The 57541-nt window shown below is 63.5% G+C and carries 54 protein-coding genes and 1 tRNA gene (1 of these 55 running past the window's edge); 22 read left to right on the forward strand and 33 right to left on the reverse strand.

The genetic code is table 11. The features are described 5' to 3' along the window. Positions 1-2376, reverse strand: partial view of an AAA family ATPase gene (locus KTR60_RS20170; protein ID WP_065351207.1) — the 5' portion only. Its footprint begins 603 nt before the window's first position; 2376 of the gene's 2979 nt are visible here — the first part of the coding sequence; its start codon is at positions 2374-2376; its stop codon lies beyond the left edge, outside the window. Then, positions 2373-3548, reverse strand: a complete 1176-nt coding sequence (locus KTR60_RS20175; protein WP_054826655.1) for an exonuclease SbcCD subunit D — start codon at positions 3546-3548, stop codon at positions 2373-2375. Before KTR60_RS20175 ends, KTR60_RS20170 begins: the two co-directional genes overlap by 4 nt. A gap of 217 nt (positions 3549-3765) precedes the next feature. On the opposite strand from KTR60_RS20175, the gene KTR60_RS20180 reads away from it, so the two are divergent. Beyond that, positions 3766-4722 carry a DUF6542 domain-containing protein gene (locus KTR60_RS20180; RefSeq protein ID WP_042448843.1) on the forward strand — a complete coding sequence of 319 codons (957 nt, stop codon included), beginning with the start codon at positions 3766-3768 and terminating at the stop codon, positions 4720-4722. 69 nt (positions 4723-4791) lie between these two features. Here KTR60_RS20180 and KTR60_RS20185 read toward each other — a convergent pair whose 3' ends face one another. Further along, on the reverse strand, positions 4792-5805 hold the full coding sequence (locus KTR60_RS20185) for a 4-hydroxy-3-methylbut-2-enyl diphosphate reductase (protein WP_003945273.1): 1014 nt from the start codon (positions 5803-5805) through the stop codon (positions 4792-4794). A 153-nt stretch (positions 5806-5958) separates the two neighbouring features. On the opposite strand from KTR60_RS20185, the gene KTR60_RS20190 reads away from it, so the two are divergent. From KTR60_RS20190 to KTR60_RS20200, 3 genes are read left to right on the forward strand one after another with little or no spacing between them, the layout of a single operon-like run. After that, positions 5959-6558, forward strand: coding sequence for a lipid droplet-associated protein (locus KTR60_RS20190; RefSeq protein ID WP_030536251.1), 600 nt, complete (start codon positions 5959-5961; stop codon positions 6556-6558). Then, positions 6555-7820, forward strand: coding sequence for an exodeoxyribonuclease VII large subunit (gene xseA / locus KTR60_RS20195; RefSeq protein ID WP_042920858.1), 1266 nt, complete (start codon positions 6555-6557; stop codon positions 7818-7820). Before KTR60_RS20190 ends, xseA begins: the two co-directional genes overlap by 4 nt. After that, positions 7817-8035, forward strand: coding sequence for an exodeoxyribonuclease VII small subunit (locus KTR60_RS20200; RefSeq protein ID WP_003945276.1), 219 nt, complete (start codon positions 7817-7819; stop codon positions 8033-8035). Before xseA ends, KTR60_RS20200 begins: the two co-directional genes overlap by 4 nt. Before the next feature lie 21 nt (positions 8036-8056). Here the strand turns inward: KTR60_RS20200 and KTR60_RS20205 are convergent, their stop codons facing one another. Then, complete coding sequence (locus KTR60_RS20205; protein WP_003945206.1) at positions 8057-8626, reverse strand: DUF4245 domain-containing protein; 570 nt, start codon at positions 8624-8626, stop codon at positions 8057-8059. Between the two features lie 180 nt (positions 8627-8806). On the opposite strand from KTR60_RS20205, the gene glpX reads away from it, so the two are divergent. After that, positions 8807-9841 carry a class II fructose-bisphosphatase gene (glpX, locus tag KTR60_RS20210; RefSeq protein WP_003945202.1) on the forward strand — a complete coding sequence of 345 codons (1035 nt, stop codon included), beginning with the start codon at positions 8807-8809 and terminating at the stop codon, positions 9839-9841. Positions 9842-9942: 101 nt separating this feature from the next. Beyond that, positions 9943-11346, forward strand: a complete 1404-nt coding sequence (locus KTR60_RS20215) for a class II fumarate hydratase (protein ID WP_003945220.1) — start codon at positions 9943-9945, stop codon at positions 11344-11346. A 49-nt stretch (positions 11347-11395) separates the two neighbouring features. Here KTR60_RS20215 and KTR60_RS20220 read toward each other — a convergent pair whose 3' ends face one another. After that, positions 11396-12067, reverse strand: coding sequence for an NADPH-dependent F420 reductase (locus KTR60_RS20220; RefSeq protein WP_003945272.1), 672 nt, complete (start codon positions 12065-12067; stop codon positions 11396-11398). Between the two features lie 107 nt (positions 12068-12174). Further along, on the reverse strand, positions 12175-12630 hold the full coding sequence (locus tag KTR60_RS20225; RefSeq protein WP_042920867.1) for a nitroreductase family deazaflavin-dependent oxidoreductase: 456 nt from the start codon (positions 12628-12630) through the stop codon (positions 12175-12177). A gap of 340 nt (positions 12631-12970) precedes the next feature. On the opposite strand from KTR60_RS20225, the gene KTR60_RS20230 reads away from it, so the two are divergent. From KTR60_RS20230 to KTR60_RS20250, 5 genes are all read left to right on the forward strand, one after another. Beyond that, complete coding sequence (locus KTR60_RS20230; protein WP_003945239.1) at positions 12971-13537, forward strand: TetR/AcrR family transcriptional regulator; 567 nt, start codon at positions 12971-12973, stop codon at positions 13535-13537. Positions 13538-13634: 97 nt separating this feature from the next. Beyond that, positions 13635-15206, forward strand: a complete 1572-nt coding sequence (locus KTR60_RS20235) for an MFS transporter (protein ID WP_065351208.1) — start codon at positions 13635-13637, stop codon at positions 15204-15206. A gap of 97 nt (positions 15207-15303) precedes the next feature. Continuing rightward, positions 15304-16917, forward strand: a complete 1614-nt coding sequence (locus KTR60_RS20240) for a serine hydrolase (protein WP_064689298.1) — start codon at positions 15304-15306, stop codon at positions 16915-16917. A gap of 17 nt (positions 16918-16934) precedes the next feature. Beyond that, the gene (locus tag KTR60_RS20245; protein ID WP_007726363.1) at positions 16935-17360 is read left to right on the forward strand and encodes a limonene-1,2-epoxide hydrolase family protein; all 426 of its coding nucleotides are present in this window, start codon (positions 16935-16937) and stop codon (positions 17358-17360) included. 30 nt (positions 17361-17390) lie between these two features. Continuing rightward, positions 17391-17795, forward strand: coding sequence for a carboxymuconolactone decarboxylase family protein (locus KTR60_RS20250; protein ID WP_003945227.1), 405 nt, complete (start codon positions 17391-17393; stop codon positions 17793-17795). A 60-nt stretch (positions 17796-17855) separates the two neighbouring features. On the opposite strand, the gene KTR60_RS20255 is transcribed toward KTR60_RS20250, so the two are convergent. The 5 genes from KTR60_RS20255 to KTR60_RS20275 all read right to left on the reverse strand — a co-directional run bounded on the left by KTR60_RS20255 (position 17856) and on the right by KTR60_RS20275 (position 24408). Further along, entirely contained in the window at positions 17856-19223 is a 1368-nt protein-coding gene (locus KTR60_RS20255) for a PhoH family protein (protein WP_058037245.1), read from the reverse strand. A gap of 275 nt (positions 19224-19498) precedes the next feature. Then, on the reverse strand, positions 19499-20215 hold the full coding sequence (locus KTR60_RS20260; protein WP_030536254.1) for a helix-turn-helix transcriptional regulator: 717 nt from the start codon (positions 20213-20215) through the stop codon (positions 19499-19501). Between the two features lie 26 nt (positions 20216-20241). Next, positions 20242-21675, reverse strand: a complete 1434-nt coding sequence (locus KTR60_RS20265; RefSeq protein ID WP_065351209.1) for an amidase — start codon at positions 21673-21675, stop codon at positions 20242-20244. Positions 21676-21827: 152 nt separating this feature from the next. Then, a complete protein-coding gene (gene glyA, locus KTR60_RS20270; protein ID WP_003945195.1) occupies positions 21828-23135 on the reverse strand; it encodes a serine hydroxymethyltransferase in 1308 nt (435 codons plus the stop codon). Between the two features lie 76 nt (positions 23136-23211). Continuing rightward, positions 23212-24408 (reverse strand): DUF885 domain-containing protein, encoded by a 1197-nt coding sequence (locus KTR60_RS20275; protein ID WP_065351210.1) that lies wholly within the window; start codon positions 24406-24408, stop codon positions 23212-23214. Between the two features lie 172 nt (positions 24409-24580). Here KTR60_RS20275 and coaA point away from each other — a divergent pair, with 172 nt between their 5' ends. Next, positions 24581-25513, forward strand: coding sequence for a type I pantothenate kinase (gene coaA, locus KTR60_RS20280; protein WP_003945270.1), 933 nt, complete (start codon positions 24581-24583; stop codon positions 25511-25513). A 6-nt stretch (positions 25514-25519) separates the two neighbouring features. Here the strand turns inward: coaA and KTR60_RS20285 are convergent, their stop codons facing one another. Beyond that, positions 25520-26287: an isoprenyl transferase gene (locus KTR60_RS20285; RefSeq protein WP_003945211.1), complete on the reverse strand. Its 768-nt coding sequence runs from the start codon at positions 26285-26287 to the stop codon at positions 25520-25522. A gap of 172 nt (positions 26288-26459) precedes the next feature. Between KTR60_RS20285 and trhA the strand changes: the two genes are divergently transcribed. Then, complete coding sequence (trhA, locus tag KTR60_RS20290) at positions 26460-27128, forward strand: PAQR family membrane homeostasis protein TrhA (protein ID WP_003945269.1); 669 nt, start codon at positions 26460-26462, stop codon at positions 27126-27128. Here trhA and KTR60_RS20295 read toward each other — a convergent pair. The 3 genes from KTR60_RS20295 to mca are packed head-to-tail and all read right to left on the reverse strand — an operon-like array spanning position 27095 to position 30331. After that, positions 27095-29122, reverse strand: a complete 2028-nt coding sequence (locus KTR60_RS20295; RefSeq protein ID WP_065351211.1) for a thioredoxin domain-containing protein — start codon at positions 29120-29122, stop codon at positions 27095-27097. The genes trhA and KTR60_RS20295 overlap by 34 nt on opposite strands. A gap of 19 nt (positions 29123-29141) precedes the next feature. Beyond that, the gene (locus tag KTR60_RS20300; protein WP_007726381.1) at positions 29142-29456 is read right to left on the reverse strand and encodes a hypothetical protein; all 315 of its coding nucleotides are present in this window, start codon (positions 29454-29456) and stop codon (positions 29142-29144) included. Continuing rightward, complete coding sequence (mca, locus tag KTR60_RS20305) at positions 29453-30331, reverse strand: mycothiol conjugate amidase Mca (protein WP_007726383.1); 879 nt, start codon at positions 30329-30331, stop codon at positions 29453-29455. Before mca ends, KTR60_RS20300 begins: the two co-directional genes overlap by 4 nt. Before the next feature lie 279 nt (positions 30332-30610). Here mca and KTR60_RS20310 point away from each other — a divergent pair, with 279 nt between their 5' ends. Together KTR60_RS20310 and greA are read left to right on the forward strand one after the other, a co-directional pair. Next, on the forward strand, positions 30611-31036 hold the full coding sequence (locus KTR60_RS20310) for a DUF4307 domain-containing protein (RefSeq protein ID WP_007726384.1): 426 nt from the start codon (positions 30611-30613) through the stop codon (positions 31034-31036). Positions 31037-31263: 227 nt separating this feature from the next. Then, entirely contained in the window at positions 31264-31758 is a 495-nt protein-coding gene (gene greA / locus KTR60_RS20315) for a transcription elongation factor GreA (RefSeq protein WP_007726385.1), read from the forward strand. Positions 31759-31846: 88 nt separating this feature from the next. Here the strand turns inward: greA and KTR60_RS20320 are convergent, their stop codons facing one another. Beyond that, positions 31847-32947 carry an NlpC/P60 family protein gene (locus KTR60_RS20320; RefSeq protein WP_003943296.1) on the reverse strand — a complete coding sequence of 367 codons (1101 nt, stop codon included), beginning with the start codon at positions 32945-32947 and terminating at the stop codon, positions 31847-31849. Positions 32948-33152: 205 nt separating this feature from the next. Between KTR60_RS20320 and KTR60_RS20325 the strand changes: the two genes are divergently transcribed. Both KTR60_RS20325 and KTR60_RS20330 read left to right on the forward strand, forming a co-directional pair. Continuing rightward, the gene (locus tag KTR60_RS20325) at positions 33153-33398 is read left to right on the forward strand and encodes a hypothetical protein (RefSeq protein WP_228401193.1); all 246 of its coding nucleotides are present in this window, start codon (positions 33153-33155) and stop codon (positions 33396-33398) included. Continuing rightward, complete coding sequence (locus KTR60_RS20330) at positions 33395-34189, forward strand: FAD:protein FMN transferase (RefSeq protein WP_003943281.1); 795 nt, start codon at positions 33395-33397, stop codon at positions 34187-34189. The genes KTR60_RS20325 and KTR60_RS20330 overlap by 4 nt, the downstream gene beginning before the upstream one ends. 6 nt (positions 34190-34195) lie before the next feature. Here KTR60_RS20330 and ilvA read toward each other — a convergent pair whose 3' ends face one another. From ilvA to KTR60_RS20345, 3 genes are all read right to left on the reverse strand, one after another. Continuing rightward, a complete protein-coding gene (ilvA, locus tag KTR60_RS20335) occupies positions 34196-35359 on the reverse strand; it encodes a threonine ammonia-lyase (protein WP_228402296.1) in 1164 nt (387 codons plus the stop codon). 135 nt (positions 35360-35494) lie between these two features. Then, on the reverse strand, positions 35495-36667 hold the full coding sequence (locus KTR60_RS20340; RefSeq protein ID WP_007728802.1) for a cystathionine gamma-synthase: 1173 nt from the start codon (positions 36665-36667) through the stop codon (positions 35495-35497). Between the two features lie 44 nt (positions 36668-36711). Further along, complete coding sequence (locus KTR60_RS20345) at positions 36712-38097, reverse strand: cystathionine beta-synthase (RefSeq protein WP_003943292.1); 1386 nt, start codon at positions 38095-38097, stop codon at positions 36712-36714. Between the two features lie 80 nt (positions 38098-38177). Here KTR60_RS20345 and KTR60_RS20350 point away from each other — a divergent pair, with 80 nt between their 5' ends. Together KTR60_RS20350 and KTR60_RS20355 are read left to right on the forward strand one after the other, a co-directional pair. After that, positions 38178-39140 carry an SGNH/GDSL hydrolase family protein gene (locus tag KTR60_RS20350; protein WP_228401194.1) on the forward strand — a complete coding sequence of 321 codons (963 nt, stop codon included), beginning with the start codon at positions 38178-38180 and terminating at the stop codon, positions 39138-39140. 121 nt (positions 39141-39261) lie between these two features. Continuing rightward, entirely contained in the window at positions 39262-40479 is a 1218-nt protein-coding gene (locus KTR60_RS20355) for an acetyl-CoA C-acetyltransferase (protein WP_019744600.1), read from the forward strand. A 66-nt stretch (positions 40480-40545) separates the two neighbouring features. Here KTR60_RS20355 and KTR60_RS20360 read toward each other — a convergent pair whose 3' ends face one another. The 9 genes from KTR60_RS20360 to KTR60_RS20400 all read right to left on the reverse strand — a co-directional run bounded on the left by KTR60_RS20360 (position 40546) and on the right by KTR60_RS20400 (position 50261). Then, positions 40546-41301 carry an enoyl-CoA hydratase/isomerase family protein gene (locus tag KTR60_RS20360; protein WP_030536263.1) on the reverse strand — a complete coding sequence of 252 codons (756 nt, stop codon included), beginning with the start codon at positions 41299-41301 and terminating at the stop codon, positions 40546-40548. Positions 41302-41421: 120 nt separating this feature from the next. Further along, a complete protein-coding gene (locus KTR60_RS20365; RefSeq protein WP_020970268.1) occupies positions 41422-42270 on the reverse strand; it encodes a Bax inhibitor-1/YccA family membrane protein in 849 nt (282 codons plus the stop codon). Positions 42271-42464: 194 nt separating this feature from the next. After that, positions 42465-43601 carry a class I SAM-dependent methyltransferase gene (locus KTR60_RS20370; RefSeq protein ID WP_007728811.1) on the reverse strand — a complete coding sequence of 379 codons (1137 nt, stop codon included), beginning with the start codon at positions 43599-43601 and terminating at the stop codon, positions 42465-42467. A gap of 73 nt (positions 43602-43674) precedes the next feature. Further along, positions 43675-44361, reverse strand: a complete 687-nt coding sequence (locus tag KTR60_RS20375; RefSeq protein WP_003943290.1) for a nitroreductase — start codon at positions 44359-44361, stop codon at positions 43675-43677. A gap of 68 nt (positions 44362-44429) precedes the next feature. Continuing rightward, positions 44430-45335 (reverse strand): TIGR03619 family F420-dependent LLM class oxidoreductase, encoded by a 906-nt coding sequence (locus KTR60_RS20380; RefSeq protein ID WP_042448880.1) that lies wholly within the window; start codon positions 45333-45335, stop codon positions 44430-44432. Positions 45336-45338: 3 nt separating this feature from the next. Next, positions 45339-46190 (reverse strand): SDR family NAD(P)-dependent oxidoreductase, encoded by an 852-nt coding sequence (locus tag KTR60_RS20385; RefSeq protein WP_030536264.1) that lies wholly within the window; start codon positions 46188-46190, stop codon positions 45339-45341. 46 nt (positions 46191-46236) lie between these two features. Beyond that, a complete protein-coding gene (locus tag KTR60_RS20390; RefSeq protein ID WP_228401195.1) occupies positions 46237-48627 on the reverse strand; it encodes a putative bifunctional diguanylate cyclase/phosphodiesterase in 2391 nt (796 codons plus the stop codon). Then, positions 48620-49705 carry an EAL domain-containing protein gene (locus tag KTR60_RS20395; RefSeq protein ID WP_228402297.1) on the reverse strand — a complete coding sequence of 362 codons (1086 nt, stop codon included), beginning with the start codon at positions 49703-49705 and terminating at the stop codon, positions 48620-48622. Before KTR60_RS20395 ends, KTR60_RS20390 begins: the two co-directional genes overlap by 8 nt. Continuing rightward, positions 49602-50261, reverse strand: coding sequence for a hypothetical protein (locus KTR60_RS20400; protein WP_228401196.1), 660 nt, complete (start codon positions 50259-50261; stop codon positions 49602-49604). Before KTR60_RS20400 ends, KTR60_RS20395 begins: the two co-directional genes overlap by 104 nt. Positions 50262-50557: 296 nt before the next feature. Here KTR60_RS20400 and KTR60_RS20405 point away from each other — a divergent pair, with 296 nt between their 5' ends. The 3 genes from KTR60_RS20405 (at position 50558) to KTR60_RS20415 (ending at position 53496) form a co-directional block, all read left to right on the forward strand. Continuing rightward, on the forward strand, positions 50558-51235 hold the full coding sequence (locus KTR60_RS20405; RefSeq protein WP_007728823.1) for a TerD family protein: 678 nt from the start codon (positions 50558-50560) through the stop codon (positions 51233-51235). Positions 51236-51523: 288 nt separating this feature from the next. After that, on the forward strand, positions 51524-51718 hold the full coding sequence (locus KTR60_RS20410) for a hypothetical protein (RefSeq protein ID WP_007728824.1): 195 nt from the start codon (positions 51524-51526) through the stop codon (positions 51716-51718). Positions 51719-52617: 899 nt separating this feature from the next. Then, positions 52618-53496 (forward strand): glycosyltransferase, encoded by an 879-nt coding sequence (locus KTR60_RS20415; RefSeq protein ID WP_218681466.1) that lies wholly within the window; start codon positions 52618-52620, stop codon positions 53494-53496. A gap of 264 nt (positions 53497-53760) precedes the next feature. On the opposite strand, the gene KTR60_RS20420 is transcribed toward KTR60_RS20415, so the two are convergent. The 5 genes from KTR60_RS20420 to eno form a co-directional block, all read right to left on the reverse strand. Next, a tRNA-Leu gene (locus KTR60_RS20420) sits at positions 53761-53834 on the reverse strand. A gap of 34 nt (positions 53835-53868) precedes the next feature. Next, positions 53869-54834 carry a Ppx/GppA phosphatase family protein gene (locus tag KTR60_RS20425; protein ID WP_228401197.1) on the reverse strand — a complete coding sequence of 322 codons (966 nt, stop codon included), beginning with the start codon at positions 54832-54834 and terminating at the stop codon, positions 53869-53871. Then, a complete protein-coding gene (locus KTR60_RS20430) occupies positions 54831-55376 on the reverse strand; it encodes a DUF501 domain-containing protein (RefSeq protein WP_003946286.1) in 546 nt (181 codons plus the stop codon). Before KTR60_RS20430 ends, KTR60_RS20425 begins: the two co-directional genes overlap by 4 nt. Beyond that, the gene (locus KTR60_RS20435) at positions 55373-56098 is read right to left on the reverse strand and encodes an FtsB family cell division protein (RefSeq protein ID WP_228401198.1); all 726 of its coding nucleotides are present in this window, start codon (positions 56096-56098) and stop codon (positions 55373-55375) included. Before KTR60_RS20435 ends, KTR60_RS20430 begins: the two co-directional genes overlap by 4 nt. Positions 56099-56118: 20 nt before the next feature. Beyond that, positions 56119-57405: a phosphopyruvate hydratase gene (eno, locus tag KTR60_RS20440; protein ID WP_003946309.1), complete on the reverse strand. Its 1287-nt coding sequence runs from the start codon at positions 57403-57405 to the stop codon at positions 56119-56121. Positions 57406-57541: the final 136 nt, after the last annotated feature.

Below are 57541 nucleotides of genomic sequence, written 5' to 3' on the forward strand. Positions count from 1 at the left end.
CCGTTCGAGATCCGACACACGGTTCTCGGCCAGGGAAGCAGCTGCAACAGCCGAGTTCACCACCTCGGCGCACTGAAGAGCACGCTCGCGAGGACCGTCGACGTCGACTGTCTCGACTTCGCTCACCGCAACGACCTCGGGGTCGTCGAGGACCGTCCGAGCGGCCACCTCGAGGTCGCGTGCTTTGGCGAGTTCCGTTTCGATCGCTGCGATTCGGGCCGGCGATCTCACCCCTTCGATCGCAGCCTCGACCGAATCGAATCCAGCAGCGGCCGCCGCAGCGGCCAGTTTGGTCGACAGTTCCGCCGATCGCGCCTGCGCACGAACGGCGTCGTCACGCATCTCAGACGCCGCCGAGGCAGCGGAGGCAAGCCTTTCGAACCGCGAGCGCTGAGCAGCGATGGTCGAATCTTCTCCCACCGCAGCGACGATCGCCGCTCGAATCTGCTCGACCGTGGCCGACAGAGTCGTCGTACGCTCGGTCAGTGCCGCCAATTCGGCCGTCAGAGAAGCGGATTCCTGTTGCAGCTCGCCGTCACGCTCGTTGAGATGCCCGAGCTTGTCGGCCAACCCTCCAACCTGACCGGCAGAGTGGGTCGCCTCGTCAACGGCGTTCCGAGCCGCGGCGCGGAGCCTGTCGAGTTCTGCGACGTCGCCGTCCCCGCCGCGGGCGATCACCCGGTCGATGTCACGGTCGACGGTTACCTGGCGGTCGACTACCTTGCTCAGGGCTTTCTCGGCCGCACGCTCGGCTGCGGACGCGACTTCCAGATCGGGCTCGGTGACCGTCACGACATCAGACTGCGCCGGCGCAGGGTGTTCACGCGAACCACACACCTGGCATGGGTCACCGGGCGCGAGTGAACTCGCCAACTCCGCAGCCATGCCCTCGATACGCTTCTGCACGAGGTCGAGCCAGCGCCCGCGAGCACTCTGATGGGCGTCGCGCGCATCCAACACCTGCACACGAATCTTCTCGGCTTGCGCACGCAGAGAGACGAATTCATGAGCCGCTGCCGCAGCATCCGATGCTTTGGCCAGTGCAGCTTCGAGGCCGGGCAGAGCCGCGTGCGCGCGTTGCGCATCCTCCAGTCGTTGGCCGGCCGAGCGCACCATTTCTGGCAGTTGAGTGCGTTCAACCGCGATGGCATCGATGCGCTCGGACAGAGCGTCTCGCCGAACTCCGAGTTTCTCGATCTCGGCTTCTGCCGCATCGGCTCTGCGAGCATCCTCCGCCATTGCGTCCAGGCGAACGATCTCGTCACGCCAGGTCCGGATCCGAGCTACGACGCGTTGACGCTCGTCGTCGGTGGGTGGCCACACCTCCGGCACAAAAATCTCCGGACCGTCGAGTGCGGAGTAGGTCGACATCGCTGCGGTCATCGATTCGAGTGCGGCAGCGAGGTGCAAGCCGGCAGCGTCCACATCGCCGGCGACAGCGGCCACCGGCAGTGCGCGCTTGGCGGTCTCGATTTCAGCGCCGATCACAGCTCTTTGGGCGGCGCCCGTATTGAATGCTGCGAGTTCAGCGGTCGCACGATTACGGCGAGCGACCAGATCTGCGGTTCGCTGCGCCGCCGACAGAACCCGATTAGCCTCGGCTGCTGCATCTTTCGCGGTCACCAGCTCCGCAAGACTTGCATCGCGGGTGTCCTGAGCCTCGGCGAGGAGTTTGCGCGACCATTCCAGTGGGTGTGCCTCGGCGCCTACCTCGAGTCCCGCAGCTGTCTCGACCTTCGCGAGCAGCAGCCGCACGGATTGCTCCCTGGCCGCGAGCGCGGTCGCACTTGCCTTTCGCTTGGCGTCGAACCATGCCTCGACGGAGACAAAACGCTTGGTGTCGAACAGACGCTCGAGCAGTTTGCCTCGCTCGTCACTCTCGGCACGCAGGAATTTGGCGAACTCACCCTGCGGCAAGAGCACCACCTGGAAGAACTGATCAGCGCTCATGCCCATGAGGCGGTTGATCTCGTCACCGATGTCAGGGATGCGCGAAAGATTCTCGCCGCGGCCGTCCAACCACGTCAGTGTGGCCTTTGCATTCTCTGTGATCGAACCGGTGCCACGCTTCTTCGGGCGCGAATACTCTGGACTACGAACAAGTTTGATTCTGCGACCACTGATGGTCGCTTCGAGTTCCACGCGCGGCACCGAACCGGCGGGCGCGTGATCGGACAGTAGCCGTTTGCCCTCGTTGCGCGCACCCGGCACCCGCCCGTACAGGGCAAACGCAACCGCGTCGAGGATCGTGGTCTTGCCTGCCCCGGTGTCACCGTGCAGAAGGAACAGCCCGTCTGCACCCAAACGGTCGAAGTCGACCTCGACCGTGTCGGCGAAGGGCCCGAAAGAGCTGACTTCGAGTTTGTGCAGCCTCACGCGGTTTCACTCAGTTCTACCGTGGACTCCTCGGCGCGCGCGGCAGCGCTGAGCGCTTCGGCCATCAATGTGACCTCACGCTCGGACGGGTCACTACGCACTGCCGAGACAAAGCCGCGGGCGATCTCCATGTCGGATCGACCCCGTACCGCGTCACGGTACTTGAGATCCGATTGCCCTTCCGGCCTTTGCCATTCGAGATGAACGGCAAAGGGAAAACGCGCCTGAAGTTGCCTCATGGCATCGACGGGACGAACCGGATCAGTGAGCAATGCGGAGAGGTAGCACTGCTCGGAATCGGTGTACTTCGACTCACCGAGTAGTTCCTCGAGAGTTCCCGTCACCTGGCTCAGCCCCCGAATGACCGGGAGATCCAGGCGCTGCACCGACGACAGGCCGGCTGCGTCGAGTTCTATCAAAAGCGCCGCCTTACGGTGGCTGCGTTCACCGAACGAATACGGCAACGGTGAACCCGAGTACCGCACACTCTCCGAGAGCATCTGCGGAGAATGCAGGTGTCCGAGGGCGACGTAGTCGACGCCGTCGAACTCTCCCACTGCGACGGTCTCCACTCCGCCGACCGAAATGGAGCGTTCCGATTCAGAGGCCTCACCGCCCACGACGAAGGCATGGGCGAGCAATACCGATCGAGTCGCGGGGTCGGCAGCCGTTCGTTCGGCGAGATCTCGCCGAACACGCGACATGGCCGCTCCGAGGATGTCGGAATGAGTACGAGCCCGGGGCACGTCCAACTCGACGCGCGTGATCTCCGGCTCGAGGTACGGAATCCCGTAAAAGGCGACAGGACCGAACTGATCGCTCAGCATCACCGGAGTACCGATCTGGCCGACGCGAGTGATCAAGTGCAAGCCGCCGGCAGCGGCAAAGGATGCCCCGGCTCCGAGCCGCACCGCGGAATCGTGATTGCCGGACGTCGCGACGATGACCGCCCCCGCCGCCCGGATTGCCTCGAAGCCTCGATTGCACACGGTGACCGCGTCGGAACTGGGAATCGAGCGGTCGTAGATGTCCCCCGGCACGACCACGACGTCGACTCCGTGTTCGCGGACGGAATCTGCGATGGAACCGAGCACACTCGCCTGATCGGCCAACAGATCGACGCCGTGAAAGGTGCGACCTATATGCCAATCGGAGGTGTGCAGAATCTTCATGAATCCGACGGTAGAGCAGCCCACCGACACCGCCGATCTCCCACGCTGACGGCTTCGGCGGTGTGCCCCAATCCACGAGAGTCCGGTGACCCTGCACACAATCCGTCCGGTTCGTTTGGCGAAGAACCCGAAACCATCGCGCCATCGCGTCGATAAATGCGCCAGCCACGACCCGCACAAACACGGCCGACAACGCAAGAACCGCTAATGTCGTTATGTGTCTGCAACCCAACGTGCTCGCTCCGGGGTACCGCTGGACAAGCGATCGCTCATCGTGACCGTCCCCGGCCTGCCCTGGTGGGGAGTGATCCTGCTTGCTGCCGGTGTGACCGCCGTCGGCGTACTGATCGATGCCACCGGAGGCGGCGGAGAGCTCACCGCGGTGTTCTCGACGTTCTACTTCCTGGGCTGTCTCTTCGCTGTGGTTGCCGCTTCGAACAAGGCCCTCTTCACCGCGATGGCCCAACCGCCGTTGCTGCTCTTCGCTGCGGTGCCGATCGGGCACACGCTCATCGGCAAGGACAACAGCACCGCGCTGCGCGATATCGCGATCAACATCGCGTACCCGTTGGTCAACCGCTTTCCGATCATGTTGGCCGCAACCGTGGTCGTGCTGATCATCGGTGGCTTCCGGTACTTCCTGCTCAATCAGCGCCCCACCGGGCCCGCGCGCTCGACCCGCTCCCGCCGCTCGGCGGCCACCACTCGTGACTCCTCTGCGGCTGCCACGCGAGAACAACCCGCACCCGAGACCGGGCGTCGACGCAGAGTCTCGGACGCGCCCGTCCCCGGGCCCCCGCGTCGCCGCGCCCCCGAGGTGGACGAGCAGCCCGCCTACCGAAGCACCCCCAGGCGCGAGCCGATCCAGGACGAGCGTCCGCTGCCGCCTCGGAGAAGCCCTCAGCCACCCAGGGTCGATCGCACGCACCAACCGCCTACGCGTCGCCCCCAGCCCGACAGTCGGCCCGTGGCAGACGACGACTACCCGTCGTACGGTCGCCGCCGGGCGCCCGAGCCCACTCCGTCGCCCAGACGTGAGGAGCGGATGGAGCCCTTCTTCGCTTCGGGTGACGACGTATCGCCGCCGCTGCCCCCTCGCCGCCGCCCACCCGGAGTCGATCTTCCGGCGTATCCGCCGCCGCGAGTTCGGTACCGCGATCGCGAAGAGCCCTGAACAGACGCGCCCGGTAGCACAAAAATGCGGGGCACCTTCCAGATGGAAGGTGCCCCGCATTTTCTTGTTTCAGGACGTGCGCGCTGCTCGCAATTCACGGGGAAGGGCGAACACCAGAGTCTCGTTGGCAGTGGTGACGGGTTGAACGTCGTTGTATCCGTGCTCGGCAAGAAGTTCGATCACGCCGCGCACGAGCACCTCGGGTACCGATGCACCCGACGTGATGCCGACGGTCTGGACACCCTCGAGCCACGCGAGATCGACCTCACGGGCGTAGTCGACCAGGTACGACGCGGCAGCGCCCGCCCCGAGCGCGACCTCGACCAGGCGAACCGAGTTGGACGAGTTCCGCGAACCCACCACGATCACGAGATCACACTCGGGAGCCATCGCCTTGACCGCGACCTGACGGTTCTGCGTGGCGTAACAGATGTCGTCGGACGGCGGGTCCTGCAGATTGGGGAAGCGCTCACGCAGGCGCGCGACGGTCTGCATCGTCTCGTCGACGCTCAGTGTGGTCTGGGAAAGCCAGATGACCTTCGACTCGTCACGAACCGTGACCGCGTCGACCGAATCCGGGCCGTCGACGATGGTGACGTGATCGGGAGCCTCACCTGCGGTGCCCTCGACCTCCTCGTGGCCTTCGTGGCCGATGAGCAGAATGTCGTAATCGTCGCGGGCGAATCGCTTCGCTTCCTGGTGCACCTTCGTGACCAGGGGGCACGTCGCGTCGATCGTGCGCAGGTTCCGCTCGGCAGCCGAGTCGTGGACGGCCGGCGACACACCGTGCGCCGAGAACACGAGCAACGATCCCTCGGGAACCTCGTCGGTTTCGTCGACGAAGATCACGCCCTGATCTTCGAGCGTCTCGACGACGTGGCGATTGTGGACGATCTCCTTACGCACGTAGATGGGTGCGCCGTGCTTCTCGAGGGCCTTCTCGACGGTCTCGACCGCGCGGTCGACGCCGGCGCAGTAGCCGCGAGGCTCGGCGAGGAGCACGCGCTTGGCGCTGCCCTTGCGGGTGGACGGCGAATCAGCCGAGTGCGCGATACCGAGATTGAGAGGAACAGCCGAAGACATGTGATCAGCCTACTGGCACCTCGAACGTGAGACACTCCGGCAAACGTGAACACCTCGGTTTCGGGCTCCGATCGAAGGTTCCGAAGTAAACGAGTACAGCCGTCACAGGCAAGTCGGCTACCGATTGTCGGAGCTTTGCGGCAAGCTGTGGGAATGATCCGACCACCGTTCGTGGCGCGCGTTGCCGCGGGACTCGCCGTCACCGCGATGGAAGAGGCAAAGAAGTTGCCCACCACCGCCGTCGCCCTGCCGATGACCGCCGTGAGCCAGATGCTGCAGACAAGCATGCGCGTGCAGCAGTCGATCACCTCGCTGGCGATCAAGGGCGATCAGGCATTTGCACTGATCAACTGGTCTTCCGAGGACGAACAGCCCGAGTGGGCGGTCTTCGACGAAGACGTCGATGCGCCTGCTGACCCGACGCCTTCCACCGGATCGACCACCGCTGACACCCCGACCAACGCCGGTCGCTTCGCGCTCTACTCGCTCGAGCCGACTGCCCCCATCGAGGAACCCGCACCCGTCGCCGAGTCCGAATCCACGGCAGCTACGACGGACGGACCTGCCGAAGAGCCCGAGATCGTCACCGAACTCGACTACCCCAACCTCACACTCGCACAGCTCCGTGCGCGCATCCGGACGCTCAGCATCGACGAGCTGACCGCAGTCCTGGACTACGAGAATGCGACGCTCGCCCGGGCACCGTTCCAGACCATGCTCACTAACCGCATCACCACAGCCAAGGCAAAGTGACTTCCGCAACGCCCCCCGCTTCATCGCAGCGATCGTCCGGCGCCAGTAGCGCTGAGCAGCCGTGGCCGGTCCGCACGGTTTCCGCCAAGGTCGCCGGCTGGATCGATCGGCTCGGCAGTATCTGGGTCGAAGGTCAGATCACCCAGATCAATGCACGCCCCGGCACCCGAACGGCCTTTCTCGTCCTGCGTGATCCGTCGGCAGACATGTCGCTGTCGATCACGTGCTCACCGCAGTTGTTGCACAACTCCCCGGTGCCGTTGACCGAGGGCTCGCGAGTCGTGATGTTCGGCAAGCTCTCGTTCTACACCGGACGCGGAACGGTGTCGTTGCGTGTCACCGAGATTCGCGCCGTGGGTATCGGTGAGCTGCTTGCCCGCATCGAGAGACTGCGCGCCTTGCTCGCCGCCGAGGGCTTGTTCGATCCGCGGCTCAAACGGCCGCTTCCGTTTCTGCCCGGCACGATCGGCCTGATCACGGGCCGAGCCAGTGCGGCCGAGAAGGATGTCGTCTCAGTCGCCCATCGTCGTTGGCCAGCAGTTGCCATCGCAGTGCGTAACACCGCGGTTCAGGGTCCGACTGCTGTTCCCCAGATCATCGAAGCGCTGAAGGAACTCGACGCCAACCCGGTAGTCGACGTCATCATCCTCGCTCGCGGCGGCGGTAGCGTCGAGGATCTCCTGCCGTTCTCCGACGAAGCGCTGTGCCGCGCCATCGTGGCCTGCACGACGCCGATCGTCAGTGCCATCGGACACGAGCCGGACAGCCCGCTCAGTGACCACGTCGCCGACCTGCGCGCAGCCACACCCACGGACGCGGCCAAGCGCGTCGTACCCGACGCGGTTGCGGAAGCTGCCCTGGTTGCGGATCTGCGTGACCGCAGCGCTGCGGCACTGCGCAGCTGGGTCAAGCGTGAGTCTCATCTGATCGAACAGTTGCGCACTCGACCGGTCATGGCATCGCCGCTGCTCGCGGTGGACCGTCGCGCCGAGGAGGTCGAAAGGCTCCAAGCCGCCGGACGACGCGATGTGACTCGGTTGATCGACTCCGAGTCCCGAACGATCGAGCATCTGCGCGCCCGGCTCACCACGCTGGGCCCCGCCGCGACGCTGGCCCGCGGATACGCAGTCGTGCAACGTGTTGTCGCCGAAGGCGATCCGGAGGTTCTGCGCTCGGTCGAGGACGCGCCACCCGGTACCCAGATTCGAGTTCGACTTGCAGACGGCGCCGTTCGCGCCGCAGTGATGGGAAGAGAAAAATGAGCAACGCCACCGACACCGACATCAACGAACTCGGCTACGAAGCAGCCCGGGACGAACTGGTGAGCGTCGTGAAGATTCTCGAACAGGGCGGTCTGGACCTCGACGCGTCACTCTCACTGTGGGAGCGAGGCGAAGCGTTGGCCAAGCGCTGTGAAGAGCACTTGGCCGGCGCGAGGGCCCGCGTCGAAAAGGCTCTGGCCGAAGCGGACGAGTAGCGTCCGCTCCGACCGCAAATCCTATGGCGTGATCGGCTGCGCTGCGCCGACCTTCTCGGCAAGAATCCGGAACTCTTCCGGCGTCGCCGCGCCCGTGAGCAACAGGCGAACATCCCCGACGTCCGTGACCCAGATCGACTCGACACCTTCGCCGCCGAAGACGTTCCACGTATCGGCACCGACGGTCTCGACTCCGGTCGCGAATCGCTGTCCACCGGCAACATGTGACACCAACGGGAATTCCTCGGCGTTGCTCTGTGTCAGCTGGATGTAGCGACCACTGGTCGTGATGAATCCCACAGTGCTCGAATCTCCGCCGCCGTCGCCGGAGATGATCTTGCGACTGCCGGAGTTCGGAGTCCACCCGTCCGGAACACCGGGATTACGGATGGGAAATCCGAGTTCCTTCGCGTCGTAGTTCAGAGCTGCGTCCACGTCGACGCTCGGGATAGGCCCCTGTGTCGGGCCGCCAGGACTGAACGTGCACTGGCTGGCGATGCCCGCAATGATGATGCAGAACAGCACCAACGGTACGAGAGACCAGACCATGTCTTTGTTGTCTTCGAGAATGCGGGGTTTCTTCGATGCCACACCTCCAGTATCCAGGTACTCCGCAGTAGATACGATTCCCGGTCCCCCTCGAGCGAGACAAAACGTCTCTGCGGCGACCCGACAGCGCACGTAGCCGCTCCCATCTGGGACAATGACGCCTGAAGAAACCACTGCGTCGACACACCCCGTCGACCGCGACCGCGCCAGGAGGCACCGCACATGACGGCCAGCAGCACTCATCGTGAGACCCCGGACCGTAACCTCGCACTCGAATTGGTCCGAGTCACCGAAGCCGGTGCTATGGCTGCCGGCCGCTGGGTAGGCCGCGGCGACAAGGAAGGCGGCGACGGAGCAGCCGTCGACGCCATGCGTCAGCTCGTCTCCTCAGTCTCGATGCGCGGCATCGTCGTCATCGGTGAAGGCGAGAAGGACGAAGCGCCGATGTTGTTCAACGGCGAAGAGGTCGGAAACGGCGACGGCCCCGACTGTGACTTCGCCGTCGACCCGGTCGACGGCACCACCTTGATGTCCAAGGGCATGCCCAACGCGATCTCTGTTCTGGCTGTTGCCGAGCGCGGCGCGATGTTCGATCCGTCGGCCGTGTTCTACATGGAGAAGATCGCTGTCGGGCCGGATGCCGCAGATGTCATCGACATCAGCGCACCGATCGCCGAGAACATCAAGCGCGTGGCCAAGGTCAAGAAGGCGTCGGTCTCCGACATCACGATCTGCATCCTGGACCGCCCGCGTCACAACCAGCTGATCCAGGACGTTCGCGACACCGGCGCTCGTATCCGTCTGATCTCCGACGGTGACGTTGCCGGCGCGATCGCCGCAGCGCGTCCGGAGTCCGGCACCGACATGCTCGTGGGCATCGGCGGAACGCCAGAGGGCATCATCGCCGCAGCAGCCATGCGCTGCATGGGTGGATCGTTGCAGGGCAAGCTGGCCCCCACCGACGACGAAGAGCGTCAGAAGGCCATCGACGCCGGTCACGATCTCGATCGGATCCTGTCCACCGAAGATCTCGTCTCGGGCGAGAACGTCTTCTTCTGCGCCACCGGCGTCACCGACGGTGACCTCCTGCGCGGCGTCCGCTACTACGGCGGCGGCGCCAGCACGCAGTCCATCGTGATGCGTAGCAAGTCCGGCACCGTTCGCATGATCGACGCGTACCACCGTCTCGAGAAGCTGCGCGAGTACAGCTCCGTCGACTTCGACGGCGAAGAGGGCGCGGTTCCCCCGACGTTCTGATGGGCTCCGCCCCGTGAGTGGTTAGGGAGTCCCTGCACTCCTTAACCGCTCACGGGGGACGTAGTCCCCTACCAGCTCTCGAAAAGTGGCAATGTGGAGCCATGACGGAGAGCAACGATCAACAGTTCCGAATCGAACACGACACCATGGGCGAAGTTCGGGTGCCCATCGACGCACTGTGGCGAGCACAGACCCAGCGTGCAGTCGAGAACTTCCCGATCAGCGGGCGCCCGCTCGAGCGCACCCAGATCCGCGCAATGGGCCTGCTGAAAGCAGCGTGTGCGCAGGTCAACAAGGACCTCGGACTCCTCGACGCGGACAAGGCCGACGCAATCATCGCCGCCGCGAACGAGATCGCCGAAGGCAAGCACGACGATCAGTTCCCCATCGACGTCTTCCAGACCGGCTCGGGAACCAGTTCGAACATGAACGCCAACGAGGTCATCGCATCCATCGCGAAGGCCGCCGGTGTGGACGTACATCCCAATGATCACGTCAACATGTCGCAGTCCTCCAACGACACCTTCCCCACCGCCACGCATGTCGCAGCTACCGAAGCAGCGGTCACCGATCTTGTTCCGGCACTGGAACATCTGCATGCTGCGCTTGCCACGAAGGCGACCGAGTGGAAGACCGTCGTCAAATCCGGACGCACCCATCTGATGGACGCTGTGCCGGTCACGCTCGGTCAGGAGTTCGGCGGCTACGCACGTCAGATCGAGGCCGGCATCGAGCGCGTCAACGCAACACTCCCCCGCCTCGGCGAGCTGCCGATCGGCGGAACAGCAGTCGGCACCGGTCTCAATGCTCCGGATGGATTCGGCCCCAAAGTTGTTGCCGAACTGGTCAAGTCGACCGGTGTCGACGCGCTGACTCCGGCGAAGAACAGCTTCGAAGCGCAGGCCGCGCGTGACGGACTGGTCGAGGCATCGGGCGCGCTGCGGACCATCGCCGTCTCACTGACGAAGATTGCCAACGACATTCGGTGGATGGGATCGGGTCCGCTGACCGGACTCGGCGAGATCGCACTCCCTGATCTGCAGCCGGGAAGCTCGATCATGCCCGGAAAGGTGAACCCGGTCCTGCCCGAGGCAACCACTCAGGTTGCGGCTCAGGTGATCGGAAACGACGCCGCCATCGCGTGGGGTGGCGCCGCCGGAGCTTTCGAACTCAACGTCTACATCCCGGTCATGGCCCGCAACCTGCTGGAGTCGTTCACCTTGCTGGCCAACGTCTCTCGACTGTTCGCCGACAAGTGCGTCAGCGGACTGGTCGCGCACGAGGAGCACCTCAAGACACTCGCCGAATCTTCGCCGTCGATCGTGACGCCCCTCAACTCGGCAATCGGTTACGAGGAAGCCGCAGCCGTCGCGAAGCAGGCGCTCAAAGAGAAGAAGACGATCCGTCAGGTCGTCATCGAGCGCGGACTCGTCCCGGACAAGCTGAGCGAGGAAGAACTCGACAAGCGTCTCGACGTTCTGGCGATGGCGAAGGTCAAGGACTGAACAAACAAAAGAGTGGCGGTTTCCACTTCGGAAACCGCCACACTTTTCCCTACACCGTAGTGGTTGCCCGCCACTCGTCGGTGCGATCGGGGCTCGCCTCGGCCAATGCTTTCAGCGTCGCTTCGCGATCGAAATCCTTGCCGTACACGGGAGTTCCCGGCTGCTGACGCCAGGAATCGTCGATCGTTCCCGCATCGACGGGATCGAAGCCCAACTGATTGATCAGATCGAAGACGACCTGCTTGTTCGCGTCGTCGTCGCCGGCGATGGGTAGCGCAATGCGCCCCTCTGCACCTTCGGGAAGCCCCTTCTCGAGGAGATGCTTCCACCAGATTCCGTTGAACGCCTTGAACACCGGTACACCCAGGTGTTCCTGCACCCATCCGCTTTCGGTCTGTCCGTCCTCGATGGCGGCGATCAGACCGTCACGCTGTTGCGGGTAGTAGTTGTTGGTCTCGATGACCGGGGCACCTGCGACCGCACCGCTGAGAATCCCCGCCGGTAGATCAACCACGTTCTTCTGCGGAATGCTCACGATGACCAGCTCGGCACCCTCGGCGGCCTCGGTGCTGCGGACTGCCTTCGCACCCGTCTCGGCTTCCAGTTCTGCAAGCGTGTCCGGTGTCCGCGAGTTCGAGACGCGCACGTCGTGACCGAGCGCAGCGAGCCTACGTGTGAGCGTGCCACCGATCTGACCGGCTCCGATGATTCCGATGCGCATGATCCTGCTCCTTCGTCGTGTGGAGTGGCGATCGCGCCACCGCTGCATTCGTCAACGACGAGAACGCACCGGGTCATTCCGCACCGGCCATTTCAACTCCCGTTGATTCAATCGGTTGACGAATCGAGTGCGAGTTTGATGCGAACACTGACCGGGTCGGTCTGCAATCCACGAAAGGCAGAGGCCGTCAGCGCCGATCTGATCTTCCCCGACGCAAATGTCTTCACCCGCGCCGGCACGTCGTCGTCCGGCATGATCTGGGCCTGTCCGTCCACCCACTCGCCGCGGCGACGGATCCGAACCTTCGGCGTCGCAGAGATATTGGCACCCCACCCCGTGCCGGTGCCATGCTGCGCAATGACCCACGCCTCGTCACCGTCGTAGGTGATCGCAACGGGCACTCGGCGGGTCAGACCGGTTCGGCGTCCAACCGTCTCGATCTCGGTCATCAACGACGGCATCAAACCGATCCGATTCAATCCGGTGACCAGCGGATTGGCGAAATACTTCCCGACTGCGACTTCGATTCTTCGTTTTCGTGCAACTGACGTCGGTACCGGCATGTCGTTTCCTCTCCTCCGAAGCTGGTGCTCGAAGCAACAGCTCTATACCGCACGATATAACCACTGTTCGGGGAGTTTTGCCACCAAGAATCTCCGTCGATACCCACCACCTGCACACAACACTTGACTGTGTCTGTCGGTTACATCTAGTCTCAGATTCGTTCCTATACCGATCGACATACTGGGAGGCAGTGATGAACACACCTCGAGACGCCTTGTTGCCATGACCGGCCCGCAGACGCGTTGTCCGATCGCCGCAGCGCGTCGCAAGTGGGGAGTACCAAGAGAATCAGCGGCACCAGATGATTCGAACAGCACTGCGATTGCATACGATGGCGGGATGGCCGACTCCGATTCCCGCACTCTGATGCTGGTCGGCGCCATCAATGCCTTCCGTGAACACGGGATCGCGACGACCTCGCTCACCGAGATCGTCGAACGCTCGGGAGCTCCCCGCGGGTCGGTGTACCACTACTTTCCCGAGGGCAAAGGACAGCTGGCCGGCGAAGCAGTTGCCTACTTCGGCCGGGGCGTCAGTGCCGCGATCAGTTCGATGATCGCTCAGTCTTCCCCACCGGAGATCATCGACGCGGTTGTCACGATATTTCGAAACAGCTTGGTAGAGAGCGATTTCACCTCCTCCTGTCCGGTCGCAGCCGCGGCAGTGGAGGGCGCGTCGACGCCGGCGGCATTAACTGCTGCGGGCGAATCCTTCACCTCGTGGGAATCGCTTCTCACATCGTTCTTCTGGCAGCAGGGACAGCCGTCCGAGACTGCAGCACAGTGGGCAACCGTCGTGATCGCGTCAATCGAAGGCGCGACGCTGATGGCAAAAGCTCAGCACACCACGGCGCCTCTCGATCGCATCGGCGCTCACCTCAAGGCTCTGGTCTCGGCCCCGAGCTGACCAACCCTCTTTCTTCCAACCGCTGCTGCCGTCCGCGCAGGAGCAGAGATGGCGTACAAACATGTCTCACACACTTGCACCGGCGCCCTCGGCGCCCATGATGACCAAGTCCCGTCGATTCACTGCGCTGATCTTCATCTGCCTCGCCGAACTCCTTGTCGTGCTGGACAACACAGTGGTCAACGTCGCACTGCCGACGATGAGCGTCGACTTGTTCGCCAGCGTCAGCGACCTGCAGTGGATCGTCGACGCGTACACGTTGACCTTCGCCGGGTTCCTACTCACTTTCGGCCACCTGGGTGACCGCTTCGGACGCCGCCGAGTGATGATCATCGGCTTGATCGGCGTCGGTGCGATGTCGCTCGTCGGCGCCTTGGCTTCCAACCTCGAACAGGTGATCATGGCGCGAGCCGCCATGGGTGTCTTTGCCGCAGCTGTCTTTCCGGCTACGTTGGCCATGATCACCAACATCTTCACCGACGCCAGAGAACGAGCCATCGCCATCGCGGCCTGGACCGCAATGGCCGGCTTCGCGATTGCCATCGGCCCGACTGCGGGCGGCTGGCTTCTCGAGCACTTCTCCTGGCACTCGGTGTTCTGGATGAACGTTCCGGCAGCATTGTTGGTCATCGTGGGTGTGCTGCTGGTTGTTCCGGAATCGAAGGCGCTCCACGTCGGCCGATTCGATTTCGTCGGAACAATCTTGTCGCTACTGGGCATCGTCATTCTGGTGTGGACCATCATCGACGCACCACATCGCGGATGGGTGTCGACATTCAGCATCACGGGATACCTCTCTGCGACAGTGTTTTTGGCCGCATTCGTCGCATGGGAACTGCGCACCGACGCGCCGATCCTGAACATGAATCTCTTCCGAATCCGGCGGTTTTCTTTCCCCGCCTTGGCTATTGCTGTCAGCTACTTCAGCATGTTCGGATTCTTGTTCCTGATCACGCAGTACTTCCAGGGCGTTCGGGAGTACTCGCCGCTCGAATTCGGCATCCACTCTTTGCCTTTCGCTGCAGCTGTCGCCGTGGGCGCCCCAGTCGCCACCTTGGCGGCACAGAAACTCGGCACGACTGCAGTGATGGTGTTCGGCCTCCTGGTACTCAGCGGCGGGATGTTCCTGGCGGGTCGGACGACCGTCGAGACGCCCTACCTCGGACCCGTCGTGATCTCGATGGTCCTCATGGGTCTGGGCCTCGCAATTGTCCAGGGACCGGCGACCGACTCCATCATGTCCTCGGTGCCCCTCGACGAAGCGGGCGCAGGTTCGGCAGTCAACGACACGACGCGTGAGCTCGGCGGGACCCTGGGTGTCGCCGTCATCGGTTCGATCGTCGCCTCGTACTACACGTCCAAGGTGGCTCCGATCGTCGACGCCATTCCCGACGCCGTGATGTCGGCGCAGGAGAAAGGCTTCGCTCGTGAGTCCGTGCTCAGCGTCATCGAGATCCGCTCCCGCGACATCAGTCCGCTCTTCGAGCAGCAGAAGGACAGTCTGATCTACACGATGAAGACCGCATGCCTGGAAGGTTTCGCCATCGCGTCGTACTTCACGGTCGGAGCAGCATTGATCACCGCTCTGATGGTCGCGTTGTTGCTCCCTTGGAAGCCGGTCACGGAAGGCTCCATTCTCGGCAGTCTGACAACCAAGACCCCGAAGTAGCTACAAGGTTTCCCGATTTGTCCCAATATCAGCCCGCCGTTCCCCGATACTGGGTTGACCGAGTGGTACCGACGACAACCCTGCTAGGGAGAATCTCGTGTCCATCACCAGTAGAAACAGCTCGCGACTGTCGGCAGCGGCGGTTCCGGTAGTACTGACGGTCGCCCTGCTCGCCGGATGCTCGTCCGATTCAGACACCACCTCGGCGCCCGGGCCGGTCGTCAGCGACGCCAGCCCGGGTCTCGACGCCGGGGTGCCGATCCCGGACGGGCAAATCGACGACGCGGTCGGGAAGCTCGACGGCCTCGCGAACGACCTCATGGCAAGTTCCGGTGTTCCCGGTATGGCGGTGGCCGTGGTGCACGGAGGTAAGACTGTGTACGCGAAGGGATTCGGGGTTCGCGAGTTGGGTAAGAGCGCCACCGTCGATGCCGACACCGTGTTCCAACTGGCATCGGTGTCGAAATCGGTCGGGGCCACGGTGGTCGCCCACGAAGTCGGAATCGGGACCGTCGACTGGGACACTCCGGTGATCTCGAAACTGCCGGGGTTTGCGCTTGCCGATCCGTGGGTGACCGACCACCTCACGATCTCCGATCTCTACACGCATCGGTCGGGGTTACCGGACCACGCCGGCGACGGGCTGGAGGACCTGGGCTACAACCGGGCCCAGGTGCTCGAAAAACTTCGCCAACTACCGCTCAATCCATTCCGAATCACATACGAGTACACGAACTTCGGCGTCACTGCCGGTGCGGAGGCCGTTGCAGCCGCGGCGGGCACCGATTGGGAAACGCTGTCGCAGAACACGATCTACGGTCCGCTCGGTATGACTTCGACGTCTTCGCGGTTCGCCGATTACCAAGCCCGAGAAAATCGAACAGTCGGCCACATCCTCGAAGACGGAAAGTACAAGGTAGGGCCGGTTCGGGACGCCGACGCCCAATCCCCCGCCGGTGGAGTCAGCTCCTCGGTGAACGACATGGCCAAGTGGTTGGACATGGTGCTGTCGGGCGGCCGGTATCAGGGGCAGCAGGTCGTTCAGACGGAGGCGCTCGTGCCAGCAGTCAACCCGGAAATCGTCTCGCGCCATGCGCAGGAAATCGGGGAACGTTCCGGCTTCTACGGCTACGGGTTCAACGTTTCCGACAGCGCGGCAGGCCGTGTGACCGCCAGCCACTCCGGCGCCTTCCTGCTCGGTGCCGGGACCAATTTCGTCACGATTCCCTCCGCTGACGTCGGCATAGTCGTTCTGACCAACGGCACGCCCACCGGCGTCGCAGAGACCTTGACCGCCGAATTCGCCGATCTGGTGCAGTTCGGGAAGATCACCCGCGAGTGGCGCCCGCTGTACGAAGCGTCCTTTGCCTCACAAGCCGACCCTGAGGGCGAACTTGCCGGGAAGACGCCGCCGGCCTCCCCCGCTCCCGCGCCACCGACAGACCAATTGACCGGCGACTACGGCAATCCGTACTGGGGTCCCGCGCTCGTGACGCAGCAGAACGGTGCGCTGACCTTGACCATGGGTCCCGCGGCCGCGACGTACCCTCTGACCCACTGGGACGGAAACACCTTCACGTTCCCGCTCAGCGGCGAGAACGCACCGGCCGGGACGGTCTCGAAGGCCACCTTCGACGGAAACTCGCTAACCTTGGAGTACTTCGATCACGATCATCTCGGTACCTTCATCCGGGCAACACCGGCCGAATAATCAGCCAAGGACACCCCATGAGTAGTTCGACAGCCACGGTGAACGCAATGTTCGCGGCCCTCACCGATTTCGACGTGGACGCCGCAGCCGAATTGATGACAGACGACATCGTCTGGCAGAACGTCTCGCTCCCCACCCTGCGAGGCAAGAAGACCGTCGTGCGAGCGCTTCGTCTGGTCACGAAGCCTTCACTGAAATTCGAGGCGGAGATGCACCACATCGTCGGCGACGAGTCCACGGTGCTCACCGAACGCACCGACATCCTCACCGTCGGACCGTTGCGCATCGAGTTCTGGGTATGCGGAACTTTCGAACTGCGCGACGGCAAGGTCTGCGTCTGGCGGGACTACTTCAGTCTGCGAGACGTCGCGTGGGGCGTGGTGACCGCGGTCGGCCGCGCAGTCGTCGGGACCGGGACACGAAGTAGGCTTGCTCCGGCCTGAAATCACCTGCCGAAAGCGAGCGAACCTGCCATGTCCGAAAACACCACGCCTGACTCCTTCGACGCCGGATTGGCTGTGCGCACCGAAGTCATGGGGGCCGATTTCGTCGACGCCGCCTTCGAGCGCACCCGGGGAACGGACAGCGAAGAACTGCAGAACTTCGTGACGGCCAACGTCTGGGGTTCGGTATGGACGCGTCCCGGACTCGATCGCCGCAGTCGCAGTCTGATCAATCTGGGGATGCTGATCGCGCTGCGCGCCGAGAACGAACTCAAAGGCCACGTACGTGGGGCATTGCGAAACGGATTGACGCGCACCGAGATCGTCGAAACCGTGATCCACGCGAGCGCGTATTGCGGCGCGCCGGCCGGACTGGCGGCGATGCGTGTCGTGCAGGAAGTTCTCGACAACGAACTGGGACCGCTGCAAAACTGAACAACTTCAAACCCAGGCATCTCCCCGTGCAGACCGAAGTCCGCACGGGGAGATCACTTCTCAGGAAGTGGGGCCGAACTCCTCGAGCATGTCGGTCACCAACTCGGCGATCGGCGAACGCTCACTGCGCGTGAGTGTGATGTGCGCAAAAAGCGGGTGCCCCTTGAGCTTTTCGATGACGGCCGCAACTCCGTCGTGCCTGCCCACTCGCAGGTTGTCACGCTGCGCGACATCGTGCGTGAGGACCACTCGCGAGCCGGTTCCCAGACGAGAAAGCACTGTCAGCAGAACATTTCGTTCGAGCGACTGCGCTTCGTCGACGATCACGAACGAATCGTGCAGCGACCGACCGCGAATGTGCGTCAGCGGCAACACTTCCAGCATTCCGCGGGCGAGAACCTCCTCGAGAACCTCTGGCGAGGCCAACCCGTCGAGAGTGTCGAAAACGGCCTGAGCCCACGGGCCCATCTTCTCGCTCTCACTACCGGGAAGGTAGCCGAGTTCTTGTCCGCCAACGGCATACAACGGACGGAAGACGACAACCTTGCGCTGAGTGCGGCGCTCGAGAACGGCTTCCAAACCTGCCGTCAGAGCCAAGGCCGACTTACCGGTGCCCGCCTTACCACCGAGAGAGATGATACCGATGCTCTCGTCCATGAGGAGATCGAGCGCAATGCGCTGCTCGGCGGAGCGGCCGTGCAACCCGAACGCCTCGCGCTCACCGCGCACCAACTGGATACGCTTGTCGGGAGTCACCCGACCGAGGGCGCTCGACGAACCACCGAGCAGGCGAAGACCCGTGTGACACGGCAGATCTCGCGCTTCGTCGAGGTCCAGGTAACCCTCGTTGAACAGCTCGTCGATGTCCGTCGAGGCGACGTCCAGCTCAGTCATGCCCGTCCATCCGGATGGCACGACGTCGTGAGCGTGGTACTCGTCGGCAGGTAGTCCCACCGCGCCTGCCTTCACACGAAGCGGAATGTCCTTACTGACGAGGACTACGTCCTTACCCTCCGCCGCAAGGTTCAGCGCGCACGCCAGAATCCTCGAATCGTTACTGTCCGTGCGGAATCCGACGGGTAAGACCGCAGGGTCGGTGTGATTGAGTTCGACCTGCAGTGTCCCGTTCTCGGTGCCGATCGGTACCGGACGGTCGAGGCGGCTGTATTCGATCCGGAGATCGTCGAGCATGCGGAGCGATTCTCGGGCGAACCATCCCAGTTCGTGGTGGTGTCGCTTGCCTTCGAGTTCGCTGATCACGACGAGTGGCAGTACCACGTGGTGTTCGGCGAATCGAGTGACAGCCCATGGATCGGACAGTAGTACCGAGGTATCCAAGACGTACGTGCGAAGTGCATCTCCCGAATGATTCCCGGCTGATAGATCAGCCCGGGCCGAGTGGGCAGAGACGGAGCGTGATGCAGTCACGTTGGGCTCCTAGGTCTGCGCGGCACCCGCGCAAACTCAGCTCGCTGGGCCGGACGGCTCTGGTGTCAGGTGACGCTGTGTCAGCTGAAACAAGGGCCGGGCGCCGGCCCTCTCGTACTGAGTGTTTCAGTCACGATCAGAACCTCCCGCACAAGTAACTTCTGGTTACTCGTTACTGCCGACGGTACTGCGGATCGGACACTCGCGCCACGGAACGAGCCGCACATCTGGTGAACGCCAGGTAACAAAATGCCACTCGTGTGATTCAGCGTCACTCAGGACTCGATCAGACCCCACTTCGCGGCGCGCACCGCTGCCTGAACCCGCGAATTGGTTCCGGTCTTGACGAAGATGTTCTCGAGGTGGGTGGCGACGGTGCGACGGCTGACGAACAACTCCTCGGCGATCTCGACATTGCCCGCGCCCCTGGCCACCAATTGCAGTACTTGGATCTCCCGTGGGCTCAGATGGACACGATCGAGCGCCACCTGGTCCCCCACGACGCGCGAGCAGGCTGCGCTGGACGCCGCCACCACCTCCCGTACGCGATCGACGACGCCGGAATCCGCGAAGCTCATGTGCAGCAATCCGGTCACCTCACGGCCGGAGAACCCCAATGCGACCGACGCACCCTCGGCGTACCCGGACGGCCGCAGAACATCGGTGACCATCTCGACCTGCTCGAATCGTGGCACGTCCTGCCAGAACACGGGCACGCCCGAAGCCTCGCGAATGATGCCGAAGAGATTGCGATCGGCGACGAAGTCCTCGAGCAGGAACTCGAGCACCCTGGCGTCGTATCCGGAACTCGCCAGAGCCCGATGTCTTCCGCTCGACGGGTCTCGGTACGTGACCGCCGCAGCCGAGTACGCGAGTCCACGTGCGCGGAGTTCTTCGGCGCACAGGCCGAGAATGCCGTACGCCCCGGCCGCCGGCGATCGCGGCGCGAACATGTCAGGTCCAGCGCCGCGATCAGGCAGTACAGACGTCATCACACCAATCTAGCCAATCGTGTGAGCTAGGCCACGACCAGTGAATCGGCCGGCTTCTTGCCCGCCCACGGACGTGCCGCTTCGAAGTTCGCGGCAGCCCGCAGGACCAGTGCGTCCTGGCGGTGACGTGCGGCGATCTGCAGCCCCACCGGTCGACCGTCGGCTGTGAATCCAGCGGGCACGGTGATCGCCGGATTGTTGAGCATGTTGTACGGGTAGGTGAAGAGCCAATCGAGCAACTGCTCACGCAGCGACGCACCTTCGAGCCACGACGGCGCGAACTGACTGAGCGGGAACGTGGCCGAAGCCAGGGTCGGCGAGACCAACACGTCGTAGTCGTTCATGAACGTCGTCCACGTGTCCCACATGACGCCGCGGAAGGCGTCGGCCCGCCCGACGTCGACACCGGTGAGCCGCTCGGCCTCGTGCATGATCTCGATCAGGTTGTCGTCGACCTCGCCGCGCTGGTTCTCCCAGTCGAGCAAGTCGTATTCGGAAGCGAAACCGGGAACCCAGATGCCGTTCCACATCGACGCCGACGGATTTCCCCACTGCGGGGTCGCCTCGGTGATCCGGGCACCCAATTCCTCGAATGCCGACAACGCGTCGAGACACACCGCCAGCACCTCCGGATCAACATGGCCGAGACCGAGATTCGTCGACCACGCCACGCGAAGGCCCTTCACGTCACCCTTCGAGGCTTCGACGTACGAGGTCTCGGCACGCTCGATCGAGAGCGGGTCCGCATTGTCCGGCCCGGCCATGATGTCGAGCATCAGCGCGTTGTCGGCAACAGTCCGGGTGATCGGACCGTGATACGCCCAGTTGTAGAAGCGCCCGGCCAGGATGGTCTGCGGGATGACGCCGGTGGTCGGCTTCAACCCGACGACCCCGCAGAGCGCCGACGGGATACGCACCGATCCCGCGCCGTCACTGCCCTCGGCGAGTGGCCCGAGGCCTGCAGCCACGGCAGCCGACGCACCGCCACTGGACCCGCCCGCGCTGTTGCCGAGCTTCCACGGGTTGTGCGTCGGCCCGTACAGGTGGTTGTCCGTGCCACCGTAGTAACCACTTTCGGGAGTGTTCGTCTTTCCCAGGAACAGTCCGCCGGCGCCTCGCAGCCTGTCCACGACGACGGCATTTCCCGTCGCGATGTTGTCGGCCATCGGCTTCATCCCGAACGTGGTCGGCAGCCCGTCGACTGCCGTCAGATCTTTGATCGTGAACGGAACGCCGTGCAGCGGGCCGAGCTTCTCGCCCGCTTCCTGTTGCCGTGAGAGTTCGGCCGCATCGCGCGTCACCTGCTCGCGATCGAACTGCACTATCGCGTTGATCGACGGATTGACGGCGTCGACGCGCTGGATCATCGCTTCGGCAATCTCGTTGGGCGAGAGACTGTTCGACGCGACCGACGCCGCCATCTCGGTAGCGGAGAGCCAATGCAGATTCTGTTCGGTCATGGGGTTTCCTTCGCCGGAGGGGTGATGCTCTCAGGCTAGGAAGCACCGAACTCGGCCACCATCGGTCATGTGACCGATGCCACAATCCGCGACTGGCAAAAAACCAGCGGCCCGGCCCCTAAAAAGGGACCGGGCCGTCGGTGAAGGAATTCCTAGACGTTCTTGCTGAGCAGGCCCCAGTTCTCGAGACCGTCGTACAGCGGAAGGTCGAGAGCGAGCTTGGCGACGCGCGCACGCAGCGCCGGCAGATCCGCGTTGCCGGCCAGAGCGGTACCGATGATGTCGGCGACCTCGGTGAACTCGGCATCGCCGAATCCGCGAGTGGCCAACGCTGCGGTACCGATACGCAGACCGGAGGTGGTCATCGGCGGGCGGGGATCGAACGGAACAGCGTTGCGGTTGACCGTGATGCCGATTTCGTGCAGAAGGTCCTCACCCTGCTGGCCGTCGAGCTGCGAGTTACGCAGGTCCACGAGCACGAGGTGGACGTCTGTGCCGCCGGTCAAGACGCTGATGCCCTGGTCTGCGACGTCCTTGTTGCCCAGACGCTCGGCAAGGATGCGCGCACCGGAAAGGGTGCGTGCCTGACGATCCTTGAACTCTTCACCGGCAGCGATCTTGAAGGTGACTGCCTTGGCCGCGATGGCGTGCATGAGCGGTCCACCCTGCTGACCGGGGAAGACAGCAGAGTTGAGCTTCTTGGCCCACTCTTTCTTCGCCAGGATCAGGCCCGAACGCGGACCACCGAGGGTCTTGTGGACGGTCGAGGAGACGACGTCTGCGTACGGGACGGGCGACGGGTGCAAGCCTGCCGCAACCAGTCCGGCGAAGTGAGCCATGTCCACCCACAGGTACGCCCCGACCTCGTCGGCGATCGCACGGAACGCCGCGAAGTCCTGCTGACGCGGGTACGCGGACCAGCCGGCAACGATGACCTTCGGCTTCTCGGCGAGGGCGATCGAGCGCACCTCGTCCATGTCGATGCGGTGATCTTCCTTGCTGACGCCGTAGGACGCGACGTCGTACAACTTGCCGGAGAAGTTGAGCTTCATGCCGTGCGTGAGGTGACCGCCGTGTGCAAGGTCGAGGCCGAGCAGCTTCTCACCCGGGTTCATCAGTGCCATCAGAACAGCAGCGTTGGCCTGTGCGCCCGAGTGCGGCTGAACGTTCGCGAACTCTGCACCGAAGAGTTCCTTCGCACGGTTGCGCGCCAGATCCTCGATGACGTCGACGTGCTCGCAACCGCCGTAGTAACGACGTCCCGGGTAGCCCTCGGCGTACTTGTTGGTCAGGACGCTGCCCTGAGCCTGCAGAACCGAGCGGGGAACGAAGTTCTCCGACGCGATCATCTCGAGCGTGTCGCGCTGACGAGCCAATTCACCAGCCATCGCCTCGGCGACTTCGGGGTCGAGTTCGGCGAGTGATGCAGAGTTGACGTCGGAGCCGGGCACAGCGGTCATCGAGGAATCTCCAAGCTGGATGCGGAAACGAATGCGTCCAGTCTACGAAGTTCGCTCCCGCCGTCTCCACCCGGCACTAGGCAGCACGCAGAGAGCTGGGGACCAGCGGCTCGTCGAGCAGCCTGCGGAAGCGTTCGGTGCGCTCCGCGCCCACCGGCACCTCGTCCAGCCAGCCCCCGAGCAGCCGGTATCCCTCGACATACGTGCTGGTGTACGCCCGCCACAGCGGCGAAGACAGGAACTTGAGCGATTGGCGAGCGCGTTCCGGCGTCGACAGCGACCACCGTTCGAGGAACAGCGCCACGTCGTCGAGGCTGCGCCCCTCGTCGTGCAACATCAGCGCCGCATCCTGCCGGACACTCAGCAGTTGCCCCGACGCGGCGGAGAGCCGTTGCGCCTTTTCCCCGTCGAAAGACAAGCCGAGGTCGGCGTAGATGTCCTGCGCCCACAAACCCCAGTCCGGGCCGACAATCGCTTCCAGCGCCAAATCCGCGAGGCCTTCGGCCATGATGCACTGCGGCGTGTTGACCAGGAACAGTGTCTGCTCGAGCTGGCCCGAACCGACCAGACCGGCTTCCTTACGGCAATGCTCGGTGTGATGGCCGGGGTAGGACTCGTGCGCGATCAGCCGCGGCAGGTTGGCCATGAACTGCGGCAGATCCGAATTGATCGCAACCTTGGAGCGGTAGTCACCGAGGTAGTAGTTGAAGCCGGACCACGGCTTGTCCCCCACCACTTCGTATTCGACGGTTTCCGACGCGGGAAGCCCGAACGTGCCGCGGACCAGATCGCGCAGCGCACTCGACATTGCCTCGACGCATTCGTTCAGTTTCGCCGCGGGGATCTCGTCGGCCTTGCGATGCGCCTGCACCCGCTGCGCCAGCGGTCCCGGACCGGGCAGAACTTCACCCATCAACCGGTGAGCGTCGCTGTAGGCGTCCTCGTTTCCCTTTTCGATTCGTACGTCGAAGTACGCCTCGACCTCGTCCACGAAGCCGATGTCCTCACCCGCGAACTTGCGCCCGGAGCATTCCAGGGCGCGAAGGTGTACGTCGACGAAGTGGGAGCGTTCGGCATTCAGACCACTTCCGGCCAACTCGCCCCGCAATTCACGTGCCGTGCGGGCAAGTTCACGCGGATGGGGCTTCGGGGCGCTCTCGATCTGCTTACGCAGCACCGGGTCACCGGTGAACGCGTCGACGAACCCGTCTTCGAGACGGTCGAAACCCAGTCCGAGCAGCAGGTATTGGCGAACAAGTGTGTCTGGATCCATAACCACCGAGCCTAGTCGCTCGCTCCGGAATGCCACCCGGCGAAAGTCCCGGACGTGGCACCGAGCACAATCCGACTATGCACTCGGATCGTGCGCACACGCGCCTGGCTTGCTCGCATAGCTGTTTCGTCCGCCGGGCCCCGGGTTCACTACGTGCCGGTGAGCTGGGCTGATGGCGCGCACCAACGAATCGAGTCCCTACGTCGAGTTCGACCGCAAGCAGTGGCGGACACTGCGTAAGTCGACGCCACTGGTGTTGACCGAGGACGAGTTGTACGGCTTGCGTGGTCTCGGCGAGCAGATCGATCTCGAAGAAGTTGCCGAGGTTTATCTCCCCCTCGCACGTCTGATCCACCTACAGGTAGCGGCACGCCAACGACTGTTCGCGGCCACCGCGACCTTCCTCGGCGAGAAGCATCCCGACCGTCAGGTGCCCTTCGTCATCGGCGTCGCCGGTTCGGTCGCGGTCGGAAAATCCACGACTGCTCGTGTGCTGCAAGCTCTCCTGGCCCGCTGGGATCACCATCCGCGCGTCGACCTCGTCACCACGGACGGATTCCTCTATCCGACCAGGGAACTCCAGCGTCGGGGCATCATGCACCGCAAGGGTTTTCCCGAAAGCTACGATCGCCGCAAGCTGTTGCGCTTCGTCACCGAAGTCAAGTCCGGGGCGGAAGAGGTAGCGGCGCCGGTCTATTCGCATACGTCGTACGACATCATCCCGGGCCAGTACCACCTGATCCGCCAGCCCGACATCCTCATCATCGAGGGCCTCAACGTCCTGCAGACCGGCCCGCGTCTGATGGTCTCCGATCTGTTCGACTTCTCGATCTACGTCGACGCCCGCATCGAGGACATCGAAGCCTGGTACATCCAGCGGTTCCTCGCGCTACGCAACACGTCGTTCGCCGATCCGAACGCCCACTTTCACCACTACTCCGGCCTCTCCGACCGTGACGCGACCATCGCGGCGAAGGAGATCTGGAACTCGATCAACCACCCGAACCTGGTGGAGAACATTCTCCCCACCCGCCCCCGCGCAACCCTGGTGCTGCGCAAGGACGCCGATCACACGATCAACCGGCTGCGGCTGCGCAAGCTCTGAGACGGCTCAGGCACCGAACCGGCGGTGGCGCGCCGCGTAATCGCGCAAGGCTCGAAGAAAGTCGACTCGACGGAACTCGGGCCAGTACGCCTCGGTGAACCAGATCTCCGAATAGGCGCTCTGCCACAACAGGAATCCGGAGAGCCGCTGCTCGCCGGAGGTGCGGATCACCAGATCCGGATCGGGCTGTCCCGACGTGTACAGATGCCCGTCGATGCCGTCGACCGTGACGGCCTGGATCAGTTCGTCTCCGCTCAGGCCCGCACCGATCTTGTCGCGCAGGAGCGATTGGACGGCGTCGGCGATCTCCTGACGCCCGCCGTATCCGATCGCGACGTTGACATGTGTCCCGGTTCGGCCGCTCGTCCCCGCCGCCGCTTCCCGCAAGCGCCTGGACTGCTCGGGAGGCAGAAGATCGAGAGCCCCGACGATCTGCACACTCCAGTTCTTGCCGGGCCCGGAGATCTCTTCGACGACGTCGGTGATGATTTCGAGGAGGGTGTCGAGCTCTTCCGGCTCGCGGCGCAGGTTCTCGGTCGAGAGCAGGTAGATGGTTGCCATCTCGATTCCGGCGGCGTCGCACCACTCGAGCAATTCGGCAATTTTGAGCGCGCCCATGCGGTGCCCGTGACTGACATCGGTGAAGCCGTTCTCGCGAGCCCATCGCCGATTTCCGTCACACATCACGGCTACGTGCCGTGGGTGCGCGAGACCGTCGAGATGACTGAGGAGTCGTCGCTCGTAGATGCTGTACAGCAGTCCGCGCAGATTCACCGTGACATCACCATGGTGTCAAAGACTACGCCCGGCAGTGACAGCCACATGCGAGCGCCGTCACGCTTTTTGTACGCGTCGAAAACCCGCAGGTAGGTTATGCTACTGATGCGTAACCTACGGTACCGTAGGTTACGCGGTTCGCAACAGTACGGAACGAGAGGGGTTGCACATGACGGCATTCGGGCTCGACGAGCTTCCGGTCAAACCACGCATGCGCGGTTGGATCCATCTGTGGGCGCTCGGTGTCTCCGTCGTCGCGGGCATCGTTCTCGTCTCCGTAGCCGGCGCTCAGGTCGGCGCCAAAGCGGCTTGGGCAACCGCGATCTACAGCGTCACGATCTGCGGCCTCTTCGGCATCAGTGCGACGTATCACCGCATCCAGTGGCAGACGGTCAAGGGCCGTACGTGGATGAAGCGTGCGGACCATTCGATGATCTTTCTCTTCATCGCCGGCAGCTACACACCGTTCGCCATGCTCGGCCTCCCGACTCACACCGGCAAGATCATCCTCGCGATCGTGTGGGCAGGCGCGCTCGCCGGCGTCGCACTCAAGATGCTCTGGCCCACCGCCCCGAAATGGGTGGGAGTCCCGCTCTACCTGCTCCTCGGTTGGGCGATCGTTCCCGTGGTCGGTGAACTGACGCACCAGGTCGGTGTGGCGCCGATGGTGCTGCTGCTCGTCGGCGGAATCTTCTACAGCGTCGGCGCAATTCTGTACGCGACGAAATGGCCAAACCCGTGGCCCACGACGTTCGGGCATCACGAGTTCTTCCACGCCGCGACGGTCGTCGCAGCGATCTGCCACTACATCGCGGTATGGCTCGTCGTGTTCAACTGACTCGCCAGTTCCACCACCGTCGTCACCGGCCGATCACACACGAATCCCCGACAGATGTACGCGGCTTCACCTCCGTCGACGAGGGGTCGATCTGCAAGCAGCGGTGAAGAATCCGGCGCTCCGCCGACAACCACTGCACCACCCGGGGCAAGCCGGCGGGCATCGGCCAACAGCGAACCTTCCCCGACGACGGCCACCTGTATCGGACCACGCAACGACGCTTCCGCCACCGCGAGCCAGTGCCCCGCCGACCGAGGCGCACGCTCGAGCGGCAGCGTGGCCCTCGCCAGCGCGTCCGCCGCGGCCTGGGCGTAACGAGAAGAGCGCTCGGCATCGGTCAACGCCGCTGCGGTCAACAGAGCCTCCGCGACGCTCGACGCACCGGACGGCGTCGCGCCGTCCAACGGGTCTCGGGGCCGAGTCACGAGCGACTCCGCGAAATCGGCCGTGTCGAACCAGCTTCCCGGCTCGGCCGGATCAGCGAAGTGGTCGACAGTGACGTCGAGCAACTGCTGTGCCGCATCGAGCCACCGCGCCAATCCCGTTGCCTGGTATAGAGCCAGGAGGCCGGTGGCCAACATTGCGTAATCCTCGAGCACGCCCGTCGGGGCGCCGACAGCCCCGCCGAGGGAAGCGCGACGCAAGTGACCGTCCACCAGGTGAAGGTCGAGAAGAGCGCCTGCGCACTCGGCCGCCGCGGTGATCCAGTCGGGTCGGTCCAGGGCAAGTCCGGCTTCCGTCAAGGCCGTGACGGTCAACCCGTTCCAGGCCGTCACCACCTTGTCGTCGCGGCCAGGCTGTGGACGCTGAGCCCGGGCGGCACGGAGAGCGTCGGAGACCGTCTGCCAGCGCGACCAGTCGTCGGGGTCACGGAGCAACTGCAGTACCGACGCACCCTCTTCGAAGGTTCCGGTATCGGTGACCCGGAACAACTCCGACGCCCACTGCCCGTCCTCCGCGCCGAGAATCTCGACCAGCTGCGTCGGCGTCCATACGTACGTGAGGCCTTCGACGCCGTCGGTGTCGGCATCGAGAGCCGAAGCGAAGCAACCGTTCTCGGTCAGCAGATCGGAGAGCAGGAACCTTGCGGTCTCCTCGGTGACGCGAGTGGCGAGGTCCGATCCGGTGCGCCGCGCCCAGTGCGCGTAGAACCGCAGGAGCAGCGCATTGTCGTAGAGCATCTTCTCGAAGTGCGGAACCACCCACTCGGCATCGACCGAGTACCGCGAGAAACCGCCACCCAACTGGTCGTAGATCCCGCCACGTGCCATTGCTTCGGCGGTGCGCTCGATGCCGCCGAGGATCTCGCCCGAACCCGTTCGCTCGTACTGTCGGAGCAGCCCCTCCAGTAGTGCCGACGGTGGAAACTTCGGTGCCCCACCGAATCCCCCGCGCGGGACGTCCTCGTCGCCGAGGATCGACCGGCCCGCCGCGTTCAGCAGCTCGGCGTCGATGGGTGCTCCCCCGTACGGAATCCCGCCCGACGCGCGCTGAAGTTCCGTGACGATCGACTGCGCCGCGTTGTCGACCTCGTCGCGCCGATTCGTGAAGGTGTCGACTATCGCTTCGAGAAGCTGTGTGAACGAAGGCATTCCGCCGCGAGGCGTCGGCGGGTAGTACGTGCCGCAGTAGAACGGTGAACCGTCGGGAGTCAGGAAACAGGTCATGGGCCAGCCGCCCTGGCCGGTCATCGCAACCGTCGCATTCATGTAGACGGCGTCGATGTCGGGACGTTCTTCTCGGTCCACCTTCACACAGACGAAGTTCGCGTTCATGACGGCCGCGATCTCGTCGTTCTCGAACGACTCGTGCGCCATGACGTGGCACCAGTGGCACGCCGAGTATCCGATCGAGAGGAGAATCGGCACGTTGCGCTCGCGCGCCCACTCCATCGCTTCTTCGCCCCACTGTTGCCAGTGGACCGGATTGTCGGCGTGCTGACGCAGGTAAGGGCTCGAGGACCCACCCAGGTTGTTCCGCATCCGTGGGTCCATCGCCGCTACCTCGTTCGTCTCAGGATTCTTGCTTGGGCTTCTTCTCGGTAGAGACGTTGGGTTCCGCCGGGCTCGGAGCAGTGATAGCTCCCCGGTCGGTGCCTTCGTCTGCCTGCTGATCGAGTTCGGGATGATCCGGTTCGAACGTCTCCGGCAGCTTCTTGAGCTGGCGGTTCATCGACCGAACCAGGAGGATCACACCGATGAGCAGCGCAAGAATCACCAGCAGGCCGACCGGAGACGACTTTCCGAACTCCGGGCCGGATGGGTTACTCGGGGTCTGAGCAAGAAATTGTGTGGTGCCGAGAACTACCTCGGCGGACAGAGCATTCACTTCTGAGCGTCCTCTTCGAGACCTGCGAACAGGTCGGTTTCCGGAATGGACGTGGTGACCCGCGTCTTGGCGAGCTCGAATTCCTCGGTGGGCCAGATCTTCTGCTGAATGTCGAGCGGCACAGCGAAGAACGAACCGTTGGGATCGATCTGCGTCGCGTGTGCGCGCAGAGCATCGTCACGCTGGGGAAAGTAGTCGCCGCACGTGACCTGAGTGGTCACCCGGACCATCATGTCGCCGCGTTCGGTCTTCCACTTCTTGAGCCAGTCCGCCATCGGGAACGGCTCTCCGCGACGCTCGTACTCCTCCTGGAAGAGTTCGAGGCGCTTACGGATGAATCCGTGCGAGTAGTAGACCTTCTTGATTTCCCACGGCTGACCGTCCTCGGGGAAGTACTCGGGATCGGCGGCGGCTTCGTAGGCTGCCATCGTCACCTCGTGGCACCGGATGTGATCCGGGTGCGGGTATCCGCCGTTCTCGTCGTACGTCGTGACGACGTGGGGACGGAACTCGCGAATCACCTTGACCAGAGCGCGCGTCGACTCTTCGAGCGGAACGAGGGCGAAGCACCCTTCGGGCAGCGGCGGAAGAGGGTCGCCCTCGGGAAGCCCGGAATCGACGAAACCGAGCCAGCGCTGCTTCACGCCCAGGATGCGAGCGGCCTCGGCCATCTCCTCCTGGCGAACTTCGCTGATTCGATCGCGGACACCGGGAACGTCCATGGCCGGGTTGAGAATGTCGCCACGCTCACCCCCGGTGAGCGTCAGGACCATCACTTCGTGGCCTTCGGCTGCATAACGGGCGGTGGTGGCCGCACCCTTGCTCGACTCGTCGTCGGGATGGGCATGGACGGCCATGAGCCGGAATCCGCTCACGTGTTCGTTCACCTCAACTTCACCTGTAGCCGTTGCCGGCAGTTCACCTGTAGCCGTCACCGGCAGTCTTCGAATCACACGCTGTGCACCGCTCGGATTACTCCGGGCCGTTGCCGTCAAACGTACCGACTGCCGACAAACCTACCGACGGCGCGACGGGATACGTCCTCTATAGTTCCACCCGAGAGTTCCTGGCGCAGCCGTGACCCCTTCGGTAATCCGGCGGGACACAGTCAGTTGCTGCACGACACGCGAACTCGAGTCTTCGAGAGCAGAGTGATGAGCAAACCGCTTCCCCAAGATCGGTACCCGAGCACAACTCGCACGGGCAGTCCCCGCAAGTGGATGGTGTGGGCTCTGACCGCTCTCGTCATCGTCGTAGGCGGCGGAATCGCGTACTACGCGTACGGAAAATTTGCGGTCAAGGAAATCGAGACCGAGACCATCTCGTTCGACATCGCCAACGACTCCACGGTGAAGATCCGTTTCACCGTCACACGCGACGACTCGTCGCGTGAAGCGATGTGCATCGTGCGCGCACGCTCGAAGGACGGCTCCGAAACCGGTCGACGTGAGGTCTACGTCCCGTCGTCGGAACATCAGACCCTCGAGTTCAACACCGAGGTCAAGACGTCCCAGCCGCCAGGCATGGCCGACGTCTACGGCTGCAGCTTCGACGTTCCGGAGTACCTGACCAAGAGCTGACCTCGGAACGCACCCACCCTGCCGGACGTTTGACGCCGGACAGGGCGGGTAGTCATGCGTGATAGAATTGCCCGATACACGGTTCCGGGTGGAACCGTGTATTGCTGCATTGACGCAAGGTTTGACGGCAAGGTTGCATCCCTGGTGGTGCTTCTGCGTCGTTGTTCGCTGCTGTTGCAGCGATCGTCGAGGGAGCCCCCGGCTCCGACTACTAGGGAGTGATCGAGATGACCGAGACCCAGGTGACCTGGCTTACCCAGGAATCACATGACAGGCTCAAGAACGAACTCGACCAGCTCATCGCCAATCGCCCGGTCATCGCCGCCGAGATCAACGAGCGTCGCGAAGAGGGCGACCTGAAAGAGAACGGCGGCTACCACGCTGCCCGCGAAGAGCAGGGTCAGCAGGAAGCCCGCATTCGCCAGCTCCAGGAGCTGCTGAACAGCGCAAAGGTCGGCGAGGCCCCCACTCAGTCCGGTGTCGCACTGCCCGGATCCGTAGTCAAGGTCTACTACGACGGCGACGAGAGTGACACCGAGACGTTCCTGATCGCTACCCGCGAAGAAGGCGCACGTGACGCCAAGCTCGAGGTCTACTCGCCGAACTCACCGCTGGGCGGCGCGCTGCTCGAAGCCAAGGTCGGCGACACGCGTGAGTACAACCTGCCCAACGGCAGCACCATGAAGGTCACGCTACTGAGCGCGGAGCCTTACCACAGCTGATCGGCTGTACCAGCTCTGAAAAGAAGCGCCACCCGACTCGGTCGGGTGGCGCTTCTTGCTCTGTCGGCGCTCGCTGTTTCCTGCCCACTCACACCACGCGGCGAGCCTTCATGCCGGCGAAGATCGGGCCGACCTTCACCACGTCGCCGAACGTGGGTGCGTGAAGCATCTGACCGTTGCCGACGTAGATCGCCACGTGGCCGGGGCCGCCTGCCTGCCAGTTGCCGAACAACAGGTCACCGGGCTGCGCCTGATCCAGCGGGATCTCGACGCCGACACCCCACTGCGTCTCCGAGGTCCGGGGCAGAGTCACCCCGGTGGCCGCGTGGATCGCGTACGACGTCAGCCCCGAGCAGTCGAACCCGCCCATCGACGGCCCGTTGATGTTTCCGCCACCCCACACGTACGGCAATCCGAGAAACTTCAGACCGGCCTCGACGACGCCGCCCACCGCTGCGGCGAGGTTGTTGTAGTCGAAGGGCGCAAGCATCAGGGCGAACGAGTCCTGCAACGATTTGATCTGGGCGACAAACGGAGCGGCGACCGCCTGCTCCGCAGGAACCTCGCCCGACTTGTCTGCCGGAACGCCGCCCGCTTCGCGAACTGCATCCGGCCCGACGTCGTAGGCAGCGAGCGCGAGGTCGACGGTATCGCCCTCGACCTCACCGGACTTCTGCCAGGACTGCGCTTGCTTCACGAGATCGCACAACCGGTATCCGGTTGTCATCACCGGATCGGCCACGCCCAGGATGTCCATCTTTCCGTCGCCGTCACCGTCCTTGCCGTATGCCGTCCACGCTGCGGTGGTGAAGCGGCCAGGCCCGCGCCCACCTTCCGGTGAGATGTCGGTATCGGGTCCGTACTTGAATCCGTTCTCGACCGAGTACAGCGAGGCGATCACCGCGGGCGTGATCTCCGAGCAAAGAGCACCGGCCTTTTTGATCCACGGCGCGAACACTGCCACCGCTCCCACGGGCGCCAATGTCGCTCCCGGAAAGTTGGAGGGTACGGAAGGCACGATTCCCTCAGGTGTGTCCTGAGTTCGTGCCGGTCCGTTCCAGGCTGCAAGTGAGACTGCAGCATTCGAAGACTCGTTCTTCTCGACTTGTGCGGGCGCTCCGAGAGTTCCACTCATCACGCCCAGTGCGGTGCCGATCGACACAGCGATCGCCAGGACACCGACTGCCATCCGAACCTCCGATAAACCTCTGAAAATCCATGTACGTGGTCGTACCCGAAACTTGTCGGTGTGAACATCTACTCTTTCGAACATGCATTCGACACGGCTCAGTCTCGCGACTCCTGTAACCAATGTCTCATTTATCTCGGCGGGCGTTACGCAAATGACTACAGACGCCAAGGCTTTTCTCAGGTTCGGCGTGCAAGCTGAGTCCATGAGCGACGATCGGCCACGACCCGCCCGGGGACGCACTACGGTGTATCGACCCGTTCGCCTCGCCCTCGCAGCCACGGCTGTGGCGGGAGCACTCGCAAGCGGCGGACTTTCACTCGTTTCTTCTCCCACTGCCACGGCACTCGCGCCGGACACGTCGGCTTCTCACACCAAGGATCCCGTAGCGAAGCGGCCCGTCGTGGTCGCCGGATTCGGAACCCCGGACGCCGTCTCCAACGGTTCGTGAGTACTCCGCGCTCGGCCTCCGAGTGGCTCACGTGGGGGGTTCAGGCCCGGGTCGTCGTCACCGACCCTGAAGTCCTTCCCTCCGCGGCCAGCCTGGTTCGCGGGTACCTCACCGCTGCCGACGCCGCCACCAATCGAGATCGTGCCGACTCCGAGATTCGTACCTATGTCAGCGCCGCGAGCAACGTCGACGGCGTCGCCGTGACCCCGATGTTCGCGCACTTCCTCGAAGACGCGTTGGCTGTCGCACGACTGACCGACGGCAAACTCACGCCGACGGCCGGGTCGGCAGACCCTCACTCCTGGTGGAAGATTCGCGTCGAGAACAACCGCGTGTACAGCCCGGACGACGTCGTTCTCGATCTGTCCGCGACGGCCCGCGCCAGTTCAGCGGACCACTGTGCCGCGTCCACTGCAACTCTTCTCGGGTGTGGCGTGCTGGTCGGCCTCGGCGGGGACATCGCGGTTGCCGGCCCGGCGCCGGAAGACGGCTGGCAGATTCAGGTGCAAGACCTGCCCGGCGACCCGACCTGCCAGGTAGCACTTCCGTCCGACTGCGGGATCGCCACGGCCAGCACCGTCAAGCCACTGCACCGCGAATCGACGGCGACGCCGATGTGGCGCACGGTGTCGGTGATTGCATCCTCCTGCGCCCAGGCCGCCGCATTCAGTCGGGTTGCGGTCGGCATGGGCGGTTCGGCCATCGACTGGCTACATCAACTCGACGTACCCGCCAGGCTGGTCGACCAGGAGTACCGCGTGACGGTTCTGGGCGGCTGGCCTGACGAGTAACTCGCCTCAGTTCTGCAGTCGTACTGCGTAACCGGCGCCGTCGAAGGCCGTCAGAAGTTCCGCCTTGTTGTCCGGACCACGCGTCTCGACGGTGAGGAAGACTTCCACTTCGTCGAGCGCGAGTTCGCCACCGGTACGGGAATGGATGACATCGACCACGCTGGCGCCGTTCGCTCGAACCACTTCCAGCAACGAGACCAGTGCGCCCGGCCGATCGTCGATGGTGATGTGAACGCCGAGGAACCGTCCGGCCGCTCGCAGACCGTGCGAGATGACGTGCGTGAGAAGTAGCGGATCGATGTTGCCGCCGGAAAGCACGGCGCACACCGGCCCTGTCAGTCCCAGCTCCTCCGGAGTACAGGTCATCAAGGCCGCGACGGCCGCGACGCCGGCCGGTTCGACGATGAGCTTGGCGCGTTCGAGGCACAGCAGGAGCGCTTTGGACAGCGCTTCCTCGCTGACCGTCACCACGGCGTCGACATGGGCGGCAACTTCGGCGAACGGAACCTCGCCCGGGCAGCCAACGGCGATACCGTCTGCCATCGTGGACATCGACGCCAAGGCGGTCGGCTTCCCGGCTGCCAACGACGCCGGCCAGGCAGCCGCGGTCTCGGCCTGCACTCCGACGATGCGGACCTGCGGGCGCACAGCTTTGACGGCTGCAGCCACTCCCGCGATCAAACCGCCGCCGCCGGTGGGAACGAGGATCGTGCCGACCTCAGGCAGTTGCTCGAGGATTTCGAGCCCCACAGTCCCCTGCCCCGCCACGACGTCCTCGTGGTCGAACGGGTGGACCAGAACTGCTCCGGTTCGGTCCGCGAATTCGCGAGCGGCCACGAGCGCTTCGTCGACAGTCGAACCGTGCAGGTGGACCTGAGCTCCATATGCCTTGGTGGCCACCAACTTCGGCAGCGGCGCACCCGTCGGCATGAAGACGGTCGACTTGATTCCCAATTCTGTTGCAGACCAGGCAACTCCCTGCGCATGGTTACCGGCACTGGCCGCCACCACGCCCGCTGCCCGTTCCTCTGCGGAAAGATTGGCAATGCGGTTGTACGCACCGCGCGGTTTGAAAGAGCCGGTGCGCTGCAGATTTTCACATTTCAAACTCACGGCGAAGCCGGTGGTTTCGGACAACACTCGCGAGGCCACGACCGGGGTGCGTCGCATGACCGGGGCGAGCAGTTGCTGTGCAGCCTTTATCTGTTCGAGATTCACGCATGCCTCCAGAAAGTGCGCCTCCACACCCTCGTGAGGTGTGAAGGCGCACTGCAGATTCGAAGTCGAATTACTGTAGAGCGAAGATCAGGACAGCGCTTGCTCGATGTCGCCGACCAGATCTGAGGCGTCTTCGATGCCGACCGACAGGCGAACCAGATCGTCGGGAACCTCGAGAGCGGAACCGGCCGTCGAGGCGTGGGTCATCGCACCGGGGAATTCGATGAGGGATTCGACTCCGCCGAGAGATTCTGCCAGCGTGAAGATCTCGGTGCGCGAGCACAGGTCGAGAGCTGCCGCCTTGCCGCCCTTGAGGCGGACGGAGATCATGCCGCCGAAGCGTCGCATCTGCTTGGCCGCGACCTTGTGCGACGGATGCGAAGCCAGTCCGGGGTAGATGACGCTGGCAACCGCGGGGTGGCCGTCGAGCAATTCGACGACCTTCTCCGCGTTGTCACTGTGACGCTCCATGCGCAGCGCCAGTGTCTTGATTCCGCGCAACGTCAGGAACGCGTCGAAGGGGCCGGGAACGCCGCCGGATCCGTTCTGCAGGAAGGCAAACGCGGTGTCCAGTTCTTCGTCGTTGCAGACGAGAGCGCCACCGACCACGTCGGAGTGTCCGCCGATGTACTTGGTCGTGGAGTGCAGCGCGATGTCGGCACCGAGCTGCAGCGGCTGCTGCAGGTACGGCGAGGCGAAGGTGTTGTCCACCACGATCTTTGCGTTGCCCTCGTGGGCGACCTCGGCAAGGAGCTCGATGTCACCGATATTGAGCAGCGGGTTCGTGGGCGTCTCGACCCAGACCAGCTTGGTGTTGGACTTCATCGCCGCGCGCACCGCATCGACGTCGGACACCGGAGCCGGGGTGTACTCGATCCCCCACTGCGTGAACACCTTGTCGATGAGACGGAAGGTTCCGCCGTACGCGTCGTCGGGGATGACCAGGTGATCGCCGGGTCGAAGTACCGAACGGAGCAGGCAGTCGGTGGCCGCCATTCCCGAACTGAACGCTCGGCCGTAGGTTCCGGATTCGAGCGCGGCGAGGTTCGCCTCGAGTGGGCGACGGGTGGGGTTACCCGTTCGCGCGTACTCGAAGCCACTGCGCATTCCACCGACGCCGTCCTGGGCGAAGGTGGAACTCGCGTAGATCGGCACGTTGACCGCACCGGTCAGCGGATCGGGTTCGTAACCCGCATGCACCGCTTTCGTGGAGAAACCCTGCCAGCTGATGTTGTCGGCCTTGCTGCGTTGCTCACTCATGGTCCCCAGCCTAATGGCGCCGGTGCCGGCGCAGGAATCCGAACTCAGGAATCCGAACTCAGGAAACCCAGGAGATCGTGGCGCGTGATGACACCGACCGGCTTGCCGTCGTCGACGACCATGAGTGCGTCGGTGTCCCCGAGCGCCTTCGTGGCAGCCGAGACCGGCTCGCCGGAACCGATGAGCGGGAACGGCTTGCTCATGTGCTTCTCGACGGAATCCGCAAGGTGCGCACGGCCTTCGAAGACCGCGCTCAGCAGATCCCGCTCGGACACACTTCCGGCGACCTCGCCCGCCATGACCGGCGGTTCCGCACCCACGACGGGCATCTGGGACACGCCGTACTCGCGCAGGATCTCGATCGCATCGCGCAGGGTCTCCGACGGGTGGGTGTGAACGAGGTCCGGCAGCTCGCCCGACTTGCCACGCAGAACGTCGCCGACGGTGGGGACGTTGGTCTTGCCGTCGAGTGGGGTGCGCAGGAATCCGTACGACGCCATCCACTGATCGTTGAAGATCTTGGACAGGTAGCCGCGGCCACCGTCCGGGAGGAGGACGACGATCAGGGCGTCGGGGCCCTCACGCTTGGCTACTTCGAGGGCAGCGACGACGGCCATACCGCAGGAACCGCCGACCAGCAGTCCCTCCTCGCGGGCGAGGCGACGCGTCATCTCGAAGGAATCGGCATCCGAGACGGCGATGATCTCGTCCGGGATGGACGGGTCGTATGCCGACGGCCAGAAGTCTTCGCCGACGCCTTCGACCAGATACGGACGACCGGTGCCGCCGGAGTAGACGGAGCCCTCGGGGTCTGCGCCGATGACCTTGACCTTGCCGCCCGAAACTTCCTTGAGGTAGCGGCCGGTGCCGGTGATGGTGCCGCCGGTGCCGACGCCCGCGACGAAGTGCGTGATCTTGCCGTCGGTGTCGGCCCAGATCTCGGGGCCGGTGGTCTCGTAGTGGCTCTCCGGTCCGCCCGGGTTGGAGTACTGGTTGGGCTTCCAGGCGCCGGGGATCTCACGGGTGAGGCGGTCGGAGACGCTGTAGTAGCTGTTCGGGTTGTCCGGCGCGACGGCCGTGGGGCACACGACCACCTCGGCGCCGTAGGCGCGCAGGACGTTGCGCTTGTCTTCGCTGACCTTGTCTGGGCAGACGAAAACGCACTTGTATCCACGCTTTTGCGCCACGAGCGCCAAGCCGATTCCGGTGTTGCCCGAGGTCGGCTCGACGATGGTGCCGCCCGGCTTCAGTTCACCCGAAGCCTCGGCTGCGTCGATCATCTTGACGGCGATGCGGTCCTTGGAGCTACCGCCAGGGTTGAGGTATTCGACCTTGGCTGCCACCGTGCCGAAGTTTTCGCCCGTGACGGACGTGAGCTTGACGAGTGGGGTGTTGCCGATGAGGTCGACGACGTGTTCCGCGATGCGCATTCGTCCATGTTCCCAGATGAAAGAAAACGGTGCGCGCGGACGTCGGGCGAAGGTGGTGCAATCCGGCTAGATTGGCAAGTGTGAGTCGAACCGGACTGAAAGCGTCGGTGGCCACGGTGGTGGCCGGATCGAGTGCAGGCACGCTCTCCTGGTTGGGCTACAACTATCTGATGTCGCAGGCGGGGGCGGCCCGCGGGGTGATCGGTCGCAATATCGCCAAGCCACCCGAGGCGGACGGGGTGTACGCGCCCGGCGCCGACAACCCGGAACTCTGGTGGCGGGCCGTGCCCTTCGATCTCCACTTGATGATCTTCGGCGATTCGTCTGCGGCCGGCGTGGGCGCGCTGACGGCCTCGGAAGTACCGGGTGTTCAGGTCGCGAAGCTGCTTGCGAGTGAAACCGGGAAGCGAATCCGTTTGAGCACCAAGGCCATCGGGGGCGCCACCTCCCGCGGGTTGAGTGGGCAGGTCGACGCCATGTTCGTCGCCGGTCCTCCCCCGGACGCTGCGGTGATCCTGATCGGCGCCAACGACGTCACCGCCAAGAACGCGATTCACGCGTCGGCTAAACGCCTCGGCGACGCGGTTCGACGCTTACGCGAGAGCGGTGCCGTCGTTGTTGTCGGCACCTGCCCGGATCTGGGGGTGGTCACGGCGATCCCGCAACCTCTGCGCTCCGTGGTGCGCGAATGGGGCCATCGCCTCGCACTCGCCCAGGCGGCCGCGACCAGAAACGCCGGGGGTCATCCCGTTCCACTGGCCGACCTGCTGGCCAAGGAATTCCTGGCCTCGCCCGACACGATGTTCTCGGCCGACCGTTTCCATCCGTCCGCGGCCGGATACGAACTCGCGGCGAAGCAGATCGTCCCGGTTCTCGCGTCGGCTCTGGGTGAATGGCAGGGTGGCCCGCTACCCGAACTCCCCCACGTCTCGGAGGCGGCGCAAGCCCGCACCGTCGCGGCCCGACTGACGGCGGCGGCAACCCAGTGGAAAGCCTTCGCGAGACGCACCAAACCTGCAGGTCAGCGCTCCGACGTCAACTGAGTGAGACTGCGTGACCACCATCTGGGAGCGGCAACGTAAATTGTAAGTCGAAGCTGCATTCAACTTGCCCTGCTCGACGGCGTTTCAAGCCGCCCTCGAGCAGTACACAAAAGGAGTTTTCATGCCCGAGGCAGTAATCGTCTCAGCAGTACGGTCGCCCATCGGCCGCGCAATGAAGGGTTCGCTCAAGGACATCCGCCCGGATGACCTCGCAACTCAGATGGTTGCCGCCGCGTTGGCAAAGATCCCCGAGCTCGACCCCACCGAGATCGACGACCTCATGCTCGGTTGCGGCCAGCCCGCCGGTCAGTCGGGCTTCAACATCGCCCGCGTCGTCGCCGTCCAGCTCGGCTACGACTTCCTCCCCGGTGTCACGGTCAACCGTTACTGTTCCTCCTCGCTGCAGACCACCCGCATGGCGCTGCACGCCATCCGCGCAGGCGAGGGCGACGTCTTCATCTCCGCCGGCGTCGAGTCCGTCTCCAGCTTCATCACCGGCAACGCCGACGGCCTCCCCAACACCAAGAACCCGCTCTTCGACGCAGCGCAGGCCCGTAGCGCCAAGCTCGCCGAAGGTGGAGTCGCCTGGACCGATCCTCGCGAAGAGGGCCTGATCCCCGACGTGTACCTGGGCATGGGCCAGACCGCCGAGAACGTCGCTTCGGCCACCGGCATCACCCGCGAAGACCAGGACCGCTGGGCAGTTCGCAGCCAGAACCGCGCCGAGGAAGCCATCGCGCGCGGCTTCTTCGAGCGTGAGATCACGCCCGTCACGCTCGCCGACGGCACCGTCGTCTCCAAGGACGACGGCCCCCGCGCCGGCACCACCTACGAGGGCATCAGCGGCCTCAAGCCCGTCTTCCGCCCCGACGGCACCGTCACCGCCGGCAATGCCTGCCCGCTCAACGACGGCGCAGCCGCACTGGTGATCATGTCCGACACCAAGGCAAAGGCACTCGGCCTGACCCCGCTCGCTCGCATCGTCTCCACCGGCGTCTCGGGCCTGTCCCCCGAGATCATGGGCCTCGGCCCGATCCAGGCCGTCAAGAACGCCCTGAAGATCGCCGGCAAGTCGATCTCCGACATCGACCTGTTCGAGATCAACGAGGCATTCGCAGTGCAGGTCCTCGGATCCGCTCGCGAACTGGGCATCGAAGAGGACAAGCTCAACATCTCCGGTGGCGCGATCGCGCTGGGTCACCCCTTCGGTATGACCGGTGCCCGTATCACCAACACCCTGATCAACAACCTGCAGGAGCAGGACAAGACCTTCGGCGTCGAGACCATGTGTGTCGGCGGCGGACAGGGCATGGCAATGGTGATCGAGCGCCTCAGCTGATCCCCTGAGCACGTCGAAAGCGGCCGCCCGGCTTCTGCCGGGCGGCCGCTTTCGTGTGGTCGGGTTTCAGGTATTCGTGAACTTCCGAGCAAAACTCCCCAACTCGCGAATCAACTCTCGCGCAGCGTCGTCCTCACGCTGCACGGCAGCGTGAGCTTCGTCCGCCCATCCGTGACGGAGCAGTCGTTTGGCGGCAAGGACTGCCGGTCCGACGTTGGCGGCAATCTGCTCGGCACTCTCGCGGGCGCGTGCCTGTACCTGGTCGGCCGGCACGGCGGCTGTCGCCAGTCCGTAGGCGGCAGCTTCGACGCCGCTGAGCCACCGGGTCGACAGGATCAGCTCGGCGGCTCGCTGCGTTCCGATCACCTTGGGCAGCAACCAACTACTGGCAGCTTCGGGAGCGGTACCCAGCGAAGTGAACGGTGCACGCAGACGTGCGTCCTCGGCAACGTAGACGACGTCGCAGTAAAGCAGCATGGTCAGGCCGATGCCGACGGCAGCGCCGTGTACCGCGGCGATCAATGGCTTCGGGAACTCCACCAGCGCGACGATCAGCGGCGCGAATGCGTGGCCGAAGTCGGCGTTGTCTGCGCCTGGTTCGGCGAGTGCGCGTAGGTCGACGCCACTGGAAAATGCCTTGCCTGCGCCCTCGACGATCACCACGGCCACGGCTTCGTCCGACGCCGCGTCGTCGAGCGCTTTGGTGAACGCTCGAAAACCGGCTGCATCAAATGCGTTCAGGCGACTCGGATTATTGAAGGTCAGCGTTCGCACTGCTCCGGCATCCGCGACCAGGATGGGTTCAGAGGTGTTTGTCGACATTCGCTCCCCTTCGTTCCAAACCAAGCAGTTGCTAGGTATCCAAGCACCGTAACCGTCCACAGACGACAAAAGAAGGGCCCCTCGCGGGGCCCTTCTTCGTGTTACGGATCGACTCGAGAACTAGTCGTTGTTGAAGTAGCTCAGCAGACGCAGGATCTCGACGTACAGCCAGACCAAGGTGACGGTGAGGCCGAATGCGACGCCCCAGGCTGCCTTCTCGGGCGCCTGTGCGCGGATCAGCTGATCAGCGGCGTCGAAGTCGAGCAGGAAGCTGAAGGCTGCGATGCCGATGCAGACGAGGCTGAAGATGATGGCGACGGTTCCACCGTCACGCAGTCCCAGTCCGCCCTCGGTGAAGAAGCTCGCGACGAGGTTACCGAGCGCCAGAACGACAACACCGATCAACGCACCGATGATCATTCGCGTCAGACGAGGTGTCACCCGAATCGCACCGGTCTTGTAGACGACCAACATGCCGAAGAACACGCCGAAGGTTCCGAGGACCGCCTGCGCAATCAGCATCGACGCGTCAGCGCCTTGGAGTTGGAAGGTGAACATGAACGACAGCGCACCGAGGAACAGGCCCTCGGCCGCGGCGTACGCCAACACGATTGCCGGGTTGTCCATTTTGCGACCGAACGTCGCGACCAGAACCAGAACGAGGCCGACGAGACCGCCGCCGATGACCAGCGGGGCTGCGAGGTCGGCGTTGTTGTTGACCAGGAAGTACGACACCAGTGCCGAGATCGTCAGCACACCGAGCGTGATGCCCGTCTTGGTGACGACGTCGTCGATCGTCATGGCCCGCGAGGTGGGACCGGTCTGGTACGGCTCGGCCGGAGCGTACTGCGGCTGACCGAACTGCTGGGTTGCCTGCGAGGCGCCCGCCGTCGCAGATCCGAACGAGGCGTATCCGTTGCCCTCTTGCTTGGGCAGATTGCGGAACACCGGGTTGCTGGTGGTGCGCACCGTGATCATCCCTTCATCGTGGTGGCCTACGACGGGTGCGTCGCGGGTTCGCCGGACGGATCCGAGTTTCCGACACGGTCCGTGTACCTGACTAAAAGTAAAGCACTCGTAATTTACAACGTCGAAGCTTCGGTTGTAGTTCCCGGCGCATTTCCAGAAGATCAACACTCTTCGACACTCGTCCCTTTTCGATACTAGGACGGTTTGACCGACTTCATCACGATGAACTTCGCGTTCTTCGCCATCGCCTCGCTCGGACCCACCGCGGCTTTCAACGGTTCGCGATACCCCAGATGCGCGTTGTGAACAGTCCACAACTCGCCACCGGGACGCAGGACACGGCCGGCAGCTTCGAACATCTTGAGTGCTCCGCCGGTGTGGACCGCCGCGCCGACGTGGAACGGCGGGTTCAACAGAACCAGATCCGCGCTCGCACTGGGCAACGAACTCACGGCGTCGTCGCGCAGGCCGCTCACTCGATCGCCGACGCCATTTGCGGACGCGGTCGCCAGAGCCGAAGCGACGGCTGCCGAGGACTGATCCGTTGCGATCACGTGCACGTCCGGGAACTTCCGCGCGATCGCCGCCGCGAGAATGCCGCTGCCACAACCCAGATCGATCACGTCGCTCAGCGGATCGACCGCAATCTTTCCGAGGTTCTCCAGGAGCAACCGGGTGCCGATGTCCAGGCTCGCACCGGCAAACACTGCGCCGTGAGCAACGACGTCGAGGTCGAATTCGTCGAGGCGTTCGGTCACCGGGAACGTGATAGCAACATCGGGCTTCGGTTCCGAAGCCTTGAGTACGCGGGACTTCTGACGCCCACGCGAGGCGCTGACGTCGGAAAACGATTCGCCGAGAACCTTGTTCATCGCCGGGGTGATGTGCTTGTCACGCCCACCGGCGAAGACACGAACCGCCGGGTCGGCGTGAAGCGCGATCAGCTGGGCGATCTCGGCAAGTTCGGCGAGGCTACGCGGCAATTGCATGAGCACGACGCGGGCGCCGCTGAGCAACTCCTCGTCCAGTCCGTGCGAGGTGAAGGCGTCACTGAATCCGAGTTCGCGCGCATTGTTCGCGAGGGCCAGCTCTCCGGTGAGCGGATCCTGGTGAACGCGCACGGCGGCGATTCCGTGCACGAGCGCAACACCGGCAGTCAGCGCACCGTAATGATCGCCGATCACGACGACGGTGCCCGCCGGTGCCGCGGCGAGAGCGTCGGCGGCCTCGTCGAGGATCAGACGATCAGCCGCATCGACGGCAAAGAGATTGGGTGCCTCGACATCGGGGAATCGGCGCAGACGATCGAACAGTTCGGGTGTGTCGGACATGCCACCAGTCTTTCAGGTGGAACTACGCAACACTCAATCCCCCGACCAGCAGGTGATCAGTTCGACATCCCTGTCAGTTCGACATCCACTGCACGACGTTGTCGACGGTTTCGCGTTCGGTGCGGAATCCGTTCACCGGGTGGTCGGCGTCGGGGTATCCGAACGAGATCGCGCAGACAACCTTGCGAGTGTCGTCGATACCGAAATGCTCGTGAATGAACTTGGAGCTGCCCGCGAGCGCCGCCTGCGGAATGGTGGCGACCCCCAGACTCTGGGCCGCGAGCAGGAAGCTGTTCACGTACAACCCGCAGTCGACTGCGCCGTAGGTGCCCAATGCCTCGTCGGTGGTGATGATCGCGACGTGGGGAGCGCCGAAGAGCTCGAAATTCTTCATCGTCTGTGCCGCGGATCCGGCGCGGTCACCGTGCTCGATTCCGACGCTCGAATACAGCGCCATCGCGCAGTCGAACCGACGCGACTTGTAGATGCCCTGGTACGCGCGCGGGAACTCGAAGTCCGACTCCTGGGCGTTGGCCATCACGTACTCACCGAGGCCGGCGCGGAATCGCTCGGTGCCCTCCCCTTCGGTGATCGCGACCTGCCACGGTTGCGTGTTGCACCACGACGGCGTCTTCTGCGCCAGCCGAAGGATCTCCTCGATCACCTCACGTGGCACCTGACGGTCCTCGTAGGCGCGGCAGCTGATCCGGGCGTCGAGCAACGCTTCCAGGCTCGTATCCACGACGATGCTCTCGGTCATGTGTTCTCTCCTCGATCAGGCTGCACTACAACACTTCGCACGATAGAACTACCGCCTCGACGCAATCGTCAGCGGGTCACCTTTGCGAAGGCCGCCACCAGCTCGCCGAACTCTGCCATCGCCGCATCCGGATCCGGATCTACTGCCGCCAGCGCAACCAGCACATCGGTGGCACCGGATTCGAGCAGTTGCTCGGCGCCGATCATCGTCGCCGGGAGGTCGATCGAACCGTCGGACCCGCGTACGACGGTCAGTCGCCCACGGACCTGCAATTCCGCTGGATCGCGTCCGAGATCCGCCATCGCTTTGCCGATGACGTCGATCCCTTCACGTAGGTCGTCGTCCGCGGCACCCATGATCGGAATCCACCCGTCACCCCAGGTTGCGACGCGTCGTACAACGGCCTTGGAGAGCGAACCGGACACCCAGATCGGGATTCCAGCGGCCGGACGGGGCGCGCAGTACACGTCGTCGAACTTCAGACGAGGGGTGTCGATGCTCGCCGGCGCCGAACTCCACAGGGCCCGGCACACTGCGAGAGCGTCGTCGAGCAGTGGTCCCCTTTTACCGAAGTCCATACCTGCCGCCTCGTATTCACGTTCCTGCCAACCTGTTCCGACGCCAAGGTCGAGTCGGCCCCCGGAGAGCAGATCGAGTGTCGCGGCCGTCTTGGCCAGTACCGCTCCCCCGCGCAGCGCCGCGATGACGATTCCGGTCCCCAAGCGAATTGTCTTCGTCTGTCCGGCAACAAAAGCCAGGACGGTCAGCGGCTCGAGCCAGTTGGCGTCGGGCTCGGTGGGGAACGCCGACCACGTGTACGCCGAGTTGTCCGAGCCCATCACCACGTGATCGGTGACGAGGACCCGGTCGAAGCCCGCAGCTTCCGCGCTCTGACAGACCTGCACGAGTTTCGCGTAGGAGTCCTCCGCGAGAGTGGTGCCGAAGTTGGGAACGTTCAGACTGAAAGTTGTCATGTGTCAAGCCTTTCGGGGCCGGTTGGTCCAGCCACCCTCTTCTGTGGGGAACCAGCCTCCGGCAGCGTGCGAGCCGCCGTCGACGTGGATCACGGTTCCGGTGATGTATCTCGCCAGGTCGGAAGCCAGGAACAGTGCGGGGCCGGCAATGTCGACCGGCTGGCCCGGTCCGCCCAACGGTGCCCACCCCGGCCACTTGTCCCAGTCGTCGGCAGGAACGATCGTGCGATACGGCACCTGTACCGACTCGATCAGATCCGGGGCAATGGCGTTGACGCGCACTCCGGTTCGACCGATCTCCACACCAAGGCTCCTGGTGAACTGTGTCAGCGCGGCCTTGTATGCCGAGTACATCGTGTGGCCCGGGATCGCTCGATGCGCCTCCACCGTCGTCAGGTTCACGATCGATCCACCCAAACCGCGGTCGATCATGCCGGGAAGCAGGGCATGGGTCAGACGCACGACGTGATCGAAATTGATGCTGCCGGCCTCGGACCAGAAACCGGGATCCGTACCGGTGAACTCTGTCGGCGGGTTCAGGAAATGACCCACGTTGTTCACCAGGACGTCCGGGGCGAACTCGGTCAACGCGACGGGGACTTCCCGCGTCCGCACGTCGTACTCGAGATAGTTGATCGAACCACCTGCAGCCGAGTCGAATTCGACGTCGCCAAGAGGAGCCACGTCGACAACCAGAACTGACGCGCCATGCGATGCAAATGCTCGAACAATCGCTGCGCCGATTCCCTGGGAACCGCCTGTGACCACTGCCTTCTTACCCACCAACATCGGCCCTGGGGAGTACGCCGATCCGACCACCACGAAGACACCCTTCTGCAGTTCGATGTGAAGCACTTCGGCGTACCGTCACACATCGAACGGCAAAACGGGCGCAAAGTTCTCACTCAGTGGTAGCCGCGACGCCCCACCTGCTCGAACCGCCGAGTCGCCCATTCAAATAGTGCGGAATCTCGGCTGCCCGTATCGGCATTCCCTCGAGGTACCCCTGGATCACGTCACATCCGCACTCGGTCACTATCGCGCGCTGCCTCTCCGTCTCCACGCCCTCGGCGACGGTGTCCAGCCCCAGAGACTTGGCAATCGCGATGACGGCTCGCAAGACAGCGAACCTCGAATTCGAGGGATCCGCGTCCAGCGGTGCGACGAACGCCCGATCGATCTTCAACCGATCGAGCGGCAGCCGGGCCAAGCTGGCAACCGAGGAGAACCCTGTGCCGAAGTCGTCCATCGCAATGGCGATGCCGAGCGCCGAGAGCTGTACCAACACATCTCGGTCGGCGTCGTCGATGACCAACGATTCGGTCACCTCGATCTCGAGTCGGCTCGGGTGGAGGTTCACCTCGATCAGTGTCCGGCGTACCGAGTCGACGTATCGACTCGAACGCAGTTGCACCTGAGAAACATTGACGGCAACCCGAATGTCCTCCGGCCACGTTGTCGCCGCCGTGCAGGCAGCCCTCAGAACACCTGCACCGATCGGCACGATCAAGCCGGTTTCCTCGGCGACCGAAATGAAGTCTCCCGGCGAGACGAGACCTGAAGTCGGATGGTTCCACCGCAGCAGAGCCTCGAATCCGACAACAACTCCCGTCGCGGCCGAGACCTGTGGTTGATAAACCAACTCGAACTCTTCGTCGATCAACGCACGACGAAGATCCAACAATGCCCTGGCCCTACCCGTCGCACGATCCCGCAAAGTCGCATCGAAGGCGCGAATCTGGTTCCGACCGCTCTCCTTTGCGTGGTAAAGCGCGAGGTCCGCGACAATCACCAGGTCTTCGAGGCTGTCGGCGTCGTCGGGCATCGAGCCGTACCCCAGACTGGCACGAATGCGAATCTGGTTGCCGACCAGTGAAAATGGTCGTTCGAATGAGTCGAGAATCGTTTGGAATCTCTTCTCCACCTCATCTGCACTCCCGATGTCGTCGAAGGCTAGGTCGTCGAAGGCGATGGCGAACTCGTCACCCCCCAGTCGGCCACAGATCTCGTTCGATCGCAGAACGCTGTGCAGTCTGCCGGCAACATCGCGAAGCACGTCGTCTCCGATGTGGTGTCCCAACCGGTCGTTGATCGACTTGAAGTTGTCCAGATCCAGAATTGCCAGCCACACCCTGTGTCCGTCCCGAATCCGCGAAGACAGTTGAGCGTTGAAGCTGTACCGATTTCTGAGCCCGGTCAACGAATCGATCTCTGCCAATCGCAAGATGTTCTGGCGCTGGTGATACGAGTGCGTGATATCGGATCCGACACCGCGCCACCCGTAGGTCGCCCCATCGCCACTGCCCGGGTGACCTGACATCGACCACCAGCGAGTATCGCCCCGAACGACGACCTGCATGGTGAGGTCCCGAAACGCCGTCCCGGCTTGAAAATTCGCGGCGAGGAGATCAAGGGACTTCCTGCCCACATCTGTTCGGGACGCGCCGATCCCGATCAGGATCTCGTGCATTGTGCGGCCCCGAATCTGTGCTGCCGGCAAACCGACCTGCTCGGCGAATCGATACGACACGGTACTGGCGATACCGCGCGAATCGGTCTCCCAGAGCCAATCCTGTGCTCCGTCTTCGAGATCGTTGAGCAACAACTCGACGAGATCTCGTTCGTCCTCGGCTATGAGTTCGGCGCGTAGCCGTCTCTCGAAAAGTTTGGCCAACAGCAAAGTTCCGCTGTAGAGCGAACCTACAAAGACGACCAGCACCCCGATCAGCACGAAACGCGATGTGCCCGGTTCCGTCCAGAACGCCCCGGCCAACCCGACTCCCACCAGGCTGATCCAGACCACAGTGATTCCGCGAAACATCATGGTGGGAAACACGCCGACCGCGATCCCACCGATCAAGGTCGAGCTCAGTACCAACTCGTCACGAGGATCGAGCATCGGAAAGAGAACGAGAGCCAAGCACGCCAGGAGCACTCCCCAGACAATGATTTCGACTGTGAGTACCACCAGTTCGGTGGTCTGGGACTCGGAGACGCCGAGACGCGAGCGCCGGAGCCAATACACACTGAATCCAGCGCTCGACAACAGCATGACGCTCGACCAGGCGAAGGTGAACCATCCGGCATCCACCGGCAGAAGCACCACGATCGCTGACAAGGCAACCGCCGCGGTCAGAAACGACCACGGCAGTACGCGCGCGGTGAACCGCAGTCGTCGATCGAGTAGGCGACGGCGATCGTAATCCGAGAGGTATTGTTCCGTGCCGCTGCGACCGAGTTTGCGCACCGACGTCCCGACGCGACGCCTACGGAGTACTGCCGGGTCATCCACGTCGGCCTGCTACCGCCGCTGCGACCGCGTCGACCGACATGGCTCCGCCGGCGATGTATCCCTGAACAGTCCTCACCCTTGCAGCGGCCACGGACTTCAAGTCTTCCTCACCGTCGACTCCCGAGACGACGACCTCCATTCCCAATGCGTCGACCAGATCCACGACAGCTTCGAGGATCGACCGTCCACCAGGCACTGCACCCGAAATGGAGCGTTCTATCCGGACTCGGGTGAACGGAAGGCCGGACAGTGATGCGAGCGAGGAGAATCCGGCGCCGAACTCGTCCACGGTCAGCGCGATTCCCATGTCCGCGATGGCGTGCAACGCAAACTTGGACTCGTCGGTGATCGCCGATGATTCGTTGAGTTGGAGCTCGAGCTGATGTGCACTGACACCTGATCGTCGAAGCGAATCCCCTATCGAGACGACAAAGGAATCCGATTCGAGCTGACGCGTCGATACCGCGACGGCTACCCGCAGGTGATCAGGAAGGCGGGACGCCGCCTCGCAGGCCAACTCGAAGACGGTAGTCCCCAGTGAGTACGCCAAACCGGTGTCGTCTGCGACGCTCATGAATTCGGCGGACGTAACGGCACCGAGGCGGGCGTTGTGCCAGATCACGCGGACTTCCACGGCCACGATCTCGCGGGAAACCACGTCGATCCTGGGCAACAGCTCGAGTTCGAGGTCCTTCTCCGCGACAGTGTTTCCCAGATCTTCGAGCAGGCGGGCCCGCCGATCGGCCACGGACTTCATCGAGTCTCGATATTCACGTACGGCCCCGCGCCCGGATTCCTTTGCCGCGAACAAGGCCAGGTCCGCAGCGCCCATCATCTCGTCGGCGGAGGACGGCAGCTCGTCGGGGAGGTAGTACCCGATGCTGCATCCGATCTCCAACCGCGTACCAGCCACTGTGATCGGCTCGTGCAGAGTTTCGATGTAGCGGCCGAGCAGAGTACGAACTTGTGAGCTGTCACCCACATCGGTGAAAAGAACCGCGAACTCGTCTCCCCCCAGACGTGCGAACAACTGTGACACCCCGCCGGCTTCGGACAGGCGATCCGCGACCTCTCGCAGAACCGCGTCGCCAACGGTGTGTGAGAATTCGTTCGAACTCGGGTCCCGGCTGAAGCCAGAATGCCACCCCGAGGATTATCAGATTGGACAGGACCCAGGTGACCCCCACCACTCGCAACATCGCGGTGGCCACGGCTCCGGCACCGGTGATCGATGTGGTGACCGCTATCAGGATCAGATCGCCGGAATCGTCCAGGATCGGGTACAGGGCCAGGGCGAGCGAGGAATACAGGATCCCGACTACAGCAAATTCGACGATGAGAAACGCGTAGGACATCCGGTACGTGGGTGTGATCAGGTTGAAATGAATGGCGAGACCCACGCACATCCCCACCAACCCGATCACGCCGGACAGCAATGGCCACACACGCGGCAGCGGTCCGCCGTCCGGGGGAATTACATACAACGTCAGCCCGAGTGTGACGACGAGGTGGACGGCAGCGGCCCATGGCAGCACGCCGAAGGTAACGGCTATCTGCTCACGAGTTACGTCATCACGTTGGGCGGGCGTCAGTCTTTCTCTCTGGCGGGGTTGCAGAAGCGACAGGACTGGCATCACTTACCTCCCGCTCCCACGACGCAATTGAATCGGACGTCCGACTCAGCAATTCTTCCGTAATTGGACGTTGCCGTGTCAACCAGTGCGTCCACCCTATTTCGGAGTCGCGTCTGCCCACAGACACAGTAATCAGCAAACTGCTGGTCTGCCGCAAGTTGGCGCCGCAAGTTTGATGCCCATGGGTTGAAATCAGACATGAGGGACAATGGCCGGAGATCGCCGATCACGTCGGTGGAGATTCCTCGACGGGTAACACGATCGGACTCATTCGAGTTCAGACAAGGACTATCACGATGGCAATCGACTACACCCGACGTTCCGGCGAGTCCACTCCGTCGCAAGCGCCGGTCAGCTTGAGCAAGATCACGCTCACAAAATCGGCGCCGACGGTCAACCTCGCGAAGGCGGGTGAACGACAAGGCAATATGCGCGTGAACCTCAACTGGTCACAGGGGGCACCACCGAAGAAGACCGGTTTTCTCGCCAAGCTCGCCGGCGCGGGCTCTGGTGCGGTCGACCTGGACCTCGGATGCCTCTACGAACTTGCCGACGGGTCCAAGGGAGTAGTTCAGGCCTTGGGTAACAGTTTCGGTTCACTGACTTCTCCGCCCTACATCTCCCTCGACGGCGACGACCGCAGTGGTGCGAACACCGGCGGCGAGAACATGCACGTCAATCTTGGTGACCCAAGCGCTTTCCGGCGAATCCTGATCTTCGCGATGATCTACGACGGCGCTCCCAACTGGGCGGCGGTGGACGGCGTCGTCACCTTGTATCCCACCAACGGGCCGGAGGTGGAAGTGCGACTCGACTCCGCCAGCAACCAGGAGCGACTGTGCGCGATCGCTCTCATCCAGAGTTCAGGTCAAGGCGTGACGGTGACGCGCGAAGTTCAGTACATCAACGGCAGTCAGTCAGATCTCGATCGGGCCTACAACTGGGGAATGAAATGGGCTGCCGGACGAAAGTAGGGGCTGCGGACGGGATCTCCCCCATCCGAACGACAATGTCCGAATCATCCACAATGTCGCAAGTTACTGGATAGTGTCGAGAAGTGGGTCGGACATGAGGGGTCACGCTCGACACCGATAGTGGGTCGGTGACGCTATGTGCTTGGCGGCGCCGACGTTCGACCGGAAAGGCCCTCGATTTCCCCCGAGATCGAGGGCCTTTTCGTATCTTGCGTCACTGTTCGCACCCTTTCATTAGTTGATCGTTAAACTAGGCGTTCGTCCAACATGCACCGATGGAGAACGTGAATGTCCACGAATTCAGATCGACGCCCGCGCCTGCCCGTGAGAATCGCCTACCTCGCCGCAGGAGTTCTCTTTGTCGCCGCCATGCTCCTGTTGGCAAGCGTCGTCAACCCTGATCGGGACCGCGATTTCTCGATGAACCACGTCCCCGCGGGGACGTCGACGACCGCCTTCGCCGCAACGTCCGACCTCGGCTAACGAAGGTACCGGTACGTAAGTGGCGCACGTCACGAACTGTGGGTAGTTTCAACGCCGATGGTTCGCCGTAGGTCGGTATTGAGAGGGACGGCCAACCACTGCCCTGCCTGGTTGCCCCACCCAAGCAGGCAGGGCACCCCAGATCAGGCAGGCACCCCAGATCAGGCAGGCACCCCCGATAATTTAAGCCTCAAGTAACTGTTACTCGGGAAAGACTTGTATCAAACCGGGGCGAATCGTACATTTCATCCGGCAGTCGGCCTTCGTCCGACGCCTTTGCCGTCAATGTCGACGGAACTTCTCTGAACACCACCACAAGTCGGCCACTTGTCGTGACCGCATTCGTCCTCGCGAAAGGCTCGCCCATGTTCGATTTCTTCGGCGCAATCTCCGGCTTCTTCGGTCTACTGTTCGGCACCGGCTCGTCGAGCGGGAGCTCGGGAGGAAGCAGCGACGCACCCGTCGCCCCGCCTACCTGATCCACAAGCCTCACCCGGCACCGATCCGCCGGGTGAGGCTCTCGCGAATCTCTTTGAAACACAACGTAACAGCACTTCAACTCCACCGACTTTTCTGCGGATTCACGCCGACACACTCCGGCGCCCGGACAGTTTCACCACATCGCCTGCAGTAATGGGTCCTGTGTCCGCCATTCTCCGCCGAGGCACACCCGCAGACCTCCCAACCGACAAGGCATGTGTTCGCCGTGAGCCGGTGTGCGTTGGGGCAGCAGTCCGGGGATTGCTCGGTCAACCGCATCTCCACATTTTCGCACACATGTTCTATTTAATGCCGTCTCGGGCATCGCCAGACCAAACGAACCTCACACAATTGACGTAGGGACTCTCCCGCGCACACTCAACCAAGCAACATTCCGGACAAATCGGTACGTTTGGTCTGTGTCTCCTCGCTTAGTTTCAGTCGTCATCCCCACGTACAACGCCGCCAGCACTATTGACGAACAGTTGCAAGCGCTCGCCGCCCAGGACTACGAAGGCCCCATAGAGGTGATAGTCAGTGACAACAACTCCAGCGATGGGATCCGCGATCTCATCGAAGACCACCCTCTCATCGACCAATTGCAACTTCGGTGGGTTTCAGCGTCACTCAAGCAGGGCGTCTCCCACGCCCGCAACGTCGGGGTGGATGAAGCAACCGGCGACTTCATCGCATTCTGCGATGCCGACGATCGAGTTCACCCCGACTGGTTGAGTGCAATGGTCGGCGCAGCCGAGAACGCTGACCTTGTCAGCGGGGCCCTCGAAACTGCCTCGATCAATTCGAGCGAGGTGCAGAGTTGGCGTCGAATCGAACCACGAGAAGAGCCACACTCGTACACGACCTACCTGCCCCACGCGATGGGATGCAATTTCGGGGTATGGAAGTCCTCGTACAAGGCGGTCGGCGGATGCGACGAGAACATGCGCATCGGTGAAGATGTCGATTTCTCGTGGAGAATTCAACAAGCCGGGATGACGTTCACTTACGAGCCTCAAGCCCTCGTCGCATACCGACTGCGCAGCGGACTCAAGGCGGCGTGGAGGCAGACCAAGGCCTTCGGCGCCGCCGATGCATTCCTCTACGCCAAACATCGCCAGCACGGTTTCCGCCGCTCGTCGAAGAAATCTGTCGCCACCCAAGTCGTCGGACTACTGCTTCTCAATCCAATTTTGCCGCAAGCAGTTACACGTATGCCGCGGGGCAAGTGGGTTGCACATACCGGGCTCCTGATCGGGCGACTCACCGGCAGTGTCCGCCAGCGTGTGATCTACCTCTGAAGCGACAAGGACCACCCTCGCAACGAGGATGAGCGTCAAACGTCATACCGGTCAGATGACGCTGAGGTAGGTGTTCGCAACTCAAGACTCCGATGCTCACGCTCGACCTACACGGACATCTGTTTACGGACGATCTCGACGCTGTCGCCAATGCCCTGGAGTTGCAGTGACGGCTCTCGAGAAATCACTGCGGACGCTCTGCAGACGGATCCTCAGCCAACACTTCGACGCACACTTGCCTGGCCGTTGACCTGTAGTTTCGTGTGCCCCCAGTCGGACTCGAACCGACACTTGACGGATTTTAAGTCCGTTGCCTCTGCCAATTGGGCTATGGGGGCCTTGCCGCACCCGACGGGTCGGGTGCGGCAGGGATCAGACTATCGGGTCGGTCTGAGCTACCGACATCGCGATGCCGTCGAGTATGTCGTGTTCGCTGACAACCAGTTCGGTGATCCCGGCTTTGGCTTCGAACGCTTGAGCCAGCACCGTGGTGATGATCGCTCCGCCGCCGATGACGTCCACCCGCCCCGGATGCATCGGGCCGAAGGCAGCACGATCAACCCGAGGCATAGCAATGAGACGCTCGCACACGTCGAACAGTTGATTGAACGAAATCCTCGACAGGTGCACCTTCTCGGCGTCGTACTCCGGAAGATCCTGCGCGATCGCGGCCAGCGTCGTCATGGTTCCAGCGACACCCACCCACGTGTGCGCCTTCTCGACGGGTACGGCCTCGAACGCCTCGGCAAGTTTCGCGGTCGCGAAAGCCGTCGCCTCGGAAACCTGCTCTGCTGTAGGCGGATCCGACGGTAAGCACCGCTCCGTGACGCGCACACAGCCGATGTCGGTGGAGTACGCAGCCTGGACGCCCGACGTGTCGCCGAGGACAACTTCGGTGGATCCGCCGCCGAGATCGACCACCACGAAGGGGCCCTCGGACGGATCGAGTTCTCCCACAGCACCGCTGAACGAGAGGCGCGCCTCTTCGTCGCCGGTGATGACCTCTGCTCCGGATCCGGGAATCACCGCGCCGAGCACGTCCCGCGTCATCGTGAAGAATTCTTCCCGATTCGCAGCGTCGCGAGTAGCCGAGGTGGCGACCATGCGAACGGCGGTTGCTCCGGCATCGGCGATCATCGACGCGTACTCGACCAGCGCGACCCGGGTGCGTTCGATGGCCTCGGGCGCGAATGTCCCTGTCGCATCAACACCTTGACCGAGTCGCACGACGCGCATCTCGCGCCGGACATCCACCAGACGACCGTCGGCGCCGACGTCCGCGATCAGCAGTCGAATGGAGTTGGTACCGCAATCGACTGCGGCGACACGGCGAGTCACCGGTCGGTGTTGTCGGCATCGTCGATGCCAGGCCAGTCCGCGGGAATTGCAGTGCCGCGCAGCTTTCCGTGACCGGCCAACGCGACGGACTCGTCACCGAGCGGATTGACGCCGGGTCCCTTGGCAAGCGAATGTGCCATCAGCACGTGCAGGCACTTGACACGATCCGGCATCCCACCGCCGGCAAAGTCGGTTCCCAGAGATTCGATCGCGTCCCGCTCGGCAAGGTACGACTCGTATGCCCGTCGATAGGCCGCGGCAAGTTCCGGATCCTGGGTCAGGCGTTCGGTCATTTCACGCATGACGCCGGCGGATTCCTGACGGCTCGCTTCGGCAGTCAGTCGCGGGTCCGTGAGGTAGTACAACGTCGGGAACGGTGTTCCGTCCGGAAGTTTGGGGGCGGTCTTGACCACGCCCGGCTGACCGTCCGGGCTGCGGTACGCGATCTCGATCACTCCGCGTGGCTCACGGCCCAATTGAGCGGCAACGGCGTCGAGATCCGCTTGTGAAACCTGTGGGGAATTTTCGGACGTGTTGCTCACCCGGTGGGTACTCCTTGTTCTTCTGGCTCTATCGGCGCCAACGGCATCGGGGCCGGTGTCGTCGTCTCGGGAACCACTGGCGGTTCCGAAATCGTTTGCCACAGATCGCGATACCACGGGCCTGTGAGCGGTGTTTCCTTTTCCTGCTTCTTCTCGGGTTCCTTGTAGTCACCGGGAAGCTGAACCTGGAACGGGGTCTCGCCCGGTTTGACGTACCGAAGGCGTTCTCGTGCAAGAGCTTCGATGTACGCAGGGTCGTCGAAGCGCGCGTTCTGCCCTTGCAGCTTTCGCAGCTCTTCCTCGAGTACCTGACGTTCCGCCGCCACCTGCGCGGCATCCGAACGCTGGCTGATGTAAGTACGGAGCGGCACTGCCAGTGTCAGCGCCAGCATGAGCACAACCATCGCGAGCACAACTGCCCGACTGGTGGACAAGCCGAAAATGGTGTTGTCCGACTTCGGAAGCCGAGACCAGAACTTGTTGGTTCCGCTCTTCCCCAGGGCCGACTTCGACCCTCGCGCCGACGCTTTCTCGGCGGAGACCCCCGGTTGCGCGGGGTCTGTCACAGCGGAATCGACTGCTTCCGGATCTACCGAAGGTTCCGACACGCGTGGGCGTCGGGCACTGTCCCGACGCGCACGCGACGGTGTGTCCCCACGACGGGAACCACGACCCCCCGGACTTCCGCCGGGGGATCGTGGCTTACCGCGCTGTGCAGACACTACTGAATCTTAGATTTCCGTCAGGCCTCGAAAGCGAAGCGCGGGAACGCAACCTCGCCGGCGTAACGTGCTGCGTCGCCGAGGTTCTCCTCGATGCGCAGCAGCTGGTTGTACTTGGCAACGCGCTCGCTGCGTGCCGGAGCACCGGTCTTGATCTGGCCGCTGCCGACGGCAACCGCGAGGTCGGCGATGGTGGTGTCCTCGGTCTCGCCGGAACGGTGGCTCATCATCGTCTTGTAGCCGTTGCGGTGAGCGAGATCGACGGCGTCGAGGGTCTCGGTCAGGGTGCCGATCTGGTTGACCTTCACCAGGAGTGCGTTGGCCGCACCCTTGACGATGCCTTCTTCGAGGCGCTCGGGGTTGGTGACGAAGAGGTCGTCGCCGACGAGCTGGATCTTGTTGCCGATCTGATCGGTGAGTGCGACCCAGCCGTCCCAGTCGTCTTCGTCGAGCGGATCCTCGATGGAAACGAGCGGGTAGGCGTCGATGAGCTCGGCGTAGAACGCCGCCATCTCGGCCGCGGTGCGGTTCTTGCCCTCGAACTTGTAGCCGGTGCCGTCGGTGTAGAACTCGGTGGCAGCGACGTCGAGAGCGAGCGCGACGTCGGTACCCAGCTTGAGGCCGGTCTTGTTCACGGCGATCGTGATGAGGTCGAGTGCTTCCTTGGTGCCTGCGACGTCGGGCGCGAATCCGCCTTCGTCGCCGAGACCGGTGGAGAGGCCCTTCTCCTTGAGAACCGACTTCAGGGAGTGGTAGACCTCGGCGCCCCAGCGCAGCGATTCCTTGAAGCTCGGTGCGCCGATGGGAGCAACCATGAACTCCTGGACGTCGACACCGGTGTCTGCGTGCGCGCCACCGTTGAGGATGTTCATCATCGGGACAGGGAGAACGTGAGCGTTGGGGCCACCGACGTAGCGGAACAGCTCGAGGCCCGAGGACTCGGCGGCGGCGCGAGCCACGGCAAGCGAGGCACCGAGCAGAGCGTTTGCGCCGAGACGCGACTTGTCCGGGGTGCCGTCCGCGTCGAGCAGCGCCTGGTCGACCGTGCGCTGCTCGGTTGCGTCGATGCCGATGATGGCAGGAGCGATCTCGCCGAGCACAGCCTCCACGGCCTTCTCGACGCCCTTTCCGCCGTAGCGTGCGCCACCGTCGCGCAGTTCGACGGCTTCGTGCTCACCCGTCGAAGCGCCGGACGGCACCGCAGCCCTGGCGAAACTTCCGTCTTCGAGCAGAACCTCGACCTCAACCGTGGGGTTACCACGGGAATCAAGGATCTCGCGAGCTCCGACCTGCTCAATACTGGCCACTGTGTGGTTCTCCTTCGAATGGGCTTCGCATTGGGGCACGCTCTGCGTGCTTGACACTTGGGCTCCGACCCCTCCGGTCGAAAGAGGACCACGATCGCGGCTGGGCCTCTGCAGTGCCAGCACCTCTGTAGTGCCA

Source organism: Rhodococcus sp. C1 (assembly GCF_020809065.1).
Classification (GTDB): Bacteria; Actinomycetota; Actinomycetes; order Mycobacteriales; family Mycobacteriaceae; genus Rhodococcus_F; species Rhodococcus_F qingshengii.

Excerpts from the sequence above, each read along its gene's own strand:
- KTR60_RS20175 (WP_054826655.1), bottom strand. The coding sequence starts at position 3,548 with ATGAAGATTCTGCACACCTCCGATTGGCATATAGGTCGCACCTTTCAC.
- KTR60_RS20185 (WP_003945273.1), bottom strand. The coding sequence starts at position 5,805 with ATGTCTTCGGCTGTTCCTCTCAATCTCGGTATCGCGCACTCGGCTGAT.
- KTR60_RS20190 (WP_030536251.1), top strand. The coding sequence starts at position 5,959 with ATGATCCGACCACCGTTCGTGGCGCGCGTTGCCGCGGGACTCGCCGTC.
- KTR60_RS20200 (WP_003945276.1), top strand. The coding sequence starts at position 7,817 with ATGAGCAACGCCACCGACACCGACATCAACGAACTCGGCTACGAAGCA.
- glpX (WP_003945202.1), top strand. The coding sequence starts at position 8,807 with ATGACGGCCAGCAGCACTCATCGTGAGACCCCGGACCGTAACCTCGCA.
- KTR60_RS20215 (WP_003945220.1), top strand. The coding sequence starts at position 9,943 with ATGACGGAGAGCAACGATCAACAGTTCCGAATCGAACACGACACCATG.
- KTR60_RS20220 (WP_003945272.1), bottom strand. The coding sequence starts at position 12,067 with ATGCGCATCGGAATCATCGGAGCCGGTCAGATCGGTGGCACGCTCACA.
- KTR60_RS20225 (WP_042920867.1), bottom strand. The coding sequence starts at position 12,630 with ATGCCGGTACCGACGTCAGTTGCACGAAAACGAAGAATCGAAGTCGCA.
- KTR60_RS20230 (WP_003945239.1), top strand. The coding sequence starts at position 12,971 with ATGGCCGACTCCGATTCCCGCACTCTGATGCTGGTCGGCGCCATCAAT.
- KTR60_RS20235 (WP_065351208.1), top strand. The coding sequence starts at position 13,635 with ATGATGACCAAGTCCCGTCGATTCACTGCGCTGATCTTCATCTGCCTC.
- KTR60_RS20245 (WP_007726363.1), top strand. The coding sequence starts at position 16,935 with ATGAGTAGTTCGACAGCCACGGTGAACGCAATGTTCGCGGCCCTCACC.
- KTR60_RS20250 (WP_003945227.1), top strand. The coding sequence starts at position 17,391 with ATGTCCGAAAACACCACGCCTGACTCCTTCGACGCCGGATTGGCTGTG.
- KTR60_RS20260 (WP_030536254.1), bottom strand. The coding sequence starts at position 20,215 with ATGACGTCTGTACTGCCTGATCGCGGCGCTGGACCTGACATGTTCGCG.
- KTR60_RS20265 (WP_065351209.1), bottom strand. The coding sequence starts at position 21,675 with ATGACCGAACAGAATCTGCATTGGCTCTCCGCTACCGAGATGGCGGCG.
- glyA (WP_003945195.1), bottom strand. The coding sequence starts at position 23,135 with ATGACCGCTGTGCCCGGCTCCGACGTCAACTCTGCATCACTCGCCGAA.
- KTR60_RS20275 (WP_065351210.1), bottom strand. The coding sequence starts at position 24,408 with ATGGATCCAGACACACTTGTTCGCCAATACCTGCTGCTCGGACTGGGT.
- coaA (WP_003945270.1), top strand. The coding sequence starts at position 24,581 with ATGGCGCGCACCAACGAATCGAGTCCCTACGTCGAGTTCGACCGCAAG.
- trhA (WP_003945269.1), top strand. The coding sequence starts at position 26,460 with ATGACGGCATTCGGGCTCGACGAGCTTCCGGTCAAACCACGCATGCGC.
- KTR60_RS20295 (WP_065351211.1), bottom strand. The coding sequence starts at position 29,122 with ATGGACCCACGGATGCGGAACAACCTGGGTGGGTCCTCGAGCCCTTAC.
- KTR60_RS20310 (WP_007726384.1), top strand. The coding sequence starts at position 30,611 with ATGAGCAAACCGCTTCCCCAAGATCGGTACCCGAGCACAACTCGCACG.
- greA (WP_007726385.1), top strand. The coding sequence starts at position 31,264 with ATGACCGAGACCCAGGTGACCTGGCTTACCCAGGAATCACATGACAGG.
- KTR60_RS20320 (WP_003943296.1), bottom strand. The coding sequence starts at position 32,947 with ATGGCAGTCGGTGTCCTGGCGATCGCTGTGTCGATCGGCACCGCACTG.
- KTR60_RS20325 (WP_228401193.1), top strand. The coding sequence starts at position 33,153 with ATGAGCGACGATCGGCCACGACCCGCCCGGGGACGCACTACGGTGTAT.
- ilvA (WP_228402296.1), bottom strand. The coding sequence starts at position 35,359 with ATGCGACGCACCCCGGTCGTGGCCTCGCGAGTGTTGTCCGAAACCACC.
- KTR60_RS20340 (WP_007728802.1), bottom strand. The coding sequence starts at position 36,667 with ATGAGTGAGCAACGCAGCAAGGCCGACAACATCAGCTGGCAGGGTTTC.
- KTR60_RS20345 (WP_003943292.1), bottom strand. The coding sequence starts at position 38,097 with ATGCGCATCGCGGAACACGTCGTCGACCTCATCGGCAACACCCCACTC.
- KTR60_RS20355 (WP_019744600.1), top strand. The coding sequence starts at position 39,262 with ATGCCCGAGGCAGTAATCGTCTCAGCAGTACGGTCGCCCATCGGCCGC.
- KTR60_RS20360 (WP_030536263.1), bottom strand. The coding sequence starts at position 41,301 with ATGTCGACAAACACCTCTGAACCCATCCTGGTCGCGGATGCCGGAGCA.
- KTR60_RS20370 (WP_007728811.1), bottom strand. The coding sequence starts at position 43,601 with ATGTCCGACACACCCGAACTGTTCGATCGTCTGCGCCGATTCCCCGAT.
- KTR60_RS20375 (WP_003943290.1), bottom strand. The coding sequence starts at position 44,361 with ATGACCGAGAGCATCGTCGTGGATACGAGCCTGGAAGCGTTGCTCGAC.
- KTR60_RS20380 (WP_042448880.1), bottom strand. The coding sequence starts at position 45,335 with ATGACAACTTTCAGTCTGAACGTTCCCAACTTCGGCACCACTCTCGCG.
- KTR60_RS20400 (WP_228401196.1), bottom strand. The coding sequence starts at position 50,261 with ATGCCAGTCCTGTCGCTTCTGCAACCCCGCCAGAGAGAAAGACTGACG.
- KTR60_RS20405 (WP_007728823.1), top strand. The coding sequence starts at position 50,558 with ATGGCAATCGACTACACCCGACGTTCCGGCGAGTCCACTCCGTCGCAA.
- KTR60_RS20410 (WP_007728824.1), top strand. The coding sequence starts at position 51,524 with ATGTCCACGAATTCAGATCGACGCCCGCGCCTGCCCGTGAGAATCGCC.